Below are 57,671 nucleotides of genomic sequence, written 5' to 3' on the forward strand. Positions count from 1 at the left end.
CGTTGGGCGTTCGGTGGTTTTGGCGAAGGGGAAACACCCGGTCCCATCCCGAACCCGGAAGTTAAGCCCTTCAGCGCCGATGGTACTGCATGGGAGACTGTGTGGGAGAGTAGGACACCGCCGGACATTTATTACGGGGAAGGCCCCGCCGTTATCGGCGGGGCCTTTCTCATTTCTGTGGCGGGTCAGTTTTCCATGAGGGCTTTCGCGTAGTGGGCGAGTGAGCGGTTGTAGCGCGGAAGGTGGCGTGACAGGGCCCCGAGCGCGAGCGCCGCGGCTTCTCGGTCCCGTCCGAGATCGGTGAGCGCCAGGGCCAGGAACGCGGTGACGGCGTCGTCGAGCTCGTCGGACACCGCGTCGCGTTCCGCGGCCAGCAACGCGACACTCTCCCCGGCCCGGCCCAGATTACGCAGAGTGCTGGCGAACTGGATCGCCGCCTGACGCCGCCGCGACCCCGCAAGACCCGCCGCGAACAACGCCCGAGTTCGAATGACCTGGTCGGTGACGGCCTCGGGATGCTCGCGGTCGCCACCGGGGCGTCCGCTCGGACGCCAGCAGCCTCTGCTGCTCGTAGTAGCGGAGAGAACGTGGCTCACATCTGTCCGCTGGGCGAGAATCAGTCCGTGATCTGTACATCGTCGTGTTGGCGGCAGTGCGGCGGCTGGGGAGCCCAGTTTCTTGGCTACATATTTGGTCGACGTGGCGTGAGCGCAGCCTTAAAGTGGGCGAACGTTCAGAGCATTGTCCCGCTTATCTCTCTGCGATGAGGAAAGTGATGTCTTTCGTGATCGAGCCGATTGATCCTGCGGACCTGCCTGAGTCGTCGCCGGCTTATACCCACGGAACGTTGGTGCGTGGGGCGCAGCGGACCCTGTACATCAGCGGCCAACCGCCATGGACCACTAAGGGCGACGTACCGGCTGACTTCGCCGCGCAATGCCGCCTGGCCTGGGACAACGTCAAGACGGTGCTCGCTGCTGCCGAGATGACCGTTGAGAACCTCGCCAAGGTCACCATTTACCTGTCCGACCGGCGCTACCGCGAACTCAACTCCCGGATCCGGCATGAGGCGCTCGGCGACCACCGCCCTGCGGTCACCATCATCATCACGGACATCTACGATGACGCCTGGCTCCTGGAGATCGAGGCCATCGCCGTCGCGCCCGACCCGTCCGCCGCGCCCAACACTGAGAATGGCACGAGCCAACCACTGTGAGGTCGGTACCGATGAACAACAGTCGCCGCCGCGGCGCTCCAGCATGCCAGGGACTGTCCAGTTAAGGGTGTAACTCGATCTTGTTCGGGCTACTTGCGGGCTGCGGGCAGGCTGCCTTCCAGCGTTTGTGGCCGGTGCCGGTGGGTCCAGGCTCACTATGGCCAGGTGGACGCGCTTGTTGCGTGCGGCTTACTCGTTGGGAAGTGTCCACAGGGCGTTGACCGTGCGGATCTCGGGGTCGAACTGGAGGAATGGGACGAACTCGTTCCAGGTGGTCTTCCGCAACCGCACGATCGCCTGCCCCAGGTCTCGGGCGAAATCCAGCCGCCGCCTCGGTCGGGGCGGTGTAGGCCGGTTGAGGGCCTGGCGATGGCGGCTCAGTCGGCGCGGGAGGCTTAGCGGAAGGAGTTGCGTAGCAGGTTGGACGATGCAGGGCTGCACCAGCGCCTGCGGTCAGATGTGTGTGACGGCGTTGGGTAGCCCGCTAAAGGGCGCGGCCGCCGCGCGACGTTGGTGTGGGGGATGTGCCAGCGGCGCAGCCTTCGTGTGCTGATGGTTGTTAGGGCTTGGGGGGTGGGTGCGGGGTGGTTTCTAGGGTTTGGAGTAGGGCGTTCAGTGCGGGGAGGTCGGTTTCGCTGAAGACCTGGATGCCTTCGCGTTTTAGGAGGGCGGTTGTGACGCCGTCCCCGGGGACGGGGGTGCCGGTGAAGGTGCCGTCGTAGATTTGGTGGCTGCCGCAGGACGGGCTTCCCTCCTTCAAGAGGGCGATGCGGGCGCCGGAGCGGCGGGCGGTGTCGAGGGCCTGGCGGGCGCCGTGGAGGAATTCGGCGGTCACGTCCTCGCCCGTGTCCGTGCGGACGTGGGCGGTGCCGTCTAGGACGGCGTGGCCGTCGCCGCCGACGATCTCGGCCGGTGGGCGGGGGACGGTCAGGCCGCCTGACACCTCGGGGCAGAACGGGACGAGGCGGCCCTCGGTGCGCCAGCGTTCGAAGAGGTCGTCGCCCACTGGTTTGGCGGCGCCGTCGTAGCGGACGGGCCGTCCTATCAGGCAGGAGCTGACCAGAATGCGTTCCACGTGCTCCAGCCTATGCGGGTCACGGGCACGGCTTGCGTCGCCCAGGGGTGCGGCGAATAGTGGTGGAATCGCCCGTCCACAGGGAGGCCGGCATGGTCCTTCTCGGCCGTCCACTCCGGGAGGCGGGCCGTTCGCCGCGTCCTCGGGGCTCGGTGCTCGTGTCCTGGCTGACCACCACCGACCACAAGGTGATCGGGTACCTGTACCTGATCACGTCGTTCACGTTCTTCCTGCTGGCCGGGCTGATGGCCATGGTGATCCGCGGCGAGCTGGCGGAGCCGGGGCTGCAGGTGGTCAGCAACGAGCAGTACAACCAGATGTTCACGATGCACGGCACGATCATGCTGCTGCTGTTCGCGACGCCGCTGTTCGTCGGTTTCGCGAACGTGATCATGCCGCTGCAGATCGGGTCGCCGGACGTGGCGTTCCCGCGGATGAACATGATGAGCTACTGGCTGTTCCTGTTCGGCGGCCTGATGCTGTTCGCGTCGTTCATCTCCCCGGGCGGCGCCGCGAGCTTCGGCTGGACGGGATACGCGCCGCTGAGCAGCGAGCTGCGGTCGCCGGGCATCGGCGCCGACATGTGGATCATGGGGCTGGCGCTGTCGGGGTTCGGGACGATTCTCGGCGGCGTCAACTTCGTCACGACGATCGTGGGAATGCGGGCCCCGGGAATGACGATGTTCCGGATGCCGGTCTTCACGTGGAACGTCTTCCTGACGAGTGTTCTCGTGCTGATGGCGTTTCCCGTCCTCGCCGCGGCGCTGCTTGCGCTGGAGGCGGACCGGCGGCTCGGTGCGCACATCTTCGACGCCTCACATGGTGGCGCGTTGATGTGGCAGCATCTGTTCTGGTTCTTCGGGCATCCCGAGGTCTATATCATCGCGCTGCCGTTCTTCGGCATCGTCACCGAAATCATTCCCGTATTCAGCCGCAAACCGCTGTTCGGCTACCTCAGCATGGTCGGCGCGACGATCACGATCACGGGCCTGTCGATGTCGGTGTGGGCGCACCACATGTTCACGACCGGTCAGGTGCTGCTGCCGTTCTTCTCGTTCATGTCGTTCCTCATCGCGGTGCCGACCGGGGTGAAGTTCTTCAACTGGGTCGGGACGATGTGGCGGGGAAGTCTGACGTTCGAGACGCCGATGCTGTTCTCCGTCGGGTTCCTGGTGACGTTCCTGTTCGGCGGGCTGACCGGCGTCATCCTGGCCTCGCCGCCGCTGGACTTCCACGTCCAGGACTCCTACTTCGTCGTCGCGCACTTCCACTACGTCGTCTTCGGGACGGTCGTGTTCGCGATGTTCGCCGGCTTCTACTTCTGGTGGCCGAAGATGACGGGGAGGATGCTGCATGAAGGGTGGGGGAAGGTCCATTTCTGGACGCTGTTCATCGGCTTCCACACGACGTTCCTCGTCCAGCATTGGCTCGGGGCCGAGGGCATGCCGCGGCGGTACGCCGACTATCCCGAGGAGTTCGCGGGGCTGAACCGGGTCTCCAGCGCCGGGGCGTTCCTGTTGGGGATATCTACGCTGTTCTTCCTCTACAACGTGTATCGGACGTCGCGGCGTACCAGCCCGGTGGACGCCGACGATCCGTGGGGCTACGGGAATTCGCTGGAATGGGCGACGTCCTGCCCGCCGCCGAGGCACAACTTCACGTCGATCCCGCAGATCCGTTCGGAGCGGCCCGCGTTCGACCTGCACTATCCCAAGGTGGACGGGTAGCCGGTCACTTGCGGATGCGGCTCACGGCCACCTGCGCCACGCGGACGGCGGCGCCCGGGTTGAGGCGGACGCCGCGCCAGGCGAGGCGGCCGTGGGCGGGCGCGACGATGAGCGCCTGGTTCTTGGCGATGCCGCGCATGATGTCGCGGGCCAGTTTCTCGGCCGTGTAGAGGCGCGGGGACGCCTTGGCTATGTCGCCGGTGGCGTCGCCGCTCATCGGCGTCTCGGGCAGGTCCGGGTTGACGTTGTGGAGCAGCGGCGTGTCGACGAAGCTCGGGCAGACGACGCTGACCTTGACGCCGCGTCCGGCGGCCTCCGCGCGCAGGCCGAGGGACAGGCCGACGACCGCGTGCTTGGTCGCCGTGTAGGGGATGCCGATCGGCATCGGGACGAGCCCGGCGAGCGAGGCGGTGTTGACGATGTGGCCGCGGCCCTGCTCCAGCATGATCGGGTAGGCGGCGTGGACGCCGTGCACGACGCCCTTGAGGTTGATGTCGATCGCGCGGTTCCAGTGGTCAAGCGTCAACTCCTCGGCGAGGCCGCCGATGGCGATGCCGGCGTTGTTGAACACCAGGTCGAGGCGTCCGTGGTCGGCGTGGACGCCCTGGTAGAGGGCGGCGACGGCGGCGGCGTCGGTGACGTCGAGCGGGGCGGACGCCGCCTTGCCCTTGCCGAGGGTGTTCAGCTTGTCGGCGACGTGCGCCGCGCCTTCGGCGTTGATGTCGGTCACCACGACGGTGTCGCCGCGCGTCACCAGGGACGTGGCGATCGCACGGCCGATGCCGGACGCGCCTCCGGTCACGATCGCGATGCTCATGGGGGCTCCGCTCGATGTTGGACGCCGCGAACGGCAGGGGGCGGCTAATTGGATTTGGTGTTCAATTACGGCGATTCTAGGGGGCGTGCCCGGCCTGTCACGAGGGCGGGTCGCCGTCTCTATCTGGACGCCGTCTCTATCTGGAAGTCGCGTGGGTCGAGCTTGCGTGTGCGCATCCAGAAGCTGATCGTGGACGCGGGCCACGCGGCGCGGTTGACGCCGCTCCGGTCCAGGTACCAGCTGTCGCAGCCCCCGGCCACCCACACGGCACCCTCCGACTTGCGCTGCACCCAGGCGTTGAACCGGTCCTGGACGGACGGCCGGACGGAGATCCGCGAGCCGCCCGACCCGTCCAGCATCGCCAGGCACTGCAGGACGTACCGCACCTGCGCCTCGATGATGAAGATCATCGAGTTGTGGCCGAGGCCGGAGTTCGGGCCGAGCAGCAGGAACAGGTTCGGGAAGCCCGCGACCGCGACGCCGAGATGCGCCTGGATGCCGTCCTTCCACGCGTCCTGGATCTTCAGGCCCTGCCGGCCCACGATGCGGGCGTCCTCGAAGGCGTCCGTGACGTGGAAGCCGGTGCCGAAGATGATCGCGTCGACCTCGTGCTCGCGTCCGTCCCGGGTGACGATCGAACGCGGCCGGACCTCGGCGATGCCCTCGGTGGTCAGCTCCACGTCCGGCCGCATCAGCGCCGGGTAGTAGTCGCTGGACACGAGCGTCCGCTTGCAGCCCATCGTGTAGTCGGGCGTGAGCTTGCGGCGCAGCGTCCGGTCGGGGACCTGGCGCGCCAGGTGCAGGCGGGCGAGTGTGCTGGCCGCCTTCAGCAGTCTCGGGTTCTTGAATCCGAGGACGAAGCTCTCCTGCATCAGGTAGACGCCGTTGCGGTACCCGCGCTGGACGATCGGGATGCGCCGGAACAGCGTCCGCTCCAGCCCGGTGACGGGGCGGTCGGGCTTCGGGATGATCCACGGCGGCGTCCGCTGGAACACCGTCAGGTGCCCGGTCCGCTTCGCGATCTGCGGGACGAACTGGATCGCGGACGCGCCCGTCCCGATCACCGCGACGCGCTTGCCGGTCAGGTCGTAGGAGTGGTCCCATTCGGCCGAGTGGAACGTCGTCCCCTCGAACGAGGCCAGGCCGGGCAGGTCGGGGACGCTCGGCCGGTGCAGCGGGCCCATGCCCGAGACCAGCGCCCGCCCCCGGACGACCTCGCCGCCCGCCGTGAACACCTGCCAGGTGTCGGTGGCGTCGTCGTACTCCGACCCGGTCACTTCCGTGTTGAACCGGATGTGCTGCGCCAGGTCGTACTTGTCGACGATGTCCTTGATGTACTGGAGCAGCTCCCGCTGCTTCGGGAACATCCGCGACCAGCCGGTGTTCGGCTCGAACGAGTAGGAGTACAGCAGCGACATGATGTCGCACGCGCAGCCGGGATAGGTGTTCTCCCGCCACGTCCCGCCGACCTCGTCCGCCTTCTCCAGGATGACGAAGTCGTGCACGCCGGACTTCTTCAGCCCGATCGCCATGCCGAGGCCGGAAAAGCCCGTCCCGACGACGACGACCTTGTACGGGCCGCCCGGCCCGGCCGCGGGCGTCACCACGGCGGGCCTCCCTGCGGGTCCCGCGGGTCCCGCGGGGGCTGCCGGGGAGGTCATGGTCACGTGGCCTTGCCGGGCTCGACGGCGCGGCGCTGCTTCGGCTCGTCCCAGATGCCGAACGCCTTCCACACCTGCTTGCCGACCGGGCTGATCACGCCGAGCTCGGCCATCAGGTCGCGGATCTTGCCGACCGAGTTGGAGATCTCCGCCATCGACGCCTCGCTCTTGTACGCCTGGCGGACGACGTCCTTCGGGATGCCGAAGTGCCGCACCATCGGACCGGGCGGGGACAGCATGATCCGCGCCATCACGCCGAGGACGATCGGCGTCGCGACGCCGAGGATCCGGCGGCGCAGCGGGTTCATGTTCGGCACCCGGTGCTTGAGGTAGTGCCGGGCGAACGAGATGTGCCGGGCCTCCTCCGCGATGTGGATCTTCATGATGGTCTCTTCGAGCGGGTGCTTGATGTGCCCGCCCTTGAGCGACTTGCGCTGGACGTAGTCGATCGGGTCCTCGCCGCCGAGCACGAAGATGAAGAACATCTCGGTGCTGACCAGCGGGATCCACGGCGCGGCCTGCGCGATGAGGCTGAGCGAGCGCGGCATGCCGCGGATCGGCATCCTCGTCCGGTTCACGAACTCCTGGAACATCATCCCGTGGTGACATTCCTCGGTCGTCTCGTGGTAGACGTAACGGAACTCGGGGCGTCCGTTCGGCAGCCGGTAGGCGTAGTTCAGCAGCCCGCGCTTCAGCAGGTTCTCGAACTGCAGGCCGATCTTCATGGCGGTCGCGACGCGCCAGAGCCCGATCTGCGCCTGGATCTCGGGCGGCTGCGACTGGTACCAGGCCGTCTCGCCGAGCCGGTCGAACGGCGGCAGCACCCAGCGCGGGTCGTTCTTGTCGACGGTGAACTCGGGGTCGTCCCACGGGATGTCGGCGTAGGCCTCCCAGTGCTTGTCGACCGACGCCTTGTTCAGGCGGTCGATGACGCCGAGATAGGACTTCTTGTCCTTGACCTGCTCGCGGACCTCTTCGGCGAGTTCGGTGGGGGCTTTCGGCATGTCGGGCGCTCCCTCGGGGTGGTGCGGTCGGCCGCGGCCGACGGGGCGTTCAGGAGGTTGGGTCGGGGCGTGCGGGAGGGTCGGAAGGCGCGGACACGGGCGTCCCGGGGCCCGGGACGATCAGCCGCGCGACGTCCTTGACCTGGCGCAGCACGGCGGCCTGGTGGCCGTCGGCGTCGTCGTCCAGCGCGTTCTGGATGGACAGTCCGACGAACATCGCGAAGACGCCGCGCAGCATCGTCGGGACGAAGTCGGGGGGCAGCGTGTTCTCCGGGAACAGCCGCTCGAAGACCTCCAGGATGACCTGGAGGATCCGCTCGTTCAGGTCGCGGCACAGCGGGCGCAGTTCGTCGTCGGTGCGGGCCGCGACGGCCAGTTCTGTGAGGGCCTTGGCCGGACGGCCGCGGAACACCTCCCACAGCAGGTCGAGCGCGCCGGAGACGTCGCGCCGCTCGGGCGGCAGGGCCGCGAACGCGGTCTCGTACGCCAGCCGCTGCGCCTCAAGCAGATGCTCCAGCGCCGCCGCGACCAGCACCATCTTGGTGGGGTAGTGGTGCTGCTGCGCCCCGCGCGACACTCCGGCGCGGCGGGCGACCTCCGTGGTGGACGTCCCTGACCAGCCGAGGTCCACCAGGCACTCCATGGTGGCCTCCAGGAGGCTGGCCTGCGTGCGCGACCTGCGCTCCTCCTGCGTCCGGCGGCGGGACGGCACATGGCGGTGGCGTCGGCGGCTGCTCACTGTCACGCCTCCGACGGTACGAGCGGACATACAAGCAAGCAAGCCTGCATGTATGTTGCCCGCATCACAATTGGACATCGAGTCTTATTGATCTTCGGGAGGGATGCGGCGTACCCCGGAGGACGTAGGCGGGGGCGCCCGGGTGCTTCGCTGGGCGCAGGCGCGGTGCATCTCCTCACCCGACGACGCGCGGCGGACCGCGACGCCACGATCCCGGCATGGAAAACGCAGCAGAGGCAAGGCGATCGATCAACGACGACAAGGCGGGCGGCGCGGCGGCCGGGGAGGGCGGCGCCCGCACGGTCCATCTCACGAAGGTGTACGGGACCGGCGACATGGCGGTGCGCGCGCTCGACGACGTCAGCGTGGTACTCCCGGAGCGGCGGTTCACCGCGATCATGGGGCCGTCCGGCGCCGGGAAGTCCACGCTGATGCACTGCGTGGCGGGGCTGGAGGACGCGACGTCCGGCAAGGTCTACGTCGGCGACCAGGAGCTCGGCGCGCTGTCGGACCGGCGGCTGACCAGGCTCCGGCGCGAGCGCATCGGGTTCGTGTTCCAGGCGTTCAACCTGCTCCCGACGCTCACGGCCCGCGACAACATCGTCCTCCCGATGACCCTGGCCGGGACGAGTCCGAACCGGGAATGGCTGGACACGGTCGTGCGCGTCCTGAAGCTGGGGGATCGGCTTTCGCATCGTCCGTCCGAGATGTCGGGCGGGCAGCAGCAGCGGGTGGCGCTGGCGCGCGCGCTGGTCACCCGCCCGCAGATCGTGTTCGCGGACGAGCCGACGGGCAACCTCGACTCCCGCACCGGCGCCGAGGTGCTGACGCTCCTTCGCAACGCCGTGGACGACCTGGGCCAGACGGTCGCGATGGTCACCCACGACCCGGTCGCCGCGGGGCACGCCGACTCGGTGGTGTTCCTCGCCGACGGCCGCATCGTCGACGTCATGGACGCGCCCACACCCGACCGGGTGCTGGACCGGATGCGCGGGCTGGGGGACCACCGATGATCAGGCTCGTGTTCAAGGAACTGTGGGGACGCAAGCGCCGGATGGTCGGCTCGCTGGTGGCGGTCTTCCTGGGCGTGTCGTTCCTGACGGGAACGCTCGTGCTCGGCGACACCCTCGCCGGAAGCATCGACGGGTACTACTCGCAGTCGTTCGGCAAGACGGACGTCAGCGTCCGCAACTCGACCAGTGTCAGCGACGAGCCGTGGGGTTCGCGTGGCCAGATCGACGCGTCCGCCCTGGACAAGGTCCGCCAGGTGGACGGAGTAGCCAACGCCGAACCGGTCATCCAAGGCTCAGGGCAGCTACTGGCCAAGGACGGAGCGATCGTCGAGTCGCGCGGCCCGCGCACCGCGGGCAACTGGCTGACCGACCCGAAGCTCAACCCGTACCGGCTGGCCCAAGGCCGGGCGCCGCGCGCACCCGACGAGGTCGTCATCAACAAGATGTTCGCCGACGAGGGCAAGCTGAAGGTCGGCGACCGGACGGCGGTGCTCACGCCGGAGAAGGTCCCGGTGACCGTCGTCGGGATCAGCATGTTCGGCGACGAGGAGGCGTTCGGCGAGACGTCGTTCACGGCGTTCAGCCTGGACGGCGCCCGCCGGTACGTCGCGAAGTCGCCCGACCGGATCAGCGGCGTCTACGTCCGCGCCGACGACGGCGTCAGCCAGGACGAGCTGGCGTCCCGCATCAAGCCCGTCCTGCCCGCCGGGACGGAGGCCGTCACGAACAAGGCACAGGTCGAGGAGGGCATGTCCCAGGTCGAGTCCGGATTCCTCCAGATCTTCCGGACCGTCCTCGGCGCGTTCGGCGGGGTGGCGCTGCTCGTCGCCGCGTTCAGCATCCACAACACGTTCGCGATCACGATGGCGCAGCGGACCCGCGAGTCGGCGCTGCTGCGCGCCCTCGGCGCCGGCCGCCGCCAGGTCATGACGATCGTCGGGTTCGAGGCGCTGGTCATCGGCGCCGCCGCGACCGCCGCCGGGCTCGCCGGCGGGATGGGGTTCGCGGCGCTGCTCCGGTGGCTGTTCACGCAGTTCCGCATCGGGATCGCGATGGAGGGGCTCACCGTCTCGGCCACCTCGCTCCTGATCGCGGTCCCGGTCGGGCTGCTAGTCACGCTGGTCGCGGCGCTCGGGCCCGCGGTGCGGGCGTCCCGGGTGGCGCCGCTGGCCGCGCTGCGCGAGGTCGCCGCCGAGTCCGCCCGCCCGACCGACACCCGCGTCATCGTCGGCGGCGTGCTCGCGGCCGTCGCCGCCGGGACCGTCGTGTTCGGCGCGGTCACCGAGCAGATGGCGATGGCGGGCGCGGGCGCGATCCTGTGCGTGGTCGCGATGGTCGCGCTCGGCCCGGTCGCGGCGCGTCCCGTCGCCGCCCTGATCGGCGGGCCCGCGGCGCGGACGCGCGGCGTGTCCGGGACGCTGGCCCGCGACAACGCCGCCCGCAGCCCGAAGCGCACCGCGGGCGCCGCGACCGCGCTGATGATCGGTGTCGGCGTCGTCACGCTGATGACGGTGTTCATCGGGTCGCTCGGCAAGTCGCTGGAGGACAACGTCGCCGGGTCGTTCAAGGGGCCGCTCGTCGTCAACTCCGGGGGCAACGAGACCGGCGGGTTCGGCACCGGCCTCGTCCAGGACGCGGCGAAGCTGCCGCAGGTCGAACGGGTCGCGGGCGCCGGAACCGGCAGCATGCGCGTGGACGGCGACGCGTCCACCGTGAGCGTCGCCGACCCGGCCGCCCTCGGCCGCGTCCTCGACCTGGACGTCACGCAGGGCGCCATGTCGGACGCGGGCGCGCTCGCCGTGTCGAAGAGCGTCGCCGACGACAAGGGCTGGCGGCCCGGCGCGCAGGTCCCGGTCACGTTCGCGGACGGCGCGTCGCAGCGGCTCACCGTCGGCGCCGTCTACGAGAACACCGACATGACCGGAGACTACGTCGTCCCTCGGACAGTGTGGAACGCGCACACCCGGCAGCCGCTGGACACGCGGGCGTTCGTCGTCCTCAAGCCGGGCGCGTCCGTCGCCGACGCGCAGCGGGCGCTCACCGCGCTCGCCAAGCCGTACGGCGCGCCGGAGGTCCAGACGCGGGACGACTTCGTCGCGGCGCAGACGGAGGAGCAGCAGGGTTTCATCACCGTCGTCTACGGGATGCTGATCCTCGCCATCGTCATCGCGCTGCTCGGCATCGCCAACACGTTGTCGCTGGCCGTCCACGAGCGGACCCGGGAACTCGGGCTGCTGCGCGCGGTCGGCGCGACCCGCCCGCAGATCAGGTCGATGGTCCGCTGGGAGTCGGTGATCGTCGCGCTGTTCGGCACCGGCGGCGGGATCGGGCTCGGCGCGTTCCTCGGCTGGGGGCTCGGCAGCGCGCTCGGCAACCCGTTCGCGCCGCCCGTCCTCACCCTGGTGATCGTCGCGCTGGTCGGCGCGGTCGCCGGAGCGCTCGCCGCGATCCGCCCGGCGCGGCGCGCGGCACGGCTGGCGATCCTGTCCGCGATCTCCGCCCCGTGACCGCCGCCCCCGTCCCCCTGGCCTGCACATCGGCAGGGGGACGGGACCCGGTGGGCGGGGAGACGGGACGCGGCGGACCGCCCGTGGCTATGGTGAGTCCATGCAGGTCAACCAGTCGGGCAAGCTGACCAACGTCTGTTACGACATCCGCGGCCCCGTGCTCAAGCGCGCCAAGCAGCTGGAGGCCGAGGGCAACAACATCCTCAAGCTGCACATCGGCAACCCGGCCCCGTTCGGTTTCGAGGCTCCGCCGGAACTGCTCCAGGACATGGTCCGCAACCTTCCCGACGCGCACGGCTACAGCGACTCCAAGGGAATCCTGCCCGCCCGCCGCGCCATCGTGCAGCGGCTGGAGGACGACGGCGTCACCGGCGTGGACGTCGAGGACGTCTACCTCGGCAACGGCGTCTCCGAACTGATCGTGATGACGCTGCAGGCCCTCCTCAACGACGGCGACGAGGTCCTCATCCCGGCGCCCGACTACCCGCTGTGGACGGCCGCCGTGTCGCTGTGCGGCGGGACGCCCGTCCACTACCTGTGCGACGAGTCCGCCGACTGGGCGCCCGGCCTGGACGACATCGAGGCCAGGATCGGCGACCGGACGCGCGCGCTCGTGCTGATCAACCCGAACAACCCGACCGGCGCCGTCTACCCGCGCGAGGTCCTCACCGGCATCGTCGAGCTCGCCCGCCGGCACAACCTGATCATCTTCGCGGACGAGATCTACGACCGGATCCTGTACGACGACGCCGAGCACATCCCGATCGCGTCCCTGGCCCCCGACCTCCTGTGCCTGACCTTCGGCGGCCTGTCGAAGAACTACCGCGTCGCCGGATTCCGCGCGGGCTGGGTCGTGCTCACCGGCCCCAAGGAGCACGCCGACTCCTACATCGAGGGCCTGGACATCCTCGCCAACATGCGGCTCTGCCCCAACGTCCCCGGCCAGCACGCCATCCAGGCCGCGCTCGGCGGCTACCAGAGCATCGACGACCTCGTCCTGCCGACGGGACGGCTCGGCGAGCAGCGCGACCGCGCCTGGAAGCTGCTGAACGACCTGCCGGGGGTGAGTTGCGTCCGTCCCATGGGCGCGCTGTACGTCTTCCCGCGCCTCGACCCCGAGATGTATCCGATCGAGGACGACATGCGCTTCGCCCTCGACCTGCTCGAACAGCAGAAACTCCTCGTCGTCCAGGGGACGGGGTTCAACTGGCCGTCCACCGACCACTTCCGCGTCGTCACACTCCAGTACGCCGACGACCTCGAAGATGCCGTAGGCCGCATAGGCGATTTCCTCACCACCTACCGCCGCTGACCTCCGCCCAGCGTTTCGCGGAGGCGGTGGCGTTCCGACGCGGTCGGCCGAGGGGCGTTTCAGACGCGGTCGTCCGCCACGGCGTTTCAGGCGAGGTCGGCCTGCGGCGGCGTTTCAGGCGAGGTCGGCCCACGGCGGCGTTCAGGCGTGGTCGGCTGCGGCGGCGTCCAGGCGGCGGAGGGCGCCGCGGACGATGTCCGGGTCGGTCGTGGCCCAGAACGGCGGGAGCGTGCTCTTCAGGAAAGCGCCGTAGCGGGCCGTGGCGAGTCGCGGGTCGAGGACGGCCACGACGCCCCGGTCGTCCATCGAGCGCAGCAGCCGCCCCGCTCCCTGCGCGAGCAGCAGCGCGGCGTGCGTCGCGGCGACCGCCATGAAGCCGTTGCCGCCGCGCGCCGCGACCGCCCGCGACCGCGCCGACGACACCGGGTCGTCCGGACGCGGGAACGGGATGCGGTCCATGATCACGAGCTGCAGGGACGGGCCGGGCACGTCCACGCCCTGCCAGAGCGACAGGGTGCCGAACAGGCAGGTCCGCTCGTCCTCGGCGAACTGCTTGACCAGCAGGGACGTGGAGTCGTCGCCCTGGCACAGCAGCGGGTGGGACAGGTGGTCCGTCAGCTCGTCGGCCGCCTGCCGGGCCGCCCGCATCGACGAGAACAGCCCGAGGGTGCGGCCGCCCGCCGACTCGATCAGCTCGGTGATCTCCGTCAGGTAGGCGTCGGCGAGACCGTCCCGTCCGGGTTGCGGCAGATGTCGCGCGACGTAAAGGATGCCCGCCTTCGGATGGTCGAACGGCGACCCCACATCGAGGCCCGACCACACCACTTCCGACACTTCGCGCTTCTCCGTCGCGGTCTGGGCGAGGCCCTCGGCCGCCGTCTTCGCGTCCCGTGACGAGCCCTCGTCGAGCGGCGGCAGGCCCCACTGCCGGGCGAGCGGCTCGAACGACCCGCCCAGCGTGAGCGTCGCCGACGTGAGGATCGCGGTGCGCTGCTCGAACAGCGTCGTCCGCAGTAGGCCGCCGACCCCGATCGGCGCGACGTGCAGCGCCGGCGGACGCCTGGGCCGCCCGTCCTGGACGAACGGCTTCTCCAGCCACACCACATCGAACCGCTCGGCCATCTCCGGCTGGAACGCCTCCAGCACCCGCACGGCCGTGTCATGGAGTTCTTCCAGCGACGACCGTGCCGCCTTGCGCGCCGCCATGTCGCCAGGCTCGGCATCCTTTTTCTCTGGCCCGAGCGCGGTGATGCAGGCGTGCGCAGCGTCCCGTACGACCGCGAGGGTGTTTCCCAGGGCCGGGGACAGGACGTCCATGCGTCCGGCCTGCAGATCCTCCAGGAGCAGTCCGAGCCCCTCCGCGGCCTCCTTCAACCGGTCGGCCGTGGCCTCCTCGATGAGCCGCCCGCACCGGCGCGCCGCCGTCTCCACCGCCGCCGCGCTGAGATCGCCGGTCGCGACGGACGTGACCCGGTCGACCAGCTCGTGCGCCTCGTCCACGATCACCACGTCGTGCTCGGGCAGGACCTGGAACTCCTCCAGCGCGTCGATCGCCAGCAGCGCGTGATTGGTCACCACGATGTGCGCCTCACCGGCCTCAGCCCTGGCCAGCTCGGAGAAGCACACGGTGCCGTGGGGACACCGCTGCGCGCCCAGGCACTCCCTGGCGGTGACCGCGACCTGCCGCCACGCCTGCTCGCCCACCCCGGGCACCAGCTCGTCCCGGTCGCCGGTCTTGGTTTCGTCGGCCCACTCGTTCAGCCGCTTCACCTGCCGTCCGAGCGTGGACAGCTGCTGCGGGTCGAACAGGCTCGGCCCCTCGTCCTCCTCCGGGACGCCCGTCTGCACCCGGTGCAGGCACAGGTAATTGCGGCGTCCCTTGAGGATCGCGAACTTCAGCTCCGTCCCGAGCAGCGGCCCGAGCGACTCCGCCAGCCGGGGCAGATCCCGATCGACGAGCTGGCGCTGCAGCGCGATCGTTGCCGTGGACACGACCACCGTCGTCTGCTTCTCCACCGCGTGCCGGATCGCCGGGACCAGATAGGCCAGCGACTTGCCGGTGCCGGTACCGGCCTGCGCGGCGACATGCTCGCCGGACTCGATCGCCTTCTCGACCGCGTGCGCCATCGTCACCTGCCCGGGGCGCTCCGCGCCTCCGATGGAGGACACGGCCGCGGCGAGCAGCGTCGCCATGTCGGGAATACGGGTATCGCTGCCGTTCAGCAGATCAGGGGCGGGCACGTCGCCCAACGCTACCGCCCGCCGCGGACACTCGCGTCCCGGGACGAGTTATCCACATTTTCAGCCGCGGTGTCGCCCGGCGGTCCTCGGCTGCGAGGGTCGAGGACATGACAGCCCTGGTGATCCGCTCCGCGCAAGACGCCATCGCAGCCGTCCCTTACATGCTGGGGTTCCACCCGTCCCGGAGCCTCGTCGTGATCGGCTTCGAGAGCGGCGGCAACGGCACATGCGCGATGCGGCTCGACTTACCGTCGTCGGACGCCGCCGAACGAGTCGCCGCACTCCTCGCCGGCAACGGCTTCCGCCGCTCCCTCCTGCTCGGCTACGGCCCGGACGGCGAGGTCCGCGAGTCCGCCGCCACCGTGCGCGCGGCCCTCGACTCCGCCGGCGTGCCCGTCGCCGAGGCCGTCCGCGTCGCCGACGGCCGCTGGTGGTCGCTCACCTGCGACGACGACTGCTGCCCACCCGAGGGCGTCCCCTACGACATCTCCGCCAGCGTCGTCGCCGCCCAAGCGACGTTCGACGGCCAGGTCGTCCTGGCCGACCGCTCCGAACTCGTCCGCTCCGTCCAGCCGCTGGACGGCCCCGTCCGCGCCTCCATGCGCGAGGCCACCGAACGCGCCGAGATACGCCTGCTCTCCCGCCCCGACCCGCCCGACGAGAGCCTCGCCTTCGTCCACGCCCTTCTCTCCCGCGCCGGCACCCCGCCGGCCGACGACGAGGTCGCCTGGCTCGGCGTCCTCCTCACCGACCTGCGCTTCCGCGACGAGGCCTGGATCCGCATCGACGAGGACGCCCCGGCCACCGACATCGCCTTCTGGCGCGACGTCGTCCGCCGCGTGGAGGAGGCCTACGTCCCCGCCCCAGCGTCTCTCCTGGCCTTCGCCGCCTACTCCGCAGGCGACGGCGGCCTGGCCAACGTCGCCATCGAACGAGCCCTGGACGCCGACCCGGCCTACTCCATGGCCGTGATCCTCCGGGAGGTGATCAACGCCGGCATCCCACCCTCAAAACTCCGCCTCCGCATGACTTCAGACCAACTGGCCACCGCCTACTACAACCAGCAACGAAAGGCCTGCTGAACCACCCTCACCCACCCGTATGTCCCCAGCGCGAGCCGCCTGCACACGAATCACCGGCACGTGCGTCCGAGCGAGCCCACGCCTCCGGATGGCGGCACATCACCGCCGCGTTTGTCTCCCCAGTGCCTGTGTTACCGGCGCTTAGGGCGTCAGCGCGCGTGCCGGCAGCGCGGGCGCCGCTGGTGTGCTCGTGCCCGGCGCGCGCGGCGCCAACTCGCGTAGCGCTAGGAGTGCGGCGGTGCGGCGATGTTCATGCGGTCAGGCTGCGTGTCATCCCTGCCTGGCGCTTACGGGTTATGGGGCTACGGCTTGGCCGGGGGTGCCGGGGTCTATGCGGCGGTCGGGGTGGCGTTCGTTCCAGGCGCGCATGCGGGGCGGGTAGCCGACGATCTGGACGTCGTAGACCGGGAGGCCGAGGTCGCGCGCGACCTTGCCGATGACCTTGGGGGAGCCGACGCGGCGGCGGGTCCACTCGCCGTCGTGGGCCACGGCGACGGCGGTGGTGTCGGTGGCGAAGGTCTCCGGCTCGACGAAGAACTCGACGCCGCGGCGGGAGCGGGCGAAGGCGATCAGCGCCTCGATGTCGGCGTCGGTCGCCTCGCGGTCGAGCCTCGTCACCGTTGATCCGCGGTTCTTGCGGATCCCGAATCGGTCCCGGAACCTCATGGCCTGCCCCGTCGTCTGGTGGCGGCCCCGGAACTGTTCCGCGGCCGGTTGTGATGTACGACGATAACGATGGTTCGGCGTCCGCGGGTTCCCGACACAGCGGCGGGTTTCCGACACAGCGGCGGCGTCCGCGGCGGGCGGGGGAGCGAGCCCTAGACTGGCGGCTCGGGGGGCATCGGCAGCGGGGGTGCAGCGGGGGTGTTGATGGACGGGCCGAACCTGGTCCGGCGAGGGGCGGCCGCCGTGCTCGCGGCCGCGATCTGCGGGGGGCTCAGCACGCTGGCGCCGTCCGCCGGGCGGGTCGAGTTCGCCGTGACGCAGCGGAACGGCCCTTCGCCGCCCGAGGCGCCCGAACCCGCGCCGAAGCCGCCGCCTCCCGACTGCACGCGGGCCAAATGCGTGGCGCTGACGTTCGACGACGGCCCGGCGGCGAGCACTGGCGAACTGCTGGACATCCTCGCGGGCCGGCGGGTGAAGGCGACGTTCTTCCTGATCGGGAAGAACGTGGCCGAGCACCCGGAACTCGTCCGGCGCGAGCATGAGGCCGGGCATGAGATCGCCGACCACAGCTATTCGCACGCCAACCTCGGAAGGGCGTCCAAGAAGAAGATCCTTTCGGAGCTGACCAGGACGCAGGACGCGATCCGGCGGGCGTCCGGGGTCACGCCGACGATGCTGCGCCCGCCGTACGGGTCGACGTCCAAGCGGCTGGCCGAGATCACGCGGGAACTGGGCCTGGCGCAGGTGCTGTGGACCGTCGACCCGCAGGACTGGGACAGCCGCGACACCGAGGACGTGGAGCGCCGGGTGCTGGAGGCGGCGAAGCCGGGCTACATCGTGCTGATGCACGACATCCACCGGACGACCGTGAAGGCCGTCCCGAAGATCATCGACCGGCTGGCGGCCGAGGGGTACGTGTTCGTGACGGTGTCGGAGCTGTTCGGCGGGCGCCTCACGCCTGGGAAGGAGTACGTCCAGCTGAATTCAGGGGAGCCTCAGGGTCTTCCCTGATATCCCGGGGCGGCGGCTGCGCCGACCATGAAAGGTATGGACAGCAGCTACGCGGTGGGGGATCTGAGGGTCTCGGACGCCGAACGGGAACCGGTCATCGAACGCCTTCAGGACGCGTACGCCGACGGCCGGCTCGACCACGACGAGTTCGACATGCGGATGCACCTGGCGATGACGGCCAAGACACGGAACGACCTGGGCGCGGTGACCCGCGACCTGGTTCCCGTGCCCCGGAAGGCGCCCGTCCCGCCGGGGCACGCCGAGGCGCCCACGGGGGAGGACCGCATGCTCGCGGCGGCGGCGCATGCCATCGCGGTCCCGACACTTTTCGTCGGGCCGCTGGTGCTGATGCTGGTGAGCGGCAAACGTTCCGAGTACGTCCGGCGGCAGGCGGCGGAGGCGGTGAACTTCCACCTGACGCTTCTGCTGTTCACGACCGCCACCCTCGGGGTCGGCGGCGTGATCTACGCGGTGGCCTGGATCCTGTCGGCCATCGCAGCGATCTACGCCCTCGCCGGCCGCACATTCCGCTACCCCTGGATCCTGCGCTTCGCAAAATAGCCACCGCCCCCGACCCCTCACAAACAACCACAACACCCCGGCGTTGGGGCCTGGGGGTTCGTGGGGGCCGGGGTGTGGTCTGCTGGGTGTTGGCGCTCGGCGGGGTGGTGGCGTTGGGGCGGGGTGTACGGGTCATGTTTCGTGGTGGGCGGGGGCGGCTTCGGTGAGGTGGTCGCGGGCGGCTTGGTGTTCATGGTTTGTCGGTGTGGGGCTTCGGGGAAAGGTTGACGTGGCCGCACTGTTGCGGTTCTGTCGCCTCCGGGAGATGAAACGACGTCGATGTATGCGCATGCGGCTTTATTCCCCTTCCTTCCTGTGACCCCCCTAACGTCCGAGTCGAGTGGACCGTCCATGGGATGATCGATTAACTGTGTCCGGGAGGGGCAGATGACGGAGCTTGCGATCAAGGGTGGCCACGAGCGGGCGGTGGAGGCGCTCAGGAGGTCCTACGAGGCGATCCCGGCCGGGACGCCGGTGCGGCTGGCGAAGCGGACCTCCAACCTGTTCCGCTGGCGCGACCCCTCGGACGCGCCCGGCCTGGACGTGTCCGGCTTCGACAAGGTGCTGAGCGTCGACCCGGACGAGCGGACCGCCCAGGTCCAGGGCATGACCACGTACGAGGACCTCGTCGACGCCACGCTCCCGCACGGGCTGATGCCGACGGTCGTCCCGCAGCTGAAGACCATCACGCTGGGCGGCGCGGTGACCGGGCTCGGCATCGAGTCGACGTCGTTCCGCGACGGGCTCCCGCACGAGGCCGTCCTGGAGATGGAGGTCCTCACCGGCGACGGGCAGATCGTCACCGCGACCAAGGACAACGAGCACGCCGACCTGTTCTACGGCTTCCCCAACTCCTACGGGACGCTCGGCTACTCGCTGCGGCTGAAGATCGAGCTCAGGCCCGTCAGCCCGTACGTCCGGTTGAGGCACCTCCGGTTCGGCGACGCGGCGGAGCTGTCCCGCGTGATGGGCGAGATCACCGAGTCGGGAACGTTCGAGGGCGAATCCGTCGACTTCCTGGACGGAACGGTCTTCGGACCCGGAGAGCAGTACATAACGCTCGGATTCTTCGCCGACTCGGCGCCGTACACATCCGACTACACAGGTCAGAGGATCTATTACAAGTCGATCCGGGAACGGTCGGTCGACTTCCTGACGATCCGCGACTACCTGTGGCGCTGGGACACCGACTGGTTCTGGTGCTCGGGCGCGTTCGGCGTCCAGAATCCGGCCGTCCGGCGGCTGTGGCCCGACAAGTACAAGCGCTCCGACGTGTACCGCAAGCTCGTCGCGTACGACCGGCGGTACCACTTCGTCGCGCGGGTGGAGCGGTGGCGCGGGCTGCGGCCGCGTGAGGACGTCATCCAGGACATCGAGGTTCCGGTCGAGCGCCTGCCGGAGTTCCTGGAGTTCTTCCACGACAAGGTCGGCATGAGCCCGATCTGGTTGTGTCCGCTGCGGGCGAAGGAGCGGTGGCCGCTGTATCCGCTGGACGAGGGACGGCCATACGTGAACGTCGGCTTCTGGGGGACGGTCCGGCTCCCCCCAGGGCAGATCCCCGAATACCACAATCGGCTCATCGAGCGGAGGGTCGCGGCCCTTGACGGGCACAAGTCCCTCTACTCGACTGCTTTTTACAGCAGGGACGAGTTCTGGCGGTACTACGACGGGGAGACCTACCGGCGGCTCAAGGGGACGTACGACCCCGGCGAGCGGCTGCTGGACCTCTACGACAAGTGCGTACGCGGGCGCTGACCAGGCGTCCGCATCGGGGGAGTGCCCCGGCGGGGACGGCGGCGTTCGCCGCCCTGACCGGGGCGAAGAGACAGGAGGGATCACAATGACGCTGGCCAGGGTCTTCGAGCAGCTCGCCGGGGCTGAGGCGCCAGTGGAGTTCACGGCGTACGACGGTTCGCGGGCGGGGGTGCCCGGCGCGGACATCCGGGTCGACGTCCGCTCGCCGTTCGCCGTGTCGTACCTGCTGCACTCGCCGGGGGCGCTGGGACTGGCCCGCGCCTACGTCACCGGGATGCTCGACATCCACGGCGACATGATCACGGCGCTGACGACCATGCAGCAGGTGCTCGGCGACGTGACGGCGCGCGACAAGGCGCGGATCTTCGGCGCGGTCCTGGGCGACCCGCTGCTGCGCGGCGCGATCACGCGCCGGCTGGACCCGCCGCCGCAGGAGGCGCCGTTCAGCCGCATCCCGTCGTGGCTGCGGCACTCCAAGAGGCGTGACGCCAAGGCCATCTCGCACCACTACGACGTGTCCAACACGTTCTACGAATGGGTGCTCGGCCCGTCCATGGCCTACACGTGCGCGTGCTTCCCCCGAGAGGACGCGACGCTGGAAGAGGCGCAGTTCAACAAGCACGACCTGGTGGCGAGGAAGCTCGCGCTGAAGCCAGGAATGCGGTTGCTGGATGTGGGTTGCGGCTGGGGCGGCATGGTGATGCACGCCGCGAAGGAGTACGGAGTCAAGGCGCTTGGCGTAACGCTGTCGAAGCAGCAGGCCGAGTGGGCGCAGAAGGCCATCGCTGACCGCGGGCTGTCCGACCTTGCCGAGGTCCGCCATCTGGACTACCGGGACGTGACCGAGACCGGTTTCGACGCGATCAGCTCCATCGGCCTCACCGAGCACATCGGGAAGAAGAACCTGCCGTCCTATTTCTCGTTCCTGTACGGGAAGCTGCGGAAGGGCGGGCGGATGCTGAACCACACCATCACCCGTCCGGACAACCTGGCGCCGCCCCGCAAGGAGAACGGGTTCATCAACCGGTACGTGTTCCCGGACGGCGAACTCGAAGGCCCCGGCTACATCCAGATGCAGATGAACGACGCCGGGTTCGAGATCCGCCACCAGGAGAACCTGCGCGAGCACTACGCCCGCACGCTGACCGGCTGGTGCGAGAACCTCGACGACCACTGGGACGAGGCCGTAGCCGAGGTCGGCGAGGGCACCGCCCGCGTGTGGCGTGTGTACATGGCGGGCTGCGTGCTCGGGTTCAACCAGAACTGGATCCAGCTGCACCAGACGCTCGGTGTGAAGCTGGGAGACCACGGCGTCAGCCACATGCCGCTCCGCCCCGACTGGGGTTCGTGACGCCGCACCTCGAACCCGGGCCCGCCCGTCCGCCCACGCACCGGACGGAACGGCCCTCCCGGCGTCCGCCCCCGGATGATCTCCGGCACCCGACGCCGCGATGACCTCTGGGCGTCCAACCTCGGGATGACCTCCGGGCGTCCATCCCCGGGATGACCTCTGGGCGTCCAACCCCGGGTCAACATTCGTCCTGCCCGGATATCGACGCAGGTGGACGGGGGTACGGAGGCTACGCGGCGATCGGGACGGTCGAGTTCGGGGGGACGCGTGGCCATGCACATCCGGTCCCCGGTGAGGCCGATGCTGGCCGCGGCCGTCGACCACATCCCGCTGCCGCAGTCGTGCCCGGGCGGCTGCCGGTACGAGCCGAAGTTCGACGGCTTCCGGGCGATCGCGATGGTGGGCGAGGACGGCGCCGTCCGCCTGTCGTCCCGCCGCCGGACCCGCCTCGACGACGCCTTCCCCGAGATCGTGACGGCCGTCCGCGAGCGCCTGGCGCCCGGCACGGTCGTCGACGGGGAGATCGTCCGCTGGGGGACGGGCGGACGCCTCGACTTCGGCGCGCTGCAGCGCCGCCACGTCGCCGGACGCCGCCGCGCCGAACTCGCCCAGACGGAACCCTGCCACTACGTCGTGTTCGACGTCCTCGAATCGGACGGCGAGGACCTGCGGCCCCGCCCGCTGCGCGCCCGCCGCGCCGTCCTTGAGGCCCTCCTCGGCGACGCCGACGCGGCATCCGCGCGGGTGGTCGCCGTGCCGCAGACGTCCGACGCGGAGGAGGCACGCGTGTGGTTCGACGCCCTCGCCGCGCAGGGCGTAGAGGGTCTCGTCGTCAAGGACGCCGACGGCCCCTACCTGGAAGGACGCCGCCGCTGGCGGAAGGTGAAGCGCCGCGTCACCACCGAGGCGATCGTCGGCGGCGTGACCGGCACCCGGCAGGCGCCCGAGTCGCTGATCCTCGGCCGCCACGACGCCGACGGCCGTCTCCGCGTCGTCGCGCGGACCACGCCGCTCCCGCCCGAGGCCCGCGCGTCGCTAGGCGACGTCCTCCGGCACGCCGGCCCCGACCACCCATGGCCCGCGGAACTGCCCGCCGGATTCGCAGGCGGCCCATACGGGACGCATCCGCCGATCCGCTACGTCCGAACAGAACCGGAGACGGTCGTGGAAATCAGCGCGGACACCGCCGTCGAGCAGGGACGCTGGCGCCACCCAGTCAGATTCGTCCGCCTCCGCCCAGACCTGAACACGACCCAGGTCCCACCCTTCGCCACCTGAACCCCCCGAGTCCCACCCACCACCACTCACGCGCCGCACGCGCACCCGTCCCCATGGCCACAACTCACGCGCCCACAGCTCACGCGTCCGCCACTCACGCGTCCGCCACTCACGCGTCCGCCACTCACGCGTCCGCCACCTACGCGTCCGTCACCTACGCGCGCCCGCCACCCACGCCCCTCACCCACGCCCCTCACCCACGCGCCCGCCCCCGGTCTGGCCACGTCGCGCGCCCGCGCACGCAGCACGCGCGCCCCCACCCCGCCCACCCACGCCCGCCGCCCACGCGCCCCCTTCCGCACGGGCGTTCGCCCACCCGCTGCGCACGCGCCCGCCTCCGGGTCTGGCCACTTCGCGCTGGCGCATGCGCGCAGCACGCGCGCACCCCGCCCACTCCTCCCCCGCCCACTTCCGCACGGGCGTCCGACCACACGCTGCGCACGCACCCGCCCACGGCCCGCGCCGCGTCTGCTGACGTTCGCGTCTCCCACGCCGCGGATCCGCACGCGCTGACCACGCGCTCGCCCACACACCCGCATCTGCCTACATGCCCGCGTCCGCCCACACGTCGCGCGGGCGTCGGCCCACGTGCCGGCACCGCCAAACGCCCGCAGACGCGCCACCCCCACGCCCGTGGACACGCCCGCCAATGTGACCGCGCACGCAACGTGCAGGTGCACGCCGCGTGCCTACGAGCCGCGTCCGCTAAGTCACCCAGGCGAGGATGCGGTCGTTCACGTCGGCGGGACGGTCGAGCTGCAGGAAATGCCCGGCGCCCGGCACCAAACCGGCGTTGGAGCCAGGCGGGAGGGCCGTTAGGACGGCACCAAGATCGCCGCCCGGCGCGACCACGTCCACGCCAACGCAGCCGTCCTCGGAACCGTGCAGGTAGAGGACGGGCACGTCGCCAGGCTCGGAGACGGCCTGCTGTTCGGCGACGTAGCGGTCGGAATGCCGCGACGTGTCGAACATGGCCCTGTAATAGCCGAGCACAGCAGCGACGTTCTCGGGCGTGGCCAGGCACTCCATGACGCGGTCGACGTTATCCACATGGTCGCATTTCCCGGACGGGGACCAGTCGCGCCAGAGACCCTCGATGAAGGCCCGGCCCAAGACCGCCTCAGCGAGAGGAGTCTGGAACACGAACATGTAGAACGAGCGCTTGAGCTGCTCGTATTCGAAGAACCCGCCGGTCATCTCGGGAAGCGGCGGGACGGACAGAGTGACGGCCTTGCGCCACCGTCCAGGGGCGATGCTCGCGGCGCCGTAGGCGGCGAAGGCGCCCCAGTCGTGCCCGATGACGACGGCGTCGGGGCCGCCGCCGAGGGCGTCGTGCAAGGCGACGGCGTCCGCGACGAGGGCACCGGTCTGGTACACGCCGTCCTCCGGGACGGACGTCGGCGCATAGCCGCGCATGAACGGCGCCACGGCGCGGTATCCGACGCCGGCCAGTTCCGGCATGAGGTGTCGCCAGGTGTGCGCCGAGTCGGGAAACCCGTGCAGGAGCAGCACCAGCGGCCCATCCGCCGGACCTGCCGTGAGGTACCCGAAGTCCAGCCCGTTCGCCGTGACAGCCCCGGCCGTGACATCGCCCATGTCGCCTCCTCAAATCGCCGCGAATGCTACCCGCCCACGCGGAGGTCACGACGCAAGAACCTCCCAACAACGCCACGGCCCGCCCTCACGACGCCATCCCCGTCCTACGAAGCCACGGCCGTCCCACGACGGCGCCAGCCGATCCGCAGGACGGCACGGCCGCTCTCACACCGCTGCGGGCAGTCCGCACGACGCATGGGCCGTTCTCGCGACGGCGGCGGGACGTCCGCGCGACGCCGTGGGCCGTTCCGGCGGACGGCGCGGGCCTGTCTTCGTGGTGGCGCGGTCGTGGGTCTGGTGGCCTAGGGGCGCGGGTGGTGTGAGGCGGGTCACCCGGGGCGATCAAGGTGCACATGTCGCTTTACGTTTGAGAGGCTGCCTGTAAACAGAATCAAGGGTCGGAAGCGACGAGGTGGTGGGCAGGTGCTCAGGGTCAATGACATCGACCTGACCGACTGGGAGTTCTGGCGGCGTCCGCACGACTACCGGCATGAGGCGTTCAAGGCCCTGCGCTGGCATCCCCAACTGGTGCGCTTCGAGGAACCCGACATCGTCATCGTGCCGCCGGGTCCCGGGTACTACGCCCTGACCCGGCACGCCGACGTCGTCGAGGCGTCTCGCCGGCCGGAGGACTTCTGCTCCGGCAAGGGCGCCACCAGCATCTGGGACATGCCCGGCGACCTGCATGAATACTTCGGCTCGATGATCAGCATGGACGATCCCCGGCACGCCAAGATCAGGCGGATCGTGTCCCGGGCGTTCTCCCCGCGCATGATCCAGCGGTTCGAGGACCAGGTCGAGGCCGTCGCCGCGGAGATCGTGGAGAACGTGAGGGCGGGCGGAGGCTCCGGCGACTTCGTCGCGGACATCGCCGCCCGGCTGCCGCTGAAGATCATCTGCGACATGATGGGCATCGCCGAGGACCACTACCGGACCGTGTTCGACGCCACCAACGTCATCCTCGCGGGGAACGACGCCGAGTACCTCCCGTCCGACGACCCCGAGCAGGTCGCGATGGCGCTGCTCGGCGCGGGCGAGACCCTCAAGGGCCTGGTCGAGGACCTCGGACGGCAGCGCCGCAAGGACCCGACCGACGACCTGACATCGGCGCTCGTCAACGCCAACATCGACGGCGAGTCGCTGACCGACCAGGAGCTCGGCTCGTTCTTCATCCTGCTGGTCGTCGCCGGCAACGAGACCACCCGCAACGCCATCGCGCACGGCCTCGACCTGTTCACCCACGACCCCGGCCAGCGAGCCCTGCTCACCGAGGACTTCGACGCCCGCATCCCCGGCGCCGTCGAAGAGATCGTCCGGTACGTGTCGCCCGTCATCTGGATGCGCCGCACCGCCACCCGCGACACCACGCTCAACGAGCACGAGATCAAGGAGGGCGACAAGCTGCTCCTGTACTACTGGTCGGCCAACCGCGACGAGTCCGTGTTCACCGAGCCCGAGAAGTTCGACATCCTGCGCGACCCGAACCCGCATGTCGGGTTCGGCGGGCCCGGGCCGCACTTCTGCCTGGGCGCGCACCTGGCCAGGCGTGAGATCACGGTGCTGTTCCGCGAGCTGCTGCACCGGACGCCCGGCATCCGCGCGTCCGGCGAGCCCGAACGCCTGGAGTCGAGCTTCATCAACGGCATCAAACGACTGCCCTACACGTTCTGACAGCCGGTGACCACCTGGCCGGGCCGGGCGGTGGGGCCGCCTGGCCAAAAGGCGGGTCAGCGTAGTTCGCGTTTGAGGATTTTGCCGGTGGCGGTCATCGGGAGTTCGTCGCGGAACTCGACCATCCGCGGGTACTTGTAGGCGGCGAACTGCTCCTTGCCCCATTCGACCAGCTCGTCCTCGGTGACGGCGGCGTCCGGTGTCCGGATCACGTACGCCTTGATCTCCTCGCCGTGCGACGGGTGCTCGACGCCCACGACCGCGGCCAGCGACACGTCCGGGTGCGTCATCAGGACCTCTTCGAGCTCCCGCGGGTACACGTTGTAGCCGCCCCGGATGATCATGTCCTTGGAGCGGTCGATGATGTAGTAGTAGCCCTCGTCGTCGCGGCGGGCGACGTCCCCGGTGCGGAACCAGCCGTCCTTGATCGCGGCGGCGGTCGCGTCCGGACGGCCGTAGTAGCCCTTCATGATGTTGTGCCCGCGGATGGCGATCTCCCCGGGGCCCTCGCCCTCGACCCGCTTCCACTCGTCGTCGATCAGCGTCATCTCGACGCCCCACACGGGCAGGCCGATCGAACCGGGCTTGGTCGGACGGTCCGGACGGTTGAACGACGCCACCGGCGACGTCTCCGACAGGCCGTACCCCTCCAGGATGTCCACGTCGAACTTCTTCTTGATCCCCTTGAGGACCTCCATGGGCAGCGCCGAGCCGCCCGACACCGCGACCCGCAGGTTCTCCCGGATCGTCGCGATGTCCTCGTCGGACGTGTCGTGGGTCAGCAGCCCCCAGTACATCGTCGGGACGCCCGCGAAGATGTTCACCTTCTCCTTGACCATCAGCGCGACGGCCTGCTCGGCGTCGAACCTCGCCTGCATGACGAGCGTCGCGCGACGGTAGATCCCGACGTTCATCACGCACGTCTGCCCGAAGATGTGGAACAGCGGCAGCGTCACCAGCGACGTGTCGTGCAGCGTCCGGTAGAACAGGGTGTCGTCCACCATCGCGTTCATCAGCAGGTTGTTGTGCGTGAGCTCGGCGCCCTTCGGCTGGCCGGTGGTCCCGCTGGTGTAGATGATGACGGCGGTGTCGCTCGGCTCCGTCTGCTCGGTCTCGAACGTGTTCGGCTGCCCGCCGAGCGCCGCCCAGAACAGGTCCGCCCCCTCGATGGGGGATTCGGCCGCCGCCGGGTCGGCCGGCAGCAGGAAGAGGTGCTCGCAGTTCTCGGCCTGCTCGAACCCGGCGTGTCCCATCTGGCCGAGCGGCAGTTCCGGCGTCCCCTCGAAGCAGAACAGCGCCTTCGCGTCGGAGTCGGCCAGGTGGTAGGCGATCTCCCGCGGCTTGAGCAGGACGTTCAGCGGGACGACCACCGCGCCGGCCTTGAGCGCCCCGAAGTACACCATCGGGAAGTACGGGAGGTTCGGGCAGGACAGCGCCACCTTGTCGCCCGGCCGGACGCCGCGCGACCGCAGCAGGTTCGCGACCTGGTTCGCGACCGAGTCGATGAACGAGTAGGAGAGCCGGATGTCGCCGAACACGACCGCGTCGCGGTCGGGCGTCTCCCTGGCGGCGTCCTCCAGCAGCACGGACAGGTTGAGCATGGCACTCCTCGCGCGGAATGGTGACCGGCCGGTTAGTTACCGGCGAGTGTACGAAACCGTTCCGCACATCCTGCTGCATCGACATCCGCCCGCGCCATCCCCTGGGCTGGGGAAATGCGGGAAACGGGAAACGGGAAACGCCCGGGAAAGAGGAGACCTGGGGAAAGGGTGGGTCGGGGAAGGGGAGCCTTGGGAAGGCGGAGTGCCGGGAAGGCGCATGACCCGGGAGGAACAAAGGCCCGGAAAGAAGGAGGGACCGGGCGGGAGCGCGGTCCCGCCCGGTCCCTCAGGTGCGGGCGACGGAGAGCGACGCGGCCCGCGGGGGATGGTCTGTTAGCCGAAATCGACGTCCGAGCACTGGTAGAAGGCGTTGCCGGTGTCGGAGATGTCCCAGACGGCGAGTATCAGGTGCCTGCCCTGCTTGGCGGGCAGCACGGCCTCGTGGGAGACGGTGCTCGGCGGTTGCCGTCCGCCGCCGCTGACGTTCACCAGCGGCTCGGGGTCCAGGGCGGCGCGGGTGAGCGGCTGCGCGGGGTCCCAGCCGTCCTTGGTGATGTAGTAGTGCCACGAGGCGGTGGCGTGGGGGACGCTGTGGCGCCAGGTGAAGGTGAACGACTGGCCGCTCGTCAGCTTGGTCGCGGGCCACTGGCCGCCGCGCGGTTCGTCCAGCTCGCTGAAGCGGCCGACACCTCCCGCGCAGATCGTGCCGTCGCGGGGGCCGCGCGCGGGGAACCCTTTGGGGCCCTCGACGCTCATCGGTTCCCACTGGATCTGGCCGCAGTTCTTCGCCTTGCCCTGCTGGCAGAACAGCGCGCGGCTGACGGGGGAGGTGGTGTAGCCGTGGGAGAGCGCGGGAGCGGCGGTCACCACGGTGATTCCGGCGGACGCGACGGCCGCGAGGGCGAGCGTCCGTTTCCGGGGTGGACGGAGCTTGGCGGGCATACTCGGTCTCCTGGCGGGGGTGGAGGCGACCTTGGTCGGACGGAGTCGGCAGCCGCGGGGCGGGCGGGGTCGGGCGGACGGGTGGACGGGTGCTACGGTGGGAGTCGGAAGGGATTCTTATAGGAAACCTTCCTATTAGATTGAGGATGAGGGATGGACGCCCGCCGCGTCAACCCCCGATTCCAGGCCCGGATCGCGTCCTCGGGATCCGCTGCGGAGTCCCCACCACATTCCCCGCCCCGGCACCGTTACGATGTGCGGCTTCACCGAGAAAGGCGCGCGATCGTGATCATCTTCGGCTGGCGGGTGGTCTTCTTCACCCTGACCAGGGGAATCTTCCACTGCCCCGACTGCGGCGGCGACCGCGACTACCGGCGCCGGCAGGGCCGCAACTTCTTCACCCTGTTCTTCATCCCCGTCATCCCGCTGACGAAGACGGGCGGCGAGTTCATCGAATGCGACACGTGCCACGGGCGCTGGAACCCCGGCGTCCTCGACGTGCCGACCACCGCGCAGCTCGCGCAGATGCCGGCGATGCTCCTGCGCATGGCCATCGCCCAGGTCCTGCGCTCCGGCGACTACACCAACGCGGCCGCCCGCTCGCGCGCCGTCGCCGTCGTCCGGCAGGCCGGCGAGCCCGCCTACGAGGACACCGCCCTGAGCGCCGACCTCGGCCGCCCGTTCGAGGAGGTCCGCGTCGAGATGGGCCACGCCGCCTCGGCCCTCGCGCCCGAGGCGCGCGAGAGCATCCTGCGCGCCGCGGCAGAGATCGCCCTCGTGGACGGCCCGCTCAGCGTCTCCGAGGAGGAGACCCTGTCCGCCGTCGGCGCCGACCTCCAGCTCACCCGCGTCCAGGTGACCGGCGTCATCTCGCTGGCCCGCCAGGAGTCCGGCCACTGAGCGACCGCGGCCGCCGCGGTCATTTCCTCAGCCTCGGCCCGTGCGCGCAGCCGCTGCGCGCAAGCCGCTCCGCGTGAGCCGCTCCGCGTGAGCCGCTCCGCGTGAGCCGCTCCGCGTGAGCCGCTCCGCGTGAGCCGCTCCGCGTGTGCTTTAAGGCCCGCGGGAGGGCTTGCGGTTGCGCTACCCTTTGATGTATGTCGGCACGGCTGCTCCTCGAACGACCACGTTGACGGACTGACGTCAACGTGGTGGCCCCTCCTGCGCGAGGGGTCGTTTCATGTCAGCGGACGGCCACGACCATTTGCAGCCAGCGAACGAGCAAGAAACCGGAGTCTGGAAGCGTGAGCAGCGACGAGCACTACGACCCCCGGGCGGTTCAGGACAAGTGGCAGGCCCGCTGGGCAGAGCTCGAACCGTTCGCGGCCGATGAGAAGGACGAGGGCCGGGAGCGGCGCTACGCGCTGGACATGTTCCCCTACCCCAGCGGCGACCTGCACATGGGCCACGCGGAGGCGTTCGCCATCGGGGACGTCCCCGCGCGGTACTGGTTCCAGCGCGGCTTCAACGTCCTGCACCCCATCGGCTGGGACTCCTTCGGCCTGCCCGCGGAGAACGCCGCCATCAAGCGCGACTCGCACCCCGCCGAGTGGACGTACGCCAACATCGACACGCAGGCGTCCTCGTTCCACCGCTACGCGCCGTCGTTCGACTGGACGCGGCGGCTGCACACGTCCGACCCCGAGTACTACAAGTGGACGCAGTGGCTGTTCCTGCGCTTCTACGACCGCGGCCTGGCCTACCGCAAGGGCGGCCACGTCAACTGGTGCCCGAAGGACCAGACCGTCCTGGCCAACGAGCAGGTCGTCGGCGGGCACTGCGAGCGCTGCGGGACGCTGGTCGAGAAGCGCGTCCTGACCCAGTGGTACTTCAAGATCACCGAGTACGCGGACCGGCTGCTGGACGACATGGAGCAGCTGGAGGGCAAGTGGCCCGAGCGCGTCCTGCTGATGCAGCGCAACTGGATCGGCCGCTCCACCGGCGCCGACGTCGACTTCGCCATCGAGGGACGGGACGAGCCCGTCGCCGTCTACACCACCCGGCCCGACACCCTGTTCGGCGCGACGTTCATGGTCGTCGCCGCCGACGCCGCGCTGGCCGACGAGATCTGCGCGCCCGACCAGCGGGCCGCGTTCGAGGCGTACCGCGACGAGGTCTCCCGGGAGAGCGAGATCGAGCGGCTGTCCGCCGAACGGGAGAAGACCGGCGTGTTCCTGGGCCGCTACGCGGTCAACCCGGTCAACGGCGAGCGCCTGCCGATCTGGGCGTCCGACTACGTCCTGGCCGAATACGGCCACGGCGCGATCATGGCCGTCCCGGCGCACGACCAGCGCGACCTGGACTTCGCGCTGAAGTTCGGCCTGCCCGTGCGCGTCGTCGTCCAGACCGGCCTGCCCGACCCGGCCGAGACCGGCGCCGCCACGCCCGGCGACGGCGAGATCGTCAACTCCGGGCCGATCGACGGGCTGACGAAGGCCGACGCCATCGCCCGCATCATCGAGATCCTGGCGGAGCGCGGCACCGGCCGCGCGGCGGTGAACTTCCGGCTGCGCGACTGGCTGGTGTCCCGGCAGCGGTTCTGGGGCTGCCCGATCCCGATCGTCCACTGCGAGTCGTGCGGCGAGGTCCCCGTCCCGGACGACCAGCTGCCGGTGACGCTGCCCGAGGGCCTGCGCGGCGCCGACCTGGCCCCCAGGGGCACGTCGCCGCTGGCCGCCGCGTCCGACTGGGTGAACGTCGAATGCCCCAAGTGCGGCGGCCCGGCCAAGCGCGACACCGACACGATGGACACGTTCGTCGACTCGTCCTGGTACTACTACCGCTACTGCTCGCCCGGCTACGAGGGCGGCCCGTTCGACATCGACCAGGTCCGCCGCTGGATGCCGGTCGACCAGTACACGGGCGGCGTCGAGCACGCCATCCTGCACCTGCTGTACAGCCGGTTCTTCACCAAGGTGCTGCACGACATGGGCATGGTCGAGTTCACCGAGCCGTTCCGGCGGCTGCTGAACCAGGGCCAGGTGATCAACCAGGGCAAGGCGATGTCGAAGACGCTGGGCAACGGCGTCGACCTGGGCGAGCAGATCGCCGAGTTCGGGGTGGACGTCGTCCGGCTGGCGGTCCTGTTCTCCGGGCCGCCGGAGGACGACATCGACTGGGCGGACGTGTCACCGCGCGGCATGTCGAAGTTCCTGGCCCGCGTGCACCGCATCGCCGCCGAGGTCGCGTCCGCCCCGGGCGCGGACCCGGCGTCCGGCGACCCGGCCCTGCGCCGCGCCACCGCCCGGACGGTCCACGAGGCCACCGCCCTGATCGAGACGCAGCGGTTCAACGTGGCCATCGCGCGGGTCATGGAGCTGGTCACCGCGACCCGCAAGGCCATCGACTCCGGCCCCGGCGCCGCCGACCCCGCCGTCCGCGAGGCCGCCGAGGCCATGACGGTCGTGCTGTCGCTGTTCGCGCCCTACACCGCCGACGAGGCGTGGGAGCTGCTGGGACGGACCGCGCCGGTCATCAGCGCCGGCTGGCCGTCCGCCGATCCGGCCCTGCTGGTGGAGGAGTCGGTGACGTGCGTCGTCCAGGTCGCCGGCAAGGTCCGCGACCGGCTGGAGGTGGCGCCGGGAATCGCCGAGGCCGACCTGGAGCGCCTGGCGCTGGCGTCCCCGAAGATCCAGGATGCCCTGTCCGGCGCCGACATCGCCAAGATCATCGTCCGCGCCCCCAAGATCGTCAACATCGTCCCCAAGCGCTGACACCCTCGCCCGTCAGTCCCGCCGTCCGTCAGTCCCGCCGCCCCGGTCCGGTCGTCCGTCAGGCGGTCGTCTATCAGGCCCGTTGCCTGTCAGGCCCGCCGCCCCGGCCCGTCGCCCGGGCACGTCGTCCGTCAGGCCTGCCGTCCGGGCCCGTCGTCCGGGCCCGTCGTCCGTCAAGCCCGTCGTCTGTCAGGCCGGTCGTTTGTCAGGCCCGTCGTCCCGGGTCTGGCGTCCGTCAGGCCCGTCGTTTGTCAGGCCGGTCGTTTGTCAGGCCTGCCGCTCCGGGGCTGGCGGCCGCGAACCCTCTCGACCCGTGCAGAGCGCAGGGCGGCGTTTCAGTAGTGGCACGGCAGGCTTCTGCGACGGTCTGACGGATGTCCGGTTTGGCGGCGCCGCTGGGGGGCGCCTGATTAGCTGAGGGCCGCCTGATTAGCGGAGACGCTCGTCGTCCGGGGCGTTGATCCCTGCGGTCTGCCGACCGGGGTGCCGTTCAGCGGTGAGTGCGCCGGGGTCGTTCGCGGCGACCCGCTGGTGTCCGGTCTGACGGCCCGCCAGAGGCGGGGACGGGGACGGGGACGGGGACGTGCGGAAGCGGCCGTCGTCCGGGCCATGATGTGGCGGAGCGCGTGTCTCGTGCGGGGCGGGCGCGCGGCCCCGGGGTTGCGGGGCCGCGCGGGTGTCACATCTTGCGGAGGACCGCTACGACGCGTCCTAGCACCGTCGCCTCGTCGCCGGGGATCGGCTCGTACGCGGGGTTCTGCGGCTGCAGCCAGATATGGCCGTCCTCCCGGCGCTTGAACGTCTTCACCGTCGCCTCGCCGTCGATCATGGCGGCCACGATGTCGCCCTGCTCGGCCACCGGCTGCTGCCGGACGACGACCCAGTCACCGTCCGCGATCGCGGCGTCGATCATCGAGTCGCCGGTGACCTTCAGCAGGAAGTGGGTGCCCTCGCCGACGAGCTGCTTCGGCAGCGTGAACACGTCCTCGACGGCCTCCTCGGCGAGGATCGGCCCACCTGCGGCGATCCGTCCGACCAGCGGCACGTACGCGGGCGCGGGCTGCGACGACGCGGGCTGCCCTCCGGCGGCCTCGTAGGCCTCCTCGTCAGTCCGCACCGGCGTGGCGCCCGGCACTCGCACCTCGACCGCGCGGGGACGATTGGGGTCGCGGCGCAGGAAACCCTTGCGCTGCAGCGCCCGGAGCTGGTGCGACACGCTGGAGGTGCTGGTCAGCCCGACGGCTTCGCCGATCTCGCGCATCGAGGGCGGGTACCCACGGCGCTGGACCGAGTCGCGGATCACCTCCAGCACCATGCGCTGCCGTTGCGTCAGCCCCGTCTCGTCCATGGGGCCGTCTGGCAGCTCCCGGACCTTGCTCATCGCTCGTCGCCTCCCGGCGCCTCGATCGGTCACTCCTTGTCATGGAACCTATCGCGTCGGAGCCCAATGATCAAACAATTGTTCGAAGTGGTGCTCGCTTTTTGTCGGCGCCTCCTGGTAGAACATCGTACAGGCGTTCGATCGAAAATGTATTCGACGTCGAGGAGGGGAGAGATGTCGGGTTCACCCCAGAGTGACCGGGTCCCGATCCGCCTGACCCGCCGCGGGCGCGTGGTCCTGGTCCTGTTCGCCGCGACCGTCACGCTCATAAGCCTGTGGCTGACGGTGGGGCCCGGTGCCATGGCTGGCGGCCGCGAGGCCCATGACGACCCGTCCAAGCCCGCCAGAACCGTCGTCGTCGAACGTGGCGACACTCTCTGGAACATCGCAGCGGACACCGACCCGGGAAGTGACCCACGCGTCGTCGTCCAACGCATCATTGATCTCAACGGCCTAGGCGGCGATCCCACCGTCCAGCCAGGCCAGGAGCTCCGCCTCCCCGCCCGCTGAACCACCGCCCGCCCGAGACATGTGCCGGAGACGCCGATCGTGACGGGCACGCCTGTTCCCCGACTCGGCAGGTGACCGCCCTGGACCGTCGAACGCACCCTCTGTCCGGGCGCGCGTGGGCGCGCGAGAGCTTGGTCGCCATGGCGCGGCCGGTTTCGAGTGCCGACGACATCGAGCGGCTCGCCTCACCCGCGGAGGCCGTCCTGACGCCGGACGGGGACGCGGGGTGTCGGACGGGTCGCGGAGTGTCGGACGGGTCGCCTCGACCAACATGCCCGACTCGGCGTTGGCCGTCGTGGGATGGGCGGGGTGTGGCGGCGGTGTGCGGCGGCGGGTCTCCTGCCTTCGCCAGGTCGGCCACGGCGTCGGCGGCGAGTGATCGCGGTTCGGGTGGCGGGCCGTGTGCGAATCGGTGGCAGCGCCTATGGGCTGAGGGTGATGTGAGGGGGTGCGTGGCCGCATCGCGGTTTGGTGGCGGGGGCCAAGGAAGCGCGAGCGGTGCGGCGCCTGTGGGTCCTCATCGGGCGGACGGGCTCGTACGTCGGCGGCGGTGGGGATGTGGGGTGTGGCGGTGTCGGGAGCGGGTGATTTGGGGGGTGAGCTTGCGTTCTGTGAGCGACGGCGACTCCGGGTGACGACACGCCCGGGAGGAAATCTTGGAGGACGGAGCTGACCTGGACGTACGCGGCGGATGTGATCCACGAGGCGTGAGATCAGGTTGCGTACGCCTGCGGCGAGTCGTACCGTTGGACCACAACATCTAGTAGTCACACCGATGTACTTCACCCATATATGGAACTGTTCAGCGGTGTGAAGCGTTATCGTCAGGGGAGGGATGTAACGTGCACTGCCCGTTCTGTCGCAACCCTGACACCAAAGTGATCGACAGCCGTGCGACCGACGACGGGGGCGCAATTCGGCGCCGCCGGTCGTGCGCGGAATGCGGCAGGCGATTCACGACGCAGGAGAATGTGCTCGTGATGGTGGCCAAGCGCAGCGGCGTCACCGAGCCGTTCTCCAGGGAAAAGATCATCGCCGGTGTGCGCAGGGCCTGCCAGGGCCGTCCGGTCGACGAGGATGCGCTCGCGAAGCTGGGTCAGCGGGTCGAAGAGGAGATCAGATCCTCCGGCTCCGCGGAAATCCCCTCGCACGAGATAGGCCTCGCGATCTTGGGGCCGCTCGGCGAGCTTGATGAGGTCGCCTATCTGCGATTCGCCTCGGTCTACCGGAGCTTCGAGTCGCTGGACGACTTCGCCAAGGAGATCGAAACACTGCGGAAGGCCGGTTTCTCGGGGGAGTCCGGCCCGCCTCGGTAGGGCGGGTTCCGGAAACACATCAGCACATGTAAGAGCGTTTCCGCGCGGGGCATGCCCCGTGCGGTGGCGGGGTTGTTCCTGAACAGGGCCCGGCGGGTGGGCCCGAGAGGGGGAAGGTCATGACGGAGACGGTGAGCGGCTCGGCGGCACGGCGCGGCAAGGGGGGCCGCAAGGGGCTGAAGGTCGAGCGCATTTTCACCACGCCCGGCGTGCATCCGTACGATGAGCTGCGCTGGGAACGTCGTGACGTCGTCATGACCAACTGGCGCGACGGCTCGGTCAACTTCGAGCAGCGCGGTGTCGAGTTCCCCGACTTCTGGTCGCTGAACGCGGTCAACATCGTCACGTCCAAGTACTTCCGCGGCGCGGTCGGCACGCCGCAGCGCGAATGGAGCCTGAAGCAGCTGGTCGACCGCGTCGTCCGCATGTACACGGACACGGCCCTCAAGGAGGGCTATTTCGCCACCGAGCAGGACGCCGAGATCTTCGACCACGAGCTGAAGTACGCGCTCGTCCACCAGCTCTTCAGCTTCAACTCGCCGGTCTGGTTCAACGTCGGCACCAAGTCGCCGCAGCAGGTTTCGGCGTGTTTCATCCTGTCGGTGGACGACACGATGGAGTCGATTCTCGACTGGTACAAGGAAGAGGGCGTCATCTTCAAGGGCGGGTCCGGCGCCGGCCTGAACCTGTCGCGCATCCGGTCCAGCAGGGAGCTGCTGTCGTCCGGCGGCACGGCCAGCGGACCCGTGTCGTTCATGCGCGGCGCCGACGCGTCCGCCGGGACGATCAAGTCGGGCGGCGCGACGCGGCGGGCCGCGAAGATGGTCGTGCTGGACGTCGACCACCCCGACATCGGGGAGTTCATCGAGACCAAGGCGCGCGAGGAGAACAAGATCCGCGCGCTGCGGGACGCCGGGTTCGACATGGACCTCGGCGGCAAGGACATCGGCAGCGTCCAGTACCAGAACGCCAACAACTCCGTCCGCGTGTCGGACGAGTTCATGCACGCCGTCGAGTCGGACGGCGAGTTCGGCCTGCGCGCCCGGATGACCGGCGAGGTCGTCGACACCGTCAAGGCCAAGGACCTGTTCCGGCTGATGGCGAAGGCCGCCTGGGAGTGCGCCGACCCCGGCATCCAGTACGACGACACGATCAACGACTGGCACACCAACCCCGAGACCGGCCGCATCACCGCGAGCAACCCGTGCTCCGAGTACATGAGCCTGGACAACTCGTCCTGCAACCTCGCGAGCATCAACCTGCTGAAGTTCCTCACGGACGACGGGACGTTCGACGTCCGGCGGTTCGTCAAGCTCACCGAGCTGATCATCACGGCGATGGACGTGTCGATCACCTTCGCCGACTTCCCGACGGAGAAGATCGCGGAGACGACCCGCGACTACCGGCAGCTCGGCATCGGCTACGCCAACCTCGGCGCGCTGCTGATGGCGTCCGGGCACGCCTACGACTCCGAGGGCGGACGGGCGCTCGCCGCGGCGATCACGTCGCTGATGACGGGCGTCGCCTACCGCCGGTCCGCGGAGATGGCGGGCGTCGTCGGCCCGTACGCGGGCTACGCGCGCAACGCCGAGGGGCACAAGCGCGTCATGCGCAAGCACGCCGCCGCCAACGACGGCATCCGCACGCTGGACGCGATCGACAAGGAGATCCACGCGGCCGCGGCGAAGCAGTGGCAGGAGTGCCTGAAGGTCGGCGAGAAGAACGGCTACCGCAACGCCCAGTCCTCGCTGCTCGCCCCGACGGGGACGATCGGGCTGATGATGGACTGCGACACCACCGGCATCGAGCCGGACCTCGCGCTGATGAAGTTCAAGAAGCTCGTCGGCGGCGGGTCCATGCAGATCGTCAACCACACGGTGCCGCGGGCGCTGGAGAAGCTCGGCTACCAGCAGGAGCAGATCGAGGCGATCGTCGAGTACATCGCCGAGCACGGCCACGTCGTCGACGCCCCCGGCCTGCGCACCACGCACTACGAGGTGTTCGACTGCGCGATGGGCGAGCGGGCGATCAGCCCGATGGGGCACGTCCGGATGATGGCGGCCGTCCAGCCGTTCCTGTCCGGCGCGATCTCCAAGACGGTGAACATGCCGGAGCAGGCCACCGTCGAGGACATCGAGAAGGTGTACTTCGAGGGGTGGCGGCTCGGCCTGAAGGCCCTGGCGATCTACCGCGACAACTGCAAGGTCGGCCAGCCGCTGTCCGCCGCCGGGAAGAAGGAGGCGGTCAAGGAGGCGCCGGCGGAGGCCGCGGGGGCGACGCGTCCGGTCCGCAGGCGGCTGCCGAAGCAGCGTCCGGCGACCGTCACGCGCTTCTCCGTCGCGGGCGCCGAGGGCTACATGACCGCGTCGTCCTACCCGGACGACGGCGTCGGCGAGGTGTTCCTCAAGCTCGGCAAGCAGGGCTCGACCCTCGCCGGTGTGATGGACGCCTTCTCCATGGCGATCTCGATCAGCCTGCAGTACGGCGTCCCGCTGGAGACGTGGGTGGAGAAGTTCACCAACATGCGGTTCGAGCCCGCCGGGATGACCGACGATCCGGACATCCGCATGGCCACCTCGGTGATGGACTACATCTTCCGCCGCCTGGCGCTGGACCACCTGCCCTTCGAGGAGCGGGCGGGTCTCGGCATCCTGACGGCGGAGGAGCGCGCCATGCAGGCGAACGGGGAGGACCCCGCCGCCCTGCACTCCGAGGACGAGGTCGACCACGAGTCCCTGGCCCAGTCCGCCGCGATCGCCCGTCCCGCACCGGTGGCGGCGGCGCCGGCGGGGGAGGCGCGCTCGTCCATGGAGGTCATCGAGTCCCGCCAGGGCCGCACCGCGGACGCGCCGCTCTGCCTCACCTGCGGCACGAAGATGCGTCCGGCGGGCAGCTGCTACGTCTGCGAGGGCTGCGGCTCCACCAGCGGCTGCAGCTGATCACGGAGGCGGGCGGTTTGAGGCGTCCGCGTTGAGCCATCCCCCGCCCGCCGCGCACCCGGCGGGCGGGGGATTCGTTCGTTCGTCAGGTCGCGTCGTTCTTGTCGTCGGCCGGGGCGGTCTCGGCGGTCTCGGCGGTCTCGGCCGGGCGAGTGCGGCGGGCGCCGGGGGCGCGGTGCTTCCGCGCCGCCTTGCGGGGGCCGGCCACCAGCAGATCGTCCTCGGAGCCTTCGGCGGCGGGTTCGGCGGGTGGCTCGGCGGGCGGCGGGTTCTTCGCCGATCGCCGGGCCCGGTGCTTCTTCCTGGGCTGCTTCGTCGTCTCGGACTGGGTTTCGGACTGGCTTTCGGCTTGGCGGAGCGATTTCACGAAGCTCGCCGCGTCCTCTTCGTCGTCGTCCGAACGGCGCAGCCGCTTCGTCACGATCCACTGGTCGAGGGTCAGCCGCCCGCCGGCGCCCGCGGCGAACAGCAGGCTCGCCAGGCCGAGGACGAGGACGAGCTCGTAGCCGTTCTCGACCGTCGCGCCGTCCACCATGAACAGGCCCTCGCCCGCGTGGACGAACACGAACGCGCCCGCCATGTCCGCGAACAGCAGCAGGCCGGTGACCGGCAGGGCGAGCCCGGCGATCAGCGCGGCGCCGCCCAGGAGTTCGGCGAAGGCGGCGTAGACGGCGGCGGCCGTGGGGAGCGGGACGCCGAGGTCGTCGAACGAGCGGCCCGTCGCGGTGATGCCCGCCTCGATCTTCTGCCAGCCGTGCGCCATGAACACGAGGCCCACGCCGAGCCGCGCGAGGACTGCCACGGCGTCGTACAACGGTCGAGGACGCATGCCGTCGCTCCTTGGGTGCGGTGATCCCCGGTTCGATCGGAGAGTATGACGGCCTTCATGCGGATTCGGCGACTGGCGCAGGTGAGAGCGGGTGCCAGACGCCTCCGGGGCGGTGCGTCATCGTTCTGCCGGTGCGGTTTTGGTCAGTGCCTCGGTGACGGTTTCGGCGGTGTGTTCTATGGCTTCGATGCCGTCCCGCATCGTGGGGTGGCGCTCGGAGACTGCGGCGATCAGGTAGCGGTGGCCTGCGTTGCGGACGATGCCGATGCTGGTGACCGTCCAGCGGCCGCCGTGGACGTCGCGGGGCAGCCAGCCGTTCTTGACCTCGGCGTCGGCGCCCGCGGCGCTCACGCCCCATGCCTGGTCGGGTGCAACGTCCCGCATCAGGCGGCGGACGTAGCGGCGCGCGTCCGGGGCGAGGGGGCTTTCTGGCGAAATCAGCGCGGTGAGCAGCCGGATCTGGTCGGCGGCGCTCGTTTCGGTCGACCCCCACGCGCCGCCGGGGCCTGGGTCGGTGTCGCGAAGGCCCAGTTCCTCGTTGGCGGACGCGAGGCCCGCGGAGCCGCCGATGGCGTGCCAGAGCGCGGAGGCGGCGGCATTGTCGCTCAGCGTGATCGCGCGCTCGGCCAAGCCTTTCTCGGCGGACGTGAGAGGACGTTCGCGGCGCTGCGCTTTGAGCAGCAGAGCCATGACGATGTCGACTTTGACGATGCTGGCCGTCGCCGTTCGCAGGCCCTTCCCGTAGGAGTACGAGATGCCGGTGGTCAGGTCCCGTACCGAAAGCGACAGGCTGCCCGGACGACCATCGAGGTAGTCACGGAGAGTCCGCGTGAGCGCTTCACGTTGCGTCGCGGTGAACGTGGGCGTGGGCGTGGGCGTGGACCTCTGTCGCGGAATGGGCGTCGTCACCGCAATCGTAGGGACGGGGACGGGCTCGTACACGAATGTCGAAGAACCGGCCACGAGGACGGCGGCCGCCGCGAGCAGGACGCCGGCAAGGAGGCCTGCGGCCTTGAACTGCATGATCGCGAGTGTCGTGAGAGCGGCGTTACCTTTGTGTTAGCCGTCCGCCGCCTGCGAGGGGAGAGTGAGCCGCGTGAAGAGCCACCAGTACGAGGTGTCGGTGACCTGGACGGGCAACACCGGGACGGGGACGAGTTCCTACCGTGCCTACGAGCGGGCCCATGAGGTGCGCGCGGACGGCAAGCCGCCGATCGCGGGCAGCGCCGATCCGAGTTTCCGCGGCGACCCCGCGCGGTGGAATCCGGAGGAATTGCTCGTCGCGTCCCTCTCGGAATGCCACATGCTGTGGTTCCTCCATTTGTGCGCCGTCGAGAAGATCGTGGTCACCGCGTACGAGGACAGCCCGCTCGGCACCATGACCGAGACTCCGGACGGCGGCGGACGGTTCGAGGAGGTCGTGCTCCGTCCCCGGGCGACCCTGGCCGATCCCGGGCGGGCCGCCCGCGCCGCCGAATTGCATCACCGGGCGAATGAGTTGTGCTTCATCGCGAACTCGATGAATTTCCCGGTCCGCCATGAACCGAGTTTCTAGAACCCGCCGATGGTGAGTTCGGTCAGCGGGCGCGGCCGCGGGGCTTGAGGGGAGTGGCGGGCAGCGCCGGCGCTGGAATGGGCGGCCCGTCGTAGCCGCGGACCACGCCGAAACGGTCGCCCGCCATCCAGTCCTGGCGCGCCCGGCCGATCTCGTCGCCCGTCCGGGCGACGAAGTTCCACCACATCACGAGCTTCTCCTCGAACGGCTCGCCGCCCAGCAGCACGAGCCCGCTGCCGCCGTCGGCGGCCCTGAGCGGCAGCTCGCGGCGGCCGCAGCCGAGGTACAGCATCGAGCCGGGTTCCACCCGCAACCCGTCGATCTCCGTTATGCCGGACATCGTGAGCGCGGCGTACTCGAAGTCGGGCTCGACCGGCAGCCGTGCTTCGGCGCCGTCCGCCAGGGTGATGTCCGCGCCCATGATCGGTGTGAAGGCCGTGCCGGGGGAGGCGGCTCCGTCCAATTGCCCCAGGATGACGGTGGCTCCGAAGCCAGGTTTCTGCACGACGGGCAGGTCGGCGTGATGCTCGAACGCGGGATCGGTGTGCCGGTGGGCGTCCGGCAGAGCGACCCACAGTTGGGCGCCGTGCAGGATGGCCGGATGGCTGCGCGGCGACTCCTCCGAGTGCGCGATGGCCCGTCCCGCCGTCATCAGCCCGAGTTCCCTAGGACGGACGGTCTGCAGGCTGCCCAGGCTGTCGCGGTGCAGTACTTCGCCGTCGTGCAGCCAGCTCACTGTCTGCAGCCCTATATGCGGATGCGGCGGCACCTGCATGCCCGGCTCGTCGGTGATGTCGTCCGGGCCGTAGTGGTCGACGAAGCACCAGGCGCCCACCATCCGCCGCCCGAGACTGGGCAGCAGCCGCTGGACGACTGTGCTCTCACCGAGCGGCACGCGTCGCGGGGGCAGGAGTTCATGCACGGGACGGCCTGGCACGTCGTCCCGTCCACCGCACTCGACCGGCTTCGGCCGGACGTCGAGATTGCTCACCGGCACCGTCCTTCCCACGACCGCCACCCGTAACGATGCCCAGAGGCCCCGCCGGCCAAGCCGAAAGACGGAATCAGCGGTAGGACGGCGGGGTTCGACTGTATGTGATGCACGGTGAGTACAAGGTCCCCGGTGGCAAGCTCGTCGTCGCCGACGTGGACGTCGTGGACGGGCTGCTGCGCGAACCGAGAATCAGCGGCGATTTCTTCCTGGAACCGGACCGCGCACTGGAGGCCATCAACGCCGTCCTGGACGGCCTCCCCGCTGGGCTCGACGCAAAGGCGATCGGCGCGCGCGTGGACGCCGGCCTACCGCAAGGCACGGTGATGCTGGGAATCACTGCGGAGGCCGTAGGAATCGCTGTGCGGCGCGCTGTCGCGCGTGCGTCGGACTGGCGCGACCACGACTGGCGGCTGATTCATGAGCCGCCGCAGGAGCCGGCCCTGCACATGGCGCTGGATCAGGTCCTCGCCGAGGAGGTCGGCTCGGGACGGCGTCCGCCGACGCTGCGGGTGTGGGAGTGGGCGTCGCCCGCTGTGGTCATCGGCAGTTTCCAGTCGCTGCGCAACGAGGTCGACGCCGCGGCGGCGGACCGGCACGGGGTGGACGTGGTCCGCCGCAACAGCGGCGGCGGTGCGATGTTCATCGAGCCGGGCAACACGATCACCTATTCGCTGTACGCGCCGGGGACGCTGGTGGCGGGCATGTCGTTCGCGGAGAGCTACGCGTTCCTGGACGACTGGGTGCTGGGCGCGCTCGGCGAGCTCGGGATCAAGGCGTGGTACCAGCCGCTGAACGACATCACGTCCGACCAGGGCAAGATCGCGGGTGCGGCGCAGAAGCGGCTCGCCGCCGGCGCGGTCCTGCACCACGTGACCATGGCGTACGACATCGACGCGGAGAAGATGCTGCGGGTGCTGCGGATCGGCCGGGAGAAGATCTCTGACAAGGGGATCGCCAGCGCGGTCAAGCGCGTCGACCCGCTGCGCCGCCAGACCGGCCTCGCCCGAGAGGAGATCATCGACCGCATGATCGGGCACTTCCGGACCCGGTACGGCCTGGTCGGCGACGAGGTGAGCGAGGACGAGCTGCGCCTCGCCCGCAAGTACGTCACGGACAAGTTCAGCACGCCGGAATGGACGGCCCGCGTCCCCTGACGCCTCCGCGCCACACACCCCCCGGAAGGGCCAAGCGTCAAGGTGAACAGACTGCCGAAACATGGTCGACGGCCAGGCCGGAACTCCACGACGATTCGGCGCGTCCCTCAATTGCAGGTCGCGAGGCCGCGCGACGGCCCGTAAGTTGAGGACATCGATCGATGATGAGGAGCGTTCATGTCGTTGCAGAAGGGCGCCAACACCGCGGTGCCGGTTCCCTCGGTCCGGGTCGAGCTCGGCTGGCAGAGTGGTCCTGGCGTGCCCGACGCGGACGCGTCCGCGCTCCTGCTTGCGGACACGGGACGGGTGCGTTCGGACGACGATTTCGTCTTCTACAACCAGCCCGCGCATAACTCGGGAGCGGTCCGCCATGACGGGAAGCAGCAGGGGCCGACCGTCCTGGACGTCCTGTCGATCGACCTGGACCGCGTAGAACCCGCCATAGACAGGATCGTCGTCGCGGCGTCCTCGGACGGAGGCGCGTTCGGCAAGTTCCAGGGGCTTTACGTGCGCGTGGTCGACGCGGCCGCCGGAACGGAGGTCGCGCGGTTCGACAGTGAGGGCGCGACGACTGAGACGGCGTTCGTCCTAGGCGAGCTGTACCGGAGGCAGGGTGCGTGGAAGTTCCGTGCCGTCGGCCAGGGGTACGACTCGGGCCTCGCTGGTCTGGCGACCGATTTCGGTATCTCGGTGGAGGACGAGCCCAGTAAGGCCGCCGCACCGCCGCCTCCCGCCCCGCCCGCTCCTCCGGCTCCTCCTACGCCGCCGCAGCCGCAGACGGCGCCTCCGCCGCCTCCCGGCGGGCAGTACGCACCGCCTCCGCCCCCGCCCCCGCCTGGGGGCCAGTACACGCCGCCTCCGCCTCCGCCCCCACCGCCTGGCGGCCAGTACGTCCCGCCCCCACCGCCCCAGCAGCAGGCGCAGCCCCAGCAGGCGCAACCCCAGCAGCCTCAGCAGGCGCAGCCTCAGCAGGGCGGCGGCACCATCTCGCTGACCAAGAACTCGCCGTCGGTGTCGCTCACCAAGCACGGCGCGACGTCCGGGCACATGCGGGTGAACCTCAACTGGACCGCGCGGGCGGGCGTCGCGAAGGGACGGCTCGGCAAGCGCCGCCGCGGCGTCGACCTCGACCTGGACCTGTGCTGCCTCTGGGAGCTCCGCGACGGCCGCAAGGGGATCATCCACGCCCTCGGCGACATGGGCGCCCTGGAGCGCGCGCCGTTCATCAAGCTCGACAAGGACGACCGGACCGGGGCGATCGAGACGGGTGAGAATCTTCACATCAACCTCGACCACACCGCGGACTTCAAGCGGATCCTGGTGTTCGCCGAGATCTACGACGGCGCCGAGGACTTCCGCGGCCTGGACGCGATCGCCACGCTGTTCCCGGTGGGCGCGTCGCCGATCGACATGCGGATGGACGACTGCGTCGACGCGTCCCGCGACGCCGTCCTCGCGCTCATCGAGAACGTGAACGGCGAACTGGTCGTCCGCCGGGAGGGCCGGTTCATCCTGCCGCCTCCCGGCCGTCCGCGCTGGGGGAAGATGTCGGTCGACCAGGCGTACGCCTGGAACCTGGAGTGGGTCGCCTCACGCGGCAAGGACTGAACGACCCCGTCGCGCATTACTGGGAAGGGTCCGGAACGTTGGCTGATGCTGCCGATTGTCCCGGGCCCGGCGCCAAGGGTAGGAACGTCGCATGAGCTCTGAGCGGCAGTACCCCGTCGTCCCAGCACCCCGTTTCGACGTTCCGCAGGAGGAGGCGGTCGAGCGCGTCCAGGCGTTCGCCGACAGGATGACGCTGCGGCGCACCGTGCGCGACTTCTCCAGCCGTCCAGTGCCGCCGGACGTCATCGAGCACGCGATCCGTGCGGCGGCGACCGCCCCGAGTGGGGCCAACCTTCAGCCCTGGCGGTTCGTGGTCGTCACCGACCCCGAACGCAAGCGGAGACTCAGGAAGGCCGCTGAGCAGGAGGAGCGGGAGTTCTACGAGCGGCGCGCCTCGCAGGAGTGGCTCGAAGCGCTGGCGCCGTTGGGCACCGACTGGCGCAAGCCGTTCCTGGAGGACGCCCCCGCGGTCATCATCGTCTTCGAGGTGCACAAGGGCCCGGAGACCCCGCGGCCTTACTACGTGAAGGAGTCGGTGGGCATCGCCGTAGGGTTCCTCTTGGCCGGACTGCACCAGGCGGGTCTGGCGACCCTCACGCACACGCCGAGCCCCATGAAGTTCCTGAACGAGGTGTGCGACCGTCCGCCGGAGGAACGCGCGTACGTGGTGATCCCGGTCGGCTACCCGGCGGACGACGCGATGGTCCCCGACATCACCCGCAAGCCGGTCGACGAGGTCATCATCGAGCTGTGACCCTCCGCGCGACGCGACCCTCCGCGCGGTGACCCTCCGCGCGGCTCACGCGGCTCACGCGGCCTTCACCGCGTCGGCGAGCTTCTTGTCGCGGGCCACCCGCACCAGGGCCGCGCTGAGCCGCGCGAGGTCCTTGTCGGGCACCTGGGAGGCGAGCTCGCCGGCGTCGGTGGGCAGGCCGAGCCGTTCGGCGCCCTTCCGCACCTGGCCGTCGATGTAGGGGCGCAGCCAGGGCCAGATGGACTGGGCCTCACGGCAGAAGATGTCCACGCCGGTGGGCCCGATGCCGGGGAACTCCTGGAGCAGTTCGGCCGCCTTCCGCGGGTCGCGTCCGGCCTCGATGGCGAGCCGCCGCAGATCGCCCTGGTACCTGTCCTGGACGATCTCGGCGGTGTCGCCGAGGCGGGACGCGGTGCTCTCGTCGTAGCGGACGTAGTGCCCGCGGCCGAGCGCGTCGACGCGTTCCTGCCAGGTCAGCTTGCTCATCCCGCGCGGTGTCCCGCCGCCCGCCTCGAACAGTTCGCGGGCCGCCGCCATGGCAATGCCGGACGAGATGCGCGCGCTCAGCAGGTTGGCCAGGACGAGCAGCTTGAAAAGCGCGGCCGGCTGGTCCTTCAGCGGTATGCCGGCCTCCTCGGCGAACGTTTCGCCGGACTCGTGCAGCAGCTTCTTCACGACGGTGTCCATGGCATGTACCTCCTGTCGTGGCCCGCCCTACCCGAGCCGGCAGGGATGACTCATGTCCGGGCGCGGGGCAGGGTCACAGAAGGCTGAGCTGCCCTTCCCCTGCGAGCGGGTCACGGTGCTTCTTGAGATGCCGCCAGCGCGGAAGGTCGTCCAGATAGGACCACGACAGCCGGTGATGCGGCGTAGGGCCCGACTCCTCGAGGGTCTTCTGGTGGGTAGGCGAGGGGTAGCCCGCACTGTCCGCGAATCCGTATCCGGGGAATTCGGCGTCGAGTTCTGCCATCAACCGGTCACGGTGAACCTTCGCCAGGACGGAGGCGGCCGCGACGGTGACGGACCTCTGGTCGGCCTTGACTTCGCAGCGCACTCGCCACGGGCGGCTTAGGAAATCGTGCTTGCCGTCCAGGATGACCACGTCAGGCGGGACGGGCAGCGACTCCAGCGCGCGGATCGCTGCACGCCGCAGCGCCTCGGTCATGCCGACCTTGTCGATCTCCTCGGGACTGGACGCGCCGATTGCGTGGCCTGCGAGCCATCCCGGCAGCACTTCGGCGAACGACTCACGGTGGGCTTCGGTGAGGAGCTTGGAGTCGGTGAGGCTGACCGTCCTCTTGCCGCGCCCCTGGAGGACGGGTGGCGGTGTCAGGTCGGTGACCGCCGCGCACACCACGACTGGGCCCGCCCAGGCGCCGCGTCCCACCTCGTCCACTCCGGCGATCGCGGCAGGACGGCGGCTCCCGGACGACATGGCCCGGAGTTCGTCCTCGATCTCGTAGCCCGCGACACGCGAGAGTTCCTTGGCGGCGGCGGCAGGGCCTGAGTCCAGTCCGGGCAGGGCGTGCGTGGGGTCGGTCGGCATGCGCCCATCATCGCAGCGGCCGTCCACTTCCGGACACTACAAATGGGCTGGTCCCGGGACCGAGGTCTTGCCCGTTCCGCACCAGGCCGGCGTGCCGGAGCCAACGAACAGGGCGCGGGGAGTCCCGTTCCGGGCGGTCCTGCGCTTTACTCGCTTCTGATGGCTTTGTTCGGCAGGTCTCGCTCCCGCCCGGCGAAGGATGCCGCGGCGCGGGATCTCTTCGAGCGCCTGCGATGGCGCTACTTCCAGGTCACCCCCGGCGTGAGATTCCTGGGCGGGGTACTGCTCATCGCTCTGGTCGTGTCCGCCACGGTGGTGCTGGAAGGGCCCGTCCTAGCCGCCGCGGCATTCTCGGTGATCCTGCTCATCGTCGTCCATCTGACGTTGCGTTCGCCCACGGGCATGGCGGTCGTCGCGGTGGTCGCGGCCTGGCTAGCTCTGTCGGTGCCTCTGGGAAGCATTTACCCGGACGAAGGGCACCCGTCGTACCTGAGCCCTGCACTGCTCCTGGCCTTGCTCGCACTCCCCGTGGCCTTCGTCGCGTTCCGGCTGCGCGGTTACAGGCCGTGGCGTTCCGCGCTCCTCGCGCTGAGCGCAGCGGGCGTGGTGACCGCGGCCCTTGCGCATCCTCTGCCGGAGGCGAGTGTGGCGCCAGGCTGGGTGACGGCCCTGGCCTTCCTCGCCTACCGCTGGGATCAGGCGCGGCGCACGGTGCCCGCCGAGGCGTACGAGACGGGCTGGGTCCAGGAACAGGCGGGACCGAAAGGGGACGGCACCGCAGGGCCGCGCAAGAACCCGTCCGGCAACGACAGGCGTGAACGCCCAGACCGGAGCGACAAAAACGACAGGCCCGAACGGTTCGACAAGGGCGACAGACCGAGTCGGCCTGGCAGATCCGATAGGCGCGTCCCAGACGACGAAGAAGCGGGCGTCTCAGCGGTCGTGCACACGGGCCATGACCAGCGCGCCGCCGCGCAGGCGGCCGATACCGCAGTCGCCGCGGAGCGTGCGAATCCCACGGAGACCCGCAAGGAAAGGGCTCCGGAGATCTCTGTGGCAGAAGCGCTCGCCGAGCTGGAGAACATGATCGGGCTTGAGCCGGTCAAACGGCAGGTCCGTTCCATCGCCGCGTCCATCGAGGCCGCGCACATGCGCGCCGCCGCCGGGGTGCCCACGGAGAAGCCCATGCGGCATTTCGTGTTCGTCGGGCCGTCGGGGACGGGCAAGACCACCGTGGCGCGCGTCCTGGCCAAAATCTTCTACGCCTTCGGGCTGCTGCCTGAGCCGGCCCTGGTCGAGGCGCATCGCGCCGACCTCGTCGGTGAGTTCCTGGGTGCGACGGCCCTGAAGACCAACCGGCTCGTTGACTCCGCCCTGGGCGGGGTGCTGTTCATCGACGAGGCGTACAGCCTGGCCAACTCCGCCGAGGGCCAGCCGGACCGGTTCGGTGACGAAGCCGTCCAGACGCTCCTCAAGCGCGCGGAGGACGATCGCGACAACCTGGTCATCATCCTTGCGGGATACGACGCGCAGATGGCCGAATTCCTCGACTCCAACCCTGGGCTGGCCTCACGGTTCGGCACACGAGTGCATTTCCCGTCGTACCGTCCTGCTGAACTACTCCGGATCGCTGACTACCACACCGGCCTCCGTGAGGACCGGCTCGACCCGGAGGCGCGGCAGCGGCTCGCCGCACGGTTCGAGGAAGTCGAACGGCGCGGAATCGTTGACGAACTGGGCAACGGACGGTTCGTCCGGTCATTGACCGAGGCGGCGGCGCGCGCGCGGGACGTGCGTGTGGTCGACGCCGTGTCCGCGTCCGCGGGCCCGGCGAACCCCAGCGCCGACGACCTGGTCACCCTGCGCGCCGAGGACGTCGAGGCCGCGTTCGCCGAGGTCACCGAGCGCTACCGCGGCTACGCCGAGACGCCGACGCTGGACGAGGCCCTCGGCTCGCTCGACGCGATGATCGGGCTCGAACCGGTGAAACGGCAGGTCCGCGAGATCGCCGCGCAGCTCCAGGTCGCCCGGATGCGCCAGGCGCAGGGCCTGGTCACCCGCCCGCCGACACGCCACTTCGTCTTCACCGGGCCGCCCGGCACCGGCAAGACGACCGTCGCGCGCGTGCTCGGCCGCATCTTCGCCGCGTCCGGGCTCCTCGCCCGTCCCGAAGTGGTCGAAGCGCAGCGGGCGGACCTCGTCGGCGAACATCTGGGCGCGACGGCGCTCAAGACGAACAAGGTGGTCGACTCCGCGCTCGGCGGTGTGCTTTTCGTCGACGAGGCGTACGCGCTGAGCAACCCGGGCTACACCGGTGGGGACGCGTTCGGCGCGGAGGCCGTGCAGACGCTGCTCAAGCGCGCCGAGGACGATCGCGACCGTCTCGTCATCGTCTTTGCGGGCTACGAGGCCGAGATGGACCGTTTCCTGACGTCCAACCCTGGACTGGCCTCACGATTCGACATCCGCGTCGACTTCCCCTCCTACGGGCCGGACGAGCTGCTCCGCATCGCCCAGCTCATCGCCGAAGAAGGCGGCGACCAGTGGGAGGAACGCGCTCTCGACGACCTCGCCCTGGTATTCCAGCGCGCGTGCGGGTCGGGCCGTATCGACGAGCTGGGCAACGGCCGTTTCGCCCGCTCCATGTACGAGAAGGCGAGCGCACGCCGGGCGCTGCGGGCCGCACGGCTCGGCGACGCCGCGACCACCGCCGACCTCACGGTCCTCACCACTGAGGACGTCCGCGACGCATTCGCCGAACTCACCCACCGCCTGGCCTGACCCCGTAAGCGCGGGTGCCGTGCCATCCCTGTCCTGGGCGTGCGCTGTAATCGGGGCATGACCTCGGTGACGTGGGCGCAGGTGCTGGCCTGGCGGATGCGGCGGCAGTTCATCGAATCCGCCGGTGATGCGTCGGCGGTGCAGATAGCGCGGCGGCTAGCGGGTGTGCAGGCGCAGGTCGCCTCAGCGGCGGAATTCGCCGTCGCGGTCCGGCAGACGGCTCCCGAAGCGGGTGCGGTGCAGCGGGCGCTCCTGGACGAACGGACTCTCGTCAAGACCTGGGCGATGCGTGGAACCCTGCATCTGCTGCCCGCGGACGAGGCCGCCGCCTATCTCGTCCTGTGCGCCGCCGTGCGCAACTGGGAGAAACCCGTCTGGCAGAGGAACTTCGGTGCCACGCCGGCCGATCTGGAGGCGATCGCCGAAGCCGCTACCGGCGCGCTGGCCGACGGCGCGATCCTCACGCGCGAAGAGCTCACCGCGGCCGTCGTCGAGGAGACCGGCTCAGGACATCTGGCCGAAGTGCTCGGTTCCGGCTGGGGCACCCTGCTCAAGCCACTGGCCTGGTGGGGCGTCCTCTGTCACGGGCCGTCGCAGGGCACCCGCGTGACGTTCACGTCGCCAGAGCGGTGGCTGCCGGGCTGGACGGGCCTGCCGTCCGTGGAGGACGCCGCCCGGACGGCCGTTCACGCGTTCCTCGGTGCGCACGGGCCCGCAACGCCCGACATGTTCGACAACTGGCTGATGCGCAAGCTGAACCGCAAGAAGGACGTCAAAGCCTGGTTCACCGCGGCCGAGGACGGGCTCGCCACAATCGACGTGGAGGGCGTGCAGATGTACGTCCTGGACGAACACCGCGACGAGCTCTTGAACACCGAACCGAGTACGTCCGTGCGGTTGCTCGGGGCCTTCGACCAGTACGTCCTGGGCGCCGGGACGAGCGCGCCCTATCTCGTACCGGCGGAGCGCCGTAAGGCAGTGAGCCGCGCGGGAGGCTGGATTTCTCCCGTCGTCCTGTACGAGGGACGTGTCGCGGGCGTCTGGGAGGCGAAAGACGGCGGCGTGGCCGTCACCGCTTTCGAGGACGTTCCCGCAGACCCGCTCAACGACGAACTGGCCCGGCTGGAAGCGCTGCTGTCCTGACAACTGCGGCGCGACCCGGATCGAAGCGTGTGCGGAGTGCTCATCTAGGGTGCCGACCATGGACGATCGCGACGAAACGGCCGATCGGCGCGACGAGGTGGACGGGCCGGCCGGGCCGGACGAGCCGGACGTGTACCGGCAGACGCGGTACAAGGCACCGGACGGCGCGGCCGAGATTCTGCTGATCCGGCACGGCGCCTCTGAGCCCGCCCATCCGGACCGGCCGTTCCCGCTCGTGGACGGCCAAGGCGATCCCGAACTCGCGCAGGAGGGGCACGCACAAGCGGATCGTCTCGGTGAGCGCCTCGCCGAGGAGAACCTCGACGCGATCTATGTGACGCCCCTGCGACGCACGTCCCAGACCGCGGCCCCGCTGGCCCGTCGCCTGGGACTGGAGCCTCGCGTTGAGCCCGGCCTACGCGAGGTGTATCTCGGCGAATGGGAAGGCGGCCTGTTCCGGAAGATGGTCGCCGATGGCGATCCGGTCGCGCAGCGCATGTTCGCCCAGGAGCGCTGGGACGTCATTCCCGGAGCGGAAGCCAACGAGGTGTTCGCGGGACGGGTCGACGCCAGCCTCACCCGGCTCGCGGCCGCGCACGCGGGAGGCCGGATCGCCGTGTTCACCCACGGCGGTGTGATCGCCCAGGCGCTCGCGGCCGCGACCGGGGCCAGGCCGTTCGCGTTCCTCACCCCCGACAACGGGTCCATCTCGTCGCTGGTGAGGCTCGGTGAGCTGTCGTCCATCCGTGGGTTCAACGACGTCTCCCACCTGGACTGGTCCGTAGCCGCACCATTGACATAGGCGCGTGACATAGACGCGTGGTGCTAAACGCGGAAGCGGAGACGCTGGCCCGGACGCAACTGCGCGGCGTCGGCCACGTCGGCTGAGGCGAGCACGGCGACCACCGGGTAGCCGCCGGTCGTCGGATGGTCGGCCAGGAAGATGATGGGCATTCCGCTGGGCGGCACCTGAAGCGAACCGGTGACCATGCCCTCGCTGCCCAGCTCGCCTTCGCGGACACGGACCAGTGGCGGACCGTCCAGCCGTACGCCCACGCGGTTGCTGTCCGGTGACACGACGTAGGCAGCGGACGTGAGCGTGGCCATCGCATCCTTGGCGAACCAGTCATCACGTGGGCCGGGCAGGATGCGCAGCACTGGAGTCTCAGGCAGGGAGGGCGCGGGCGCGACGTCCACAGCGATTTCGCCGAATCCTTTAGCGGACCCCATCGGAAGGCGGTCACCAGGCGAGAGTGGTGCTGGGCCGAGCCCCGACAGCAGGTCCGTCGAACGACTTCCCAGAACCTCCTCTACAGCGACCCCACCGCGCACGGCGAGATAACTGCGCAGCCCAGACGACGGCGTACCGAACTCGACCAGCCCGCCGTCCCGGACATGGCACGGCGCATTCATCCCATACGCACGGCCGTCGATGCAGAGCGGCACTGGCGCTCCCGTGACCGAGATCCAGGCGTTCCGGTGAAAACGCAAGGCCGCCCCACCGAGCGTGAACTCCACGGCCGCCGCGCCCTCGGGATTGCCGACGAGCCGGTTGGCCAGCCGGAAGGCGCGCTCGTCCGCGGCTCCGGAACGCGGCACGCCCAGGTGCGCGCGGCCCGGCCGCCCGAGGTCCTGGACGGTCGCCAGCGGCCCCGGCCGCACGATCTCGATCAACGCACGACCTCGATCACGACGGTTCCCCGGGCACGAAGCGGACGCGCGTCCCCGGCCTGAGCAGCGACGGAGGGTCGCGGGTCACGTCCCACAGCCGCAGCCCGGAACGTCCGAGCAGGCGCCAGCCGCCCGGCGACCGGGACGGGTAGACGGCCGCGTACGGCCCCGCGATCGCCACCGAACCCGCCGGCACGGAGGTCCGCGGCGACTCGCGCCGTGCCACGTGCAGAGCTGGGTCGAGGCCCGTGAGGTAACCGAACCCGGGGGAGAATCCAAGATAGGCGACCGTGTACGAGGCTGAGACGTGCCGGTGGACGACGTCGTCGCGGGACAGTCCGGTGAGCGCGGCGACCTCGTCCAGGTCCTCCCCGTCGTAGACGACGGGTATCTCCACCGGCTCCACGTCTCCCGCCGCATCTTCAGGTAGCCGTATTCGTGGAAGCCGTGTGGCGAGACGGTCCAGATCGGCCGACGGGTCGACTATCACCAGGACGGTCTGTTCCCCAGGGACGACGTCCACGACCCCTGGCAGCGGATCGTCCCGCAGTGCGGCGTTCAGGCGGTGCGCGGTCACGAGGTCGCCGGTCTCTACAAGCAGGGCCGCGTCACCGGCGCGCAGCACTCTCACGCGAACGGCTCCAGTGCGACCCCCGCCTCGGAAAGCGCCGCCCGTACCGACCGGGCCAGTTCCACAGCGCCGGGAGTGTCGCCGTGCACGCACATGGAACGGGCGTCCAGCGCGACCTCCCCGCCGTCCACGGAAACGACAGTGCCTTCTACAGCCATCCTGACGGCGCGCTGGACGACGGCGTCCCGGTCATGCACGACGGCTCCGGGTTCACGGCGCGACACGAGCCGACCGGACGGCGTATAGGCCCGGTCAGCGAAACACTCGGCGACCACGGTGAGCCCCTCGGCGACGTCACGCACTGCGGAACCGGCCAGTGTCAGCAGTGGAAGCGAAGGATCGTACGCCCGTACCGCATCGGCCACCGCGCGGGCCTGGACGTCGTCGCGCGCCACCCGGTTGTACAGCGCCCCGTGCGGTTTCACGTAGGCGACGCGTCCGCCTTCCGTGCGCGCTATGCCGTCCAGTGCGGCGACCTGGTAGAGGACCTCGGCGGTCAGTTCCGGTGGGGCCACGTCCATCTCACGGCGTCCGAAACCGGCCAGGTCCCGGTACGACACCTGCGCGCCGATCGTCACCCCGCGCTCGACGGCCGCCGCGCACACCCGCCGCATGATGAGCGGATCGCCCGCGTGGAACCCGCACGCCACGTTCGCGCTCGTGATGACGTCGAGCAGCGCCAGGTCGTCGCCGAGCTCCCAGACGCCGAACCCCTCGCCGAGGTCGGCGTTGATGTCGATGACCGCCATGCCCAAGACCTACCACTGATCGTCGCGCTTCAGACGGCCTCCTCGCGCACGTCCTCCACCTCGTGCCTGGACGCCCACGCCTGGTACACGCCACGGTCGAACAGCTCCAGCCCCAGCCGTTCCGCTACGGGCGCCTCACCGCCGCTGTATTCCACGCGCAGCCAGCCGTCGTGTTCGCCCAGAACCACGAACGGCTCGCCGTGCCAGGTGCAGTGCGTCGTGACGTACCGCAGATGCTCCACGTCCGACAGCGGCACCACGTTGACGTACCGATCCGGCGAGATCCGCCTGAAACCGTCGGCGTGCTGCGTGGTGTAGAGCCGGACCAGGTCGCCGTCCGGGCTCGCCTCGTACTCGGCGCCGCGCCAGCCCGCGTAGAAGCCGTGCCGGACGCTCACCCCGACCCTCCCGGGAGCTTCACGAGCCACCTGCGCAGATCGGCGTCGTAGGACGCCACCAGCGACTCCGTTCCCGCGGTGCCGAGCCGGTACAGCCCGGCGCCGTGCGGCAGCCGCTGGCTCTCGATCTTGAACTCGGGGACGGCCGGGCCGCCCGGCGCGCCGACCCGGCGGAACAGCGGCGGCTTCACCGCCGGCCAGCGGATCACGAAGATCTGCTCGTCGGCCGGCGTGAAAGTCGAGCCCTCGTACGCCAGCCCGAGCCCGCCGATCAGCGTCGCCGGGGTCGTCATCTCCGCGACGTCCTCGACCCGGTGCACGTACCCGGCGACCAGGTCGTAGCCGCCGTCCAGGTAGTGCTGGACGTGTTCGGGCCGCACCGCCTTCTGCATGATCACGACCTGCGGCGCGCTTGTGAGCGTCTCTGAGCCCTCGGGAACGCCGGTCGGGAGCCGAGGTTCGGACGGCGGCGGAGAGGGGCTCTCCGGCGGGCTGGGAGCCGTCCCGGCGGCGGCGGAGTCGCTCGGCGGCGCCTCGGCGGGAGCGGGTTCGGCGCCGCGAGGTCCGGCGCCGGGCTCGAGGAGCGCGTTCGCGTCCAGGTAGGCCGCGCTCGGCAGGCCCGGGTTGATCGCGAGCTGCCAGGCCGGGTGCGGCCAGCCGCGCGCCAGCTCCGCCAGGGACGCCTCCCGGTGGAGCGCGGCCTGCCCTTGCAGAGAGAGGCTCATCGCCTCAAGAGAGGTGAACGCCAGCACGAACGTGCCGTCGCCGAACCGGGCCGTAGCGAACTGGTGGTCGGCGGCTACCGCGTCCCCTGGAGCGGGCAGATACAGGACAGCGCGTGCCAGCAGGTCCAGGTACCCGTGCTGGTCGCCGCGTTCACGGGCGTCCGCTAGTGCGGCCTCCAGATCGGAGCCGGACGGGCTGGCGGGATCGCTCTCAGCCTCGGGCACGGCCAGCGGGATGCCGAGACCCGGCAACGCCAGCGGACCACCGTCCGGCCCGGCCCGGCTCGCCTGATAGACGAGTTCGAGCGGCGATTCGATGTGGTAGGCGTCGCGGAACGCCCCGACCATCAGCCCGGCGAGGAGGGCGGATGTCTCCAGCTGCTCCGCCGACACCCGGTCGCCGCGGTCACGACGGTCGCGGTGCTCGCGCAGGGTGAATTGCTGCCACCAGTTCTTGCGCTCTTCCTCGTCCGGCGGCTCCCAGCCGAGCGCCCTCAGCCGCCGCTCCTGTCGCGGAGCCAGCGGCCGGGGCAGGAACGCGCTCCCGACTGCCTCGGCGTCGAACAGCCCCTCGGACCTCATCGCCTGGACGTAGGGCAGCCCGCTTGGACCCTGCAAGATGACGAACGACGTGACCGGCAGGCGTGACAGTTCCAGCGTCAGCCGCTTGGCGAAGTCGTTCCAGTCCACAGGGGGTCCACTCTCACGTCCGTGGGGCGGCGGAAATGCATTACCCGACGGTAGCCGAATGCGAGTCAGTCGGTCCGCGGAGCCGGAACGGCGTCGGCCTTCACAGGCGCCCACACGCCGCCTATGGCGTCGTAGACCGCGAGCGGTGTCTCGTCGCCCTCACCGGCTGAGCGCCAGAGGCGAGTGCCATGGGGCGGACGCATCGGGATGCCCACCGGCGGCTGTGCGCCTGCGGCGGGCTTCCTGTTCGTCGGCGCGCCCAGGGGAAGCGCAGCGGCATTCTCCGCCTTGGCGTTCTCAGCTTCGGCAGGCGCCGGTTCGGCGGGCTTCGGTGCGACGGCCTCCTGCGGGAAGTTCTCCCGTAGGGCGCTTTCCGGCTCGCCGGTGCCTGTCCCAAGCGCCGCCCGTAGCTCGGCAGTGGAGTACGGGTCGATGGCGGTGTGGGAGTCTTCGTGCGGCCGGTTCACGGCAGGGGCCGAACCATTGGTCGCTGGGATCGAGCCACCGGCGACGGGGTTGGGCCCGGCGAGCGCGTTCGGATCGACCTTCCCGTACGGGTTGGGCACGTCCGGCGTAAGGGACGGCGCCGCGCCCGCTCCTCCGTCCATGCGGGAGATGACGGACGAGTCCAGAAGCACCTCACTGGGAAGCCCCCAGTTGATGGCCAACCGCCAGGTCGGGTCAGGCCAGCCGGACGCCAGACGGGCGAACGACGTGCGCCGGTAGAGGCCGGGGTGCCGGTCGCCGGTACGGGCCAGGGCGCCGGGCGAGGTGAACACCGTGACGTAGGTGCTGCTGCCGATCGTGATGGTGGGGAACTCGGCGCGGTCGGGATCCTCCACCGCCGGTGCCGTCGCCGGCAGAACCAGGTCGGCGTTGGCCAGCAGCCTGAAGTACGCGGTGTTGTCGCCGTTCGCCTTGGCCTCGGCCAGGCGCGCCTCAAGCCGATCGATGTCCGCGCTGGGGAGGCCCTCCGGCGCCCCAGGAGTTCCTCCCGGCAGCGCCCCGGCTGGCAGTGAACCCGCCTCGGCGAGCAGGTCGCCGGACGCGCGGCCGGACGACGCGCGGCGCTTGTTCACGCGCGACGGGTCCGCCACGTCGATGCCGAAGTCGGACAGCTCGATCAGCCCGGTGCCGTGCCGGTGGAACGACTCGTACACGAGGTCGGACGGCCGCCGGACGCCCTGGACGTCGCGCAGCGCGGTCACCATCACGTCCGCCAGCCGCGAGAAGTCGCCGGCGGACACCGACGGCATCCCGCCGGGCGTGCCGAACTCCGGCAGCTCCGTCCACCAGTTGCGCGGGGCGGGGTCGGAGGGCGGGCGCCAGCCCGCGTCGCTCATGACCTCCTCGTCGGCCAGCGTGAGCAGCAGCGGCCCTTCGAGGAAGTTGTTGCTGACGGCCTCGGCGTAGAGCCGGTCGGGCTCCCGCATGGCCTGCACATAGTGCCGGCTCTCATCGCGCTCCCGCACGATGAGGATGGTGTCCCGTTCGAGACCCGCCAGCTCACGACCCAGCCGACGGGCGAACTCGGACCACTCCAACAAGATCACTCCCTACGACCGGAGGCCGGCCCCCCGGGCCCCCGCGAGACCATGCCCGAGAACCGATGATTACCTCCGGGGACGCCGCGTGCAAACCGGGAGTTCACTCCGGCGGGGGTTCGTGACGCAGCACATGCAGGGCCTCGCGGAGCGCCTCCGGGTCGTCCCCGCAGCGGTCCAGGACGTCGATGAGTTTGTGCAGGATCTCGTGGCGTTC

The 57,671-nt window shown here is 70.1% G+C and carries 48 protein-coding genes and 1 rRNA gene (1 of these 49 running past the window's edge); 25 read left to right on the forward strand and 24 right to left on the reverse strand.

Features of this window, described 5'->3' with window-relative positions; all coding sequences use genetic code 11:
- The first annotated feature begins 9 nt into the window (after window positions 1-9).
- Window positions 10-126 (forward strand): 5S ribosomal RNA (rrf, locus tag ACH35V_RS23645).
- Window positions 127-185: 59 nt separating this feature from the next.
- Here the strand turns inward: rrf and ACH35V_RS23650 are convergent.
- Window positions 186-596, reverse strand: coding sequence for a tetratricopeptide repeat protein (locus tag ACH35V_RS23650; protein WP_395975145.1), 411 nt, complete (start codon window positions 594-596; stop codon window positions 186-188).
- Window positions 597-775: 179 nt separating this feature from the next.
- Here ACH35V_RS23650 and ACH35V_RS23655 point away from each other — a divergent pair, with 179 nt between their 5' ends.
- A complete protein-coding gene (locus ACH35V_RS23655) occupies window positions 776-1,216 on the forward strand; it encodes a RidA family protein (protein ID WP_395975146.1) in 441 nt (146 codons plus the stop codon).
- 559 nt (window positions 1,217-1,775) lie between these two features.
- On the opposite strand, the gene ACH35V_RS23660 is transcribed toward ACH35V_RS23655, so the two are convergent.
- Window positions 1,776-2,291, reverse strand: a complete 516-nt coding sequence (locus ACH35V_RS23660; protein ID WP_395975147.1) for a DUF523 domain-containing protein — start codon at window positions 2,289-2,291, stop codon at window positions 1,776-1,778.
- A gap of 92 nt (window positions 2,292-2,383) precedes the next feature.
- Here ACH35V_RS23660 and ctaD point away from each other — a divergent pair, with 92 nt between their 5' ends.
- Window positions 2,384-4,018 carry a cytochrome c oxidase subunit I gene (ctaD, locus tag ACH35V_RS23665; RefSeq protein ID WP_395975148.1) on the forward strand — a complete coding sequence of 545 codons (1,635 nt, stop codon included), beginning with the start codon at window positions 2,384-2,386 and terminating at the stop codon, window positions 4,016-4,018.
- 4 nt (window positions 4,019-4,022) lie between these two features.
- On the opposite strand, the gene ACH35V_RS23670 is transcribed toward ctaD, so the two are convergent.
- The 4 genes from ACH35V_RS23670 to ACH35V_RS23685 form a co-directional block, all read right to left on the reverse strand.
- The gene (locus ACH35V_RS23670; protein WP_395975149.1) at window positions 4,023-4,835 is read right to left on the reverse strand and encodes an SDR family NAD(P)-dependent oxidoreductase; all 813 of its coding nucleotides are present in this window, start codon (window positions 4,833-4,835) and stop codon (window positions 4,023-4,025) included.
- A 119-nt stretch (window positions 4,836-4,954) separates the two neighbouring features.
- Entirely contained in the window at window positions 4,955-6,442 is a 1,488-nt protein-coding gene (locus ACH35V_RS23675; RefSeq protein ID WP_395975150.1) for a flavin-containing monooxygenase, read from the reverse strand.
- Window positions 6,443-6,498: 56 nt separating this feature from the next.
- Window positions 6,499-7,500 (reverse strand): diiron oxygenase, encoded by a 1,002-nt coding sequence (locus ACH35V_RS23680; RefSeq protein WP_395975151.1) that lies wholly within the window; start codon window positions 7,498-7,500, stop codon window positions 6,499-6,501.
- A gap of 49 nt (window positions 7,501-7,549) precedes the next feature.
- On the reverse strand, window positions 7,550-8,245 hold the full coding sequence (locus tag ACH35V_RS23685) for a TetR/AcrR family transcriptional regulator (RefSeq protein WP_395975152.1): 696 nt from the start codon (window positions 8,243-8,245) through the stop codon (window positions 7,550-7,552).
- A 212-nt stretch (window positions 8,246-8,457) separates the two neighbouring features.
- Between ACH35V_RS23685 and ACH35V_RS23690 the strand changes: the two genes are divergently transcribed.
- The 3 genes from ACH35V_RS23690 to ACH35V_RS23700 all read left to right on the forward strand — a co-directional run bounded on the left by ACH35V_RS23690 (window position 8,458) and on the right by ACH35V_RS23700 (window position 13,071).
- Entirely contained in the window at window positions 8,458-9,252 is a 795-nt protein-coding gene (locus tag ACH35V_RS23690; RefSeq protein WP_395975153.1) for an ABC transporter ATP-binding protein, read from the forward strand.
- On the forward strand, window positions 9,249-11,759 hold the full coding sequence (locus ACH35V_RS23695) for an ABC transporter permease (protein WP_395975154.1): 2,511 nt from the start codon (window positions 9,249-9,251) through the stop codon (window positions 11,757-11,759). Before ACH35V_RS23690 ends, ACH35V_RS23695 begins: the two co-directional genes overlap by 4 nt.
- 100 nt (window positions 11,760-11,859) lie before the next feature.
- Entirely contained in the window at window positions 11,860-13,071 is a 1,212-nt protein-coding gene (locus tag ACH35V_RS23700) for a pyridoxal phosphate-dependent aminotransferase (RefSeq protein WP_395975155.1), read from the forward strand.
- A 141-nt stretch (window positions 13,072-13,212) separates the two neighbouring features.
- Here the strand turns inward: ACH35V_RS23700 and ACH35V_RS23705 are convergent, their stop codons facing one another.
- Window positions 13,213-15,264 (reverse strand): ATP-dependent DNA helicase, encoded by a 2,052-nt coding sequence (locus ACH35V_RS23705; protein WP_395975716.1) that lies wholly within the window; start codon window positions 15,262-15,264, stop codon window positions 13,213-13,215.
- A 155-nt stretch (window positions 15,265-15,419) separates the two neighbouring features.
- Between ACH35V_RS23705 and ACH35V_RS23710 the strand changes: the two genes are divergently transcribed.
- Window positions 15,420-16,394, forward strand: coding sequence for a DUF4192 domain-containing protein (locus ACH35V_RS23710; protein ID WP_395975156.1), 975 nt, complete (start codon window positions 15,420-15,422; stop codon window positions 16,392-16,394).
- A 294-nt stretch (window positions 16,395-16,688) separates the two neighbouring features.
- On the opposite strand, the gene ACH35V_RS23715 is transcribed toward ACH35V_RS23710, so the two are convergent.
- Window positions 16,689-17,060, reverse strand: a complete 372-nt coding sequence (locus ACH35V_RS23715) for a hypothetical protein (RefSeq protein ID WP_395975157.1) — start codon at window positions 17,058-17,060, stop codon at window positions 16,689-16,691.
- 204 nt (window positions 17,061-17,264) lie between these two features.
- Between ACH35V_RS23715 and ACH35V_RS23720 the strand changes: the two genes are divergently transcribed.
- The 5 genes from ACH35V_RS23720 (at window position 17,265) to ACH35V_RS23740 (ending at window position 23,016) form a co-directional block, all read left to right on the forward strand.
- Entirely contained in the window at window positions 17,265-18,071 is an 807-nt protein-coding gene (locus ACH35V_RS23720; protein WP_395975158.1) for a polysaccharide deacetylase family protein, read from the forward strand.
- Between the two features lie 36 nt (window positions 18,072-18,107).
- On the forward strand, window positions 18,108-18,632 hold the full coding sequence (locus ACH35V_RS23725) for a DUF1707 and DUF4870 domain-containing protein (protein ID WP_395975159.1): 525 nt from the start codon (window positions 18,108-18,110) through the stop codon (window positions 18,630-18,632).
- A gap of 387 nt (window positions 18,633-19,019) precedes the next feature.
- On the forward strand, window positions 19,020-20,387 hold the full coding sequence (locus tag ACH35V_RS23730) for an FAD-binding oxidoreductase (RefSeq protein ID WP_395975160.1): 1,368 nt from the start codon (window positions 19,020-19,022) through the stop codon (window positions 20,385-20,387).
- 85 nt (window positions 20,388-20,472) lie between these two features.
- Complete coding sequence (locus ACH35V_RS23735) at window positions 20,473-21,738, forward strand: class I SAM-dependent methyltransferase (RefSeq protein WP_395975161.1); 1,266 nt, start codon at window positions 20,473-20,475, stop codon at window positions 21,736-21,738.
- A gap of 273 nt (window positions 21,739-22,011) precedes the next feature.
- Complete coding sequence (locus ACH35V_RS23740; protein WP_395975718.1) at window positions 22,012-23,016, forward strand: ATP-dependent DNA ligase; 1,005 nt, start codon at window positions 22,012-22,014, stop codon at window positions 23,014-23,016.
- Between the two features lie 705 nt (window positions 23,017-23,721).
- Here the strand turns inward: ACH35V_RS23740 and ACH35V_RS23745 are convergent.
- The gene (locus tag ACH35V_RS23745; protein WP_395975162.1) at window positions 23,722-24,612 is read right to left on the reverse strand and encodes an alpha/beta fold hydrolase; all 891 of its coding nucleotides are present in this window, start codon (window positions 24,610-24,612) and stop codon (window positions 23,722-23,724) included.
- 423 nt (window positions 24,613-25,035) lie between these two features.
- On the opposite strand from ACH35V_RS23745, the gene ACH35V_RS23750 reads away from it, so the two are divergent.
- Window positions 25,036-26,283, forward strand: a complete 1,248-nt coding sequence (locus ACH35V_RS23750) for a cytochrome P450 (protein WP_395975163.1) — start codon at window positions 25,036-25,038, stop codon at window positions 26,281-26,283.
- Between the two features lie 56 nt (window positions 26,284-26,339).
- Here ACH35V_RS23750 and ACH35V_RS23755 read toward each other — a convergent pair whose 3' ends face one another.
- Together ACH35V_RS23755 and ACH35V_RS23760 are read right to left on the reverse strand one after the other, a co-directional pair.
- Complete coding sequence (locus ACH35V_RS23755) at window positions 26,340-27,884, reverse strand: long-chain fatty acid--CoA ligase (protein WP_395975164.1); 1,545 nt, start codon at window positions 27,882-27,884, stop codon at window positions 26,340-26,342.
- Window positions 27,885-28,217: 333 nt separating this feature from the next.
- On the reverse strand, window positions 28,218-28,826 hold the full coding sequence (locus ACH35V_RS23760; protein WP_395975165.1) for a lytic polysaccharide monooxygenase: 609 nt from the start codon (window positions 28,824-28,826) through the stop codon (window positions 28,218-28,220).
- 285 nt (window positions 28,827-29,111) lie between these two features.
- Here ACH35V_RS23760 and ACH35V_RS23765 point away from each other — a divergent pair, with 285 nt between their 5' ends.
- On the forward strand, window positions 29,112-29,726 hold the full coding sequence (locus ACH35V_RS23765; RefSeq protein ID WP_395975166.1) for a hypothetical protein: 615 nt from the start codon (window positions 29,112-29,114) through the stop codon (window positions 29,724-29,726).
- 341 nt (window positions 29,727-30,067) lie between these two features.
- On the forward strand, window positions 30,068-32,536 hold the full coding sequence (leuS, locus tag ACH35V_RS23770) for a leucine--tRNA ligase (protein ID WP_395975167.1): 2,469 nt from the start codon (window positions 30,068-30,070) through the stop codon (window positions 32,534-32,536).
- Between the two features lie 679 nt (window positions 32,537-33,215).
- On the opposite strand, the gene lexA is transcribed toward leuS, so the two are convergent.
- Window positions 33,216-33,917, reverse strand: coding sequence for a transcriptional repressor LexA (gene lexA, locus ACH35V_RS23775; RefSeq protein WP_395975168.1), 702 nt, complete (start codon window positions 33,915-33,917; stop codon window positions 33,216-33,218).
- A 174-nt stretch (window positions 33,918-34,091) separates the two neighbouring features.
- On the opposite strand from lexA, the gene ACH35V_RS23780 reads away from it, so the two are divergent.
- The 3 genes from ACH35V_RS23780 (at window position 34,092) to ACH35V_RS23790 (ending at window position 38,682) form a co-directional block, all read left to right on the forward strand.
- On the forward strand, window positions 34,092-34,427 hold the full coding sequence (locus tag ACH35V_RS23780) for a LysM peptidoglycan-binding domain-containing protein (RefSeq protein ID WP_395975169.1): 336 nt from the start codon (window positions 34,092-34,094) through the stop codon (window positions 34,425-34,427).
- 842 nt (window positions 34,428-35,269) lie between these two features.
- Complete coding sequence (gene nrdR, locus ACH35V_RS23785; protein WP_395975170.1) at window positions 35,270-35,743, forward strand: transcriptional regulator NrdR; 474 nt, start codon at window positions 35,270-35,272, stop codon at window positions 35,741-35,743.
- A 119-nt stretch (window positions 35,744-35,862) separates the two neighbouring features.
- Complete coding sequence (locus ACH35V_RS23790) at window positions 35,863-38,682, forward strand: vitamin B12-dependent ribonucleotide reductase (RefSeq protein ID WP_395975171.1); 2,820 nt, start codon at window positions 35,863-35,865, stop codon at window positions 38,680-38,682.
- 85 nt (window positions 38,683-38,767) lie between these two features.
- Here ACH35V_RS23790 and ACH35V_RS23795 read toward each other — a convergent pair whose 3' ends face one another.
- Together ACH35V_RS23795 and ACH35V_RS23800 are read right to left on the reverse strand one after the other, a co-directional pair.
- Complete coding sequence (locus ACH35V_RS23795) at window positions 38,768-39,511, reverse strand: DoxX family protein (RefSeq protein ID WP_395975172.1); 744 nt, start codon at window positions 39,509-39,511, stop codon at window positions 38,768-38,770.
- A gap of 117 nt (window positions 39,512-39,628) precedes the next feature.
- The gene (locus tag ACH35V_RS23800) at window positions 39,629-40,534 is read right to left on the reverse strand and encodes a serine hydrolase (protein WP_395975173.1); all 906 of its coding nucleotides are present in this window, start codon (window positions 40,532-40,534) and stop codon (window positions 39,629-39,631) included.
- A 73-nt stretch (window positions 40,535-40,607) separates the two neighbouring features.
- On the opposite strand from ACH35V_RS23800, the gene ACH35V_RS23805 reads away from it, so the two are divergent.
- Window positions 40,608-41,066, forward strand: a complete 459-nt coding sequence (locus tag ACH35V_RS23805; protein ID WP_395975174.1) for an OsmC family protein — start codon at window positions 40,608-40,610, stop codon at window positions 41,064-41,066.
- A 22-nt stretch (window positions 41,067-41,088) separates the two neighbouring features.
- Here the strand turns inward: ACH35V_RS23805 and ACH35V_RS23810 are convergent, their stop codons facing one another.
- Entirely contained in the window at window positions 41,089-42,057 is a 969-nt protein-coding gene (locus ACH35V_RS23810; RefSeq protein WP_395975175.1) for a pirin family protein, read from the reverse strand.
- Window positions 42,058-42,164: 107 nt separating this feature from the next.
- Here ACH35V_RS23810 and ACH35V_RS23815 point away from each other — a divergent pair, with 107 nt between their 5' ends.
- The 3 genes from ACH35V_RS23815 to ACH35V_RS23825 all read left to right on the forward strand — a co-directional run bounded on the left by ACH35V_RS23815 (window position 42,165) and on the right by ACH35V_RS23825 (window position 45,576).
- A complete protein-coding gene (locus tag ACH35V_RS23815) occupies window positions 42,165-43,214 on the forward strand; it encodes a biotin/lipoate A/B protein ligase family protein (RefSeq protein WP_395975176.1) in 1,050 nt (349 codons plus the stop codon).
- Between the two features lie 177 nt (window positions 43,215-43,391).
- Window positions 43,392-44,822: a TerD family protein gene (locus tag ACH35V_RS23820; RefSeq protein WP_395975177.1), complete on the forward strand. Its 1,431-nt coding sequence runs from the start codon at window positions 43,392-43,394 to the stop codon at window positions 44,820-44,822.
- Between the two features lie 91 nt (window positions 44,823-44,913).
- Window positions 44,914-45,576: a nitroreductase family protein gene (locus ACH35V_RS23825; RefSeq protein WP_395975178.1), complete on the forward strand. Its 663-nt coding sequence runs from the start codon at window positions 44,914-44,916 to the stop codon at window positions 45,574-45,576.
- A gap of 54 nt (window positions 45,577-45,630) precedes the next feature.
- Here the strand turns inward: ACH35V_RS23825 and ACH35V_RS23830 are convergent, their stop codons facing one another.
- Window positions 45,631-46,263, reverse strand: a complete 633-nt coding sequence (locus ACH35V_RS23830; protein WP_395975179.1) for an endonuclease — start codon at window positions 46,261-46,263, stop codon at window positions 45,631-45,633.
- 73 nt (window positions 46,264-46,336) lie between these two features.
- Window positions 46,337-47,011, reverse strand: a complete 675-nt coding sequence (locus tag ACH35V_RS23835; RefSeq protein ID WP_395975720.1) for a ribonuclease HII — start codon at window positions 47,009-47,011, stop codon at window positions 46,337-46,339.
- Window positions 47,012-47,281: 270 nt separating this feature from the next.
- On the opposite strand from ACH35V_RS23835, the gene ACH35V_RS23840 reads away from it, so the two are divergent.
- Genes ACH35V_RS23840 through ACH35V_RS23850 form a run of 3 tightly spaced genes read left to right on the forward strand, consistent with a single transcriptional unit; the run spans window position 47,282 to window position 51,848 of the window.
- Complete coding sequence (locus ACH35V_RS23840) at window positions 47,282-49,903, forward strand: AAA family ATPase (RefSeq protein ID WP_395975180.1); 2,622 nt, start codon at window positions 47,282-47,284, stop codon at window positions 49,901-49,903.
- Window positions 49,904-49,960: 57 nt separating this feature from the next.
- Window positions 49,961-51,046, forward strand: coding sequence for a winged helix DNA-binding domain-containing protein (locus ACH35V_RS23845; RefSeq protein ID WP_395975181.1), 1,086 nt, complete (start codon window positions 49,961-49,963; stop codon window positions 51,044-51,046).
- A gap of 58 nt (window positions 51,047-51,104) precedes the next feature.
- The gene (locus tag ACH35V_RS23850) at window positions 51,105-51,848 is read left to right on the forward strand and encodes a histidine phosphatase family protein (RefSeq protein ID WP_395975182.1); all 744 of its coding nucleotides are present in this window, start codon (window positions 51,105-51,107) and stop codon (window positions 51,846-51,848) included.
- Between the two features lie 23 nt (window positions 51,849-51,871).
- Here ACH35V_RS23850 and ACH35V_RS23855 read toward each other — a convergent pair whose 3' ends face one another.
- From ACH35V_RS23855 to ACH35V_RS23885, 7 genes are all read right to left on the reverse strand, one after another.
- Window positions 51,872-52,720 (reverse strand): biotin-dependent carboxyltransferase family protein, encoded by an 849-nt coding sequence (locus ACH35V_RS23855; RefSeq protein ID WP_395975183.1) that lies wholly within the window; start codon window positions 52,718-52,720, stop codon window positions 51,872-51,874.
- Between the two features lie 13 nt (window positions 52,721-52,733).
- Window positions 52,734-53,348, reverse strand: a complete 615-nt coding sequence (gene pxpB / locus ACH35V_RS23860) for a 5-oxoprolinase subunit PxpB (RefSeq protein WP_395975184.1) — start codon at window positions 53,346-53,348, stop codon at window positions 52,734-52,736.
- A complete protein-coding gene (locus tag ACH35V_RS23865; RefSeq protein ID WP_395975185.1) occupies window positions 53,345-54,097 on the reverse strand; it encodes a LamB/YcsF family protein in 753 nt (250 codons plus the stop codon). Before ACH35V_RS23865 ends, pxpB begins: the two co-directional genes overlap by 4 nt.
- Window positions 54,098-54,126: 29 nt before the next feature.
- On the reverse strand, window positions 54,127-54,495 hold the full coding sequence (locus ACH35V_RS23870) for a hypothetical protein (RefSeq protein ID WP_395975186.1): 369 nt from the start codon (window positions 54,493-54,495) through the stop codon (window positions 54,127-54,129).
- Window positions 54,492-55,910, reverse strand: coding sequence for an SseB family protein (locus ACH35V_RS23875; RefSeq protein ID WP_395975187.1), 1,419 nt, complete (start codon window positions 55,908-55,910; stop codon window positions 54,492-54,494). The genes ACH35V_RS23870 and ACH35V_RS23875 overlap by 4 nt, the downstream gene beginning before the upstream one ends.
- A gap of 65 nt (window positions 55,911-55,975) precedes the next feature.
- The gene (locus tag ACH35V_RS23880) at window positions 55,976-57,457 is read right to left on the reverse strand and encodes an SseB family protein (RefSeq protein ID WP_395975188.1); all 1,482 of its coding nucleotides are present in this window, start codon (window positions 57,455-57,457) and stop codon (window positions 55,976-55,978) included.
- A 100-nt stretch (window positions 57,458-57,557) separates the two neighbouring features.
- On the reverse strand, window positions 57,558-57,671 hold the end of the coding sequence (locus ACH35V_RS23885; protein ID WP_395975189.1) for a hypothetical protein. The gene runs 1,425 nt beyond the window's last position; the window shows 114 of its 1,539 coding nt (coding positions 1,426-1,539); its start codon lies off the right edge, out of view; its stop codon occupies window positions 57,558-57,560.

This window comes from Actinomadura sp. 1N219 (assembly GCF_044326405.1).
Lineage (GTDB): Bacteria > Actinomycetota > Actinomycetes > Streptosporangiales > Streptosporangiaceae > Spirillospora.

Coding starts and splice junctions, on each gene's coding strand:
- ACH35V_RS23655 (WP_395975146.1), top strand. CDS start 776: ATGTCTTTCGTGATCGAGCCGATTGATCCTGCGGACCTGCCTGAGTCG.
- ctaD (WP_395975148.1), top strand. CDS start 2,384: ATGGTCCTTCTCGGCCGTCCACTCCGGGAGGCGGGCCGTTCGCCGCGT.
- ACH35V_RS23670 (WP_395975149.1), bottom strand. CDS start 4,835: ATGAGCATCGCGATCGTGACCGGAGGCGCGTCCGGCATCGGCCGTGCG.
- ACH35V_RS23680 (WP_395975151.1), bottom strand. CDS start 7,500: ATGCCGAAAGCCCCCACCGAACTCGCCGAAGAGGTCCGCGAGCAGGTC.
- ACH35V_RS23690 (WP_395975153.1), top strand. CDS start 8,458: ATGGAAAACGCAGCAGAGGCAAGGCGATCGATCAACGACGACAAGGCG.
- ACH35V_RS23695 (WP_395975154.1), top strand. CDS start 9,249: ATGATCAGGCTCGTGTTCAAGGAACTGTGGGGACGCAAGCGCCGGATG.
- ACH35V_RS23700 (WP_395975155.1), top strand. CDS start 11,860: ATGCAGGTCAACCAGTCGGGCAAGCTGACCAACGTCTGTTACGACATC.
- ACH35V_RS23705 (WP_395975716.1), bottom strand. CDS start 15,264: ATGGCGACGCTGCTCGCCGCGGCCGTGTCCTCCATCGGAGGCGCGGAG.
- ACH35V_RS23710 (WP_395975156.1), top strand. CDS start 15,420: ATGACAGCCCTGGTGATCCGCTCCGCGCAAGACGCCATCGCAGCCGTC.
- ACH35V_RS23715 (WP_395975157.1), bottom strand. CDS start 17,060: ATGAGGTTCCGGGACCGATTCGGGATCCGCAAGAACCGCGGATCAACG.
- ACH35V_RS23720 (WP_395975158.1), top strand. CDS start 17,265: ATGGACGGGCCGAACCTGGTCCGGCGAGGGGCGGCCGCCGTGCTCGCG.
- ACH35V_RS23725 (WP_395975159.1), top strand. CDS start 18,108: ATGGACAGCAGCTACGCGGTGGGGGATCTGAGGGTCTCGGACGCCGAA.
- ACH35V_RS23730 (WP_395975160.1), top strand. CDS start 19,020: ATGACGGAGCTTGCGATCAAGGGTGGCCACGAGCGGGCGGTGGAGGCG.
- ACH35V_RS23735 (WP_395975161.1), top strand. CDS start 20,473: ATGACGCTGGCCAGGGTCTTCGAGCAGCTCGCCGGGGCTGAGGCGCCA.
- ACH35V_RS23740 (WP_395975718.1), top strand. CDS start 22,012: ATGCACATCCGGTCCCCGGTGAGGCCGATGCTGGCCGCGGCCGTCGAC.
- ACH35V_RS23745 (WP_395975162.1), bottom strand. CDS start 24,612: ATGGGCGATGTCACGGCCGGGGCTGTCACGGCGAACGGGCTGGACTTC.
- ACH35V_RS23755 (WP_395975164.1), bottom strand. CDS start 27,884: ATGCTCAACCTGTCCGTGCTGCTGGAGGACGCCGCCAGGGAGACGCCC.
- ACH35V_RS23760 (WP_395975165.1), bottom strand. CDS start 28,826: ATGCCCGCCAAGCTCCGTCCACCCCGGAAACGGACGCTCGCCCTCGCG.
- lexA (WP_395975168.1), bottom strand. CDS start 33,917: ATGAGCAAGGTCCGGGAGCTGCCAGACGGCCCCATGGACGAGACGGGG.
- ACH35V_RS23780 (WP_395975169.1), top strand. CDS start 34,092: ATGTCGGGTTCACCCCAGAGTGACCGGGTCCCGATCCGCCTGACCCGC.
- ACH35V_RS23790 (WP_395975171.1), top strand. CDS start 35,863: ATGACGGAGACGGTGAGCGGCTCGGCGGCACGGCGCGGCAAGGGGGGC.
- ACH35V_RS23795 (WP_395975172.1), bottom strand. CDS start 39,511: ATGCGTCCTCGACCGTTGTACGACGCCGTGGCAGTCCTCGCGCGGCTC.
- ACH35V_RS23800 (WP_395975173.1), bottom strand. CDS start 40,534: ATGCAGTTCAAGGCCGCAGGCCTCCTTGCCGGCGTCCTGCTCGCGGCG.
- ACH35V_RS23815 (WP_395975176.1), top strand. CDS start 42,165: ATGCACGGTGAGTACAAGGTCCCCGGTGGCAAGCTCGTCGTCGCCGAC.
- ACH35V_RS23820 (WP_395975177.1), top strand. CDS start 43,392: ATGTCGTTGCAGAAGGGCGCCAACACCGCGGTGCCGGTTCCCTCGGTC.
- ACH35V_RS23825 (WP_395975178.1), top strand. CDS start 44,914: ATGAGCTCTGAGCGGCAGTACCCCGTCGTCCCAGCACCCCGTTTCGAC.
- ACH35V_RS23830 (WP_395975179.1), bottom strand. CDS start 46,263: ATGGACACCGTCGTGAAGAAGCTGCTGCACGAGTCCGGCGAAACGTTC.
- ACH35V_RS23835 (WP_395975720.1), bottom strand. CDS start 47,011: ATGTCGTCCGGGAGCCGCCGTCCTGCCGCGATCGCCGGAGTGGACGAG.
- ACH35V_RS23840 (WP_395975180.1), top strand. CDS start 47,282: ATGGCTTTGTTCGGCAGGTCTCGCTCCCGCCCGGCGAAGGATGCCGCG.
- ACH35V_RS23845 (WP_395975181.1), top strand. CDS start 49,961: ATGACCTCGGTGACGTGGGCGCAGGTGCTGGCCTGGCGGATGCGGCGG.
- ACH35V_RS23850 (WP_395975182.1), top strand. CDS start 51,105: ATGGACGATCGCGACGAAACGGCCGATCGGCGCGACGAGGTGGACGGG.
- ACH35V_RS23865 (WP_395975185.1), bottom strand. CDS start 54,097: ATGGCGGTCATCGACATCAACGCCGACCTCGGCGAGGGGTTCGGCGTC.